54 protein-coding genes are annotated in these 55,575 nt (G+C 69.4%); 37 read left to right on the top strand and 17 right to left on the bottom strand.

What is annotated here, in order from left to right:
- Window positions 1–7: 7 nt before the first annotated feature.
- The 13 genes from L632_RS0119135 to L632_RS0119070 all read left to right on the top strand — a co-directional run bounded on the left by L632_RS0119135 (window position 8) and on the right by L632_RS0119070 (window position 12,037).
- Window positions 8–727, top strand: coding sequence for a CoA transferase subunit A (locus tag L632_RS0119135; RefSeq protein WP_028717360.1), 720 nt, complete (start codon window positions 8–10; stop codon window positions 725–727).
- Window positions 727–1,371 carry a 3-oxoacid CoA-transferase subunit B gene (locus L632_RS0119130; protein ID WP_028716246.1) on the top strand — a complete coding sequence of 215 codons (645 nt, stop codon included), beginning with the start codon at window positions 727–729 and terminating at the stop codon, window positions 1,369–1,371. Before L632_RS0119135 ends, L632_RS0119130 begins: the two co-directional genes overlap by 1 nt.
- A gap of 88 nt (window positions 1,372–1,459) precedes the next feature.
- Window positions 1,460–2,035, top strand: a complete 576-nt coding sequence (locus L632_RS0119125; protein ID WP_028714119.1) for a hypothetical protein — start codon at window positions 1,460–1,462, stop codon at window positions 2,033–2,035.
- 96 nt (window positions 2,036–2,131) lie between these two features.
- The gene (gene ybgC, locus L632_RS0119120; RefSeq protein ID WP_028714118.1) at window positions 2,132–2,536 is read left to right on the top strand and encodes a tol-pal system-associated acyl-CoA thioesterase; all 405 of its coding nucleotides are present in this window, start codon (window positions 2,132–2,134) and stop codon (window positions 2,534–2,536) included.
- Window positions 2,537–2,649: 113 nt separating this feature from the next.
- Window positions 2,650–3,345 carry a protein TolQ gene (gene tolQ / locus L632_RS0119115; protein WP_028714117.1) on the top strand — a complete coding sequence of 232 codons (696 nt, stop codon included), beginning with the start codon at window positions 2,650–2,652 and terminating at the stop codon, window positions 3,343–3,345.
- Window position 3,346: 1 nt separating this feature from the next.
- On the top strand, window positions 3,347–3,811 hold the full coding sequence (locus L632_RS0119110) for an ExbD/TolR family protein (RefSeq protein ID WP_028714116.1): 465 nt from the start codon (window positions 3,347–3,349) through the stop codon (window positions 3,809–3,811).
- 4 nt (window positions 3,812–3,815) lie between these two features.
- Entirely contained in the window at window positions 3,816–5,375 is a 1,560-nt protein-coding gene (tolA, locus tag L632_RS0119105; protein ID WP_028717378.1) for a cell envelope integrity protein TolA, read from the top strand.
- A gap of 76 nt (window positions 5,376–5,451) precedes the next feature.
- Window positions 5,452–6,762: a Tol-Pal system beta propeller repeat protein TolB gene (gene tolB / locus L632_RS0119100; RefSeq protein WP_028714114.1), complete on the top strand. Its 1,311-nt coding sequence runs from the start codon at window positions 5,452–5,454 to the stop codon at window positions 6,760–6,762.
- Between the two features lie 22 nt (window positions 6,763–6,784).
- Entirely contained in the window at window positions 6,785–7,297 is a 513-nt protein-coding gene (gene pal / locus L632_RS0119095; RefSeq protein WP_028714113.1) for a peptidoglycan-associated lipoprotein Pal, read from the top strand.
- Window positions 7,297–8,202, top strand: a complete 906-nt coding sequence (locus L632_RS0119090) for a tetratricopeptide repeat protein (RefSeq protein ID WP_028717377.1) — start codon at window positions 7,297–7,299, stop codon at window positions 8,200–8,202. Before pal ends, L632_RS0119090 begins: the two co-directional genes overlap by 1 nt.
- Window positions 8,192–9,421, top strand: a complete 1,230-nt coding sequence (gene tilS, locus L632_RS0119085) for a tRNA lysidine(34) synthetase TilS (protein WP_028717376.1) — start codon at window positions 8,192–8,194, stop codon at window positions 9,419–9,421. Before L632_RS0119090 ends, tilS begins: the two co-directional genes overlap by 11 nt.
- 60 nt (window positions 9,422–9,481) lie before the next feature.
- Window positions 9,482–11,380 carry an ATP-dependent zinc metalloprotease FtsH gene (gene ftsH / locus L632_RS0119080; protein ID WP_028714110.1) on the top strand — a complete coding sequence of 633 codons (1,899 nt, stop codon included), beginning with the start codon at window positions 9,482–9,484 and terminating at the stop codon, window positions 11,378–11,380.
- A 339-nt stretch (window positions 11,381–11,719) separates the two neighbouring features.
- Window positions 11,720–12,037, top strand: a complete 318-nt coding sequence (locus L632_RS0119070) for a chorismate mutase (protein ID WP_036698898.1) — start codon at window positions 11,720–11,722, stop codon at window positions 12,035–12,037.
- Between the two features lie 174 nt (window positions 12,038–12,211).
- Here L632_RS0119070 and L632_RS0119065 read toward each other — a convergent pair whose 3' ends face one another.
- Genes L632_RS0119065 through ruvC form a run of 5 tightly spaced genes read right to left on the bottom strand, consistent with a single transcriptional unit; the run spans window position 12,212 to window position 15,694 of the window.
- The gene (locus L632_RS0119065) at window positions 12,212–12,622 is read right to left on the bottom strand and encodes a PaaI family thioesterase (protein WP_028714108.1); all 411 of its coding nucleotides are present in this window, start codon (window positions 12,620–12,622) and stop codon (window positions 12,212–12,214) included.
- On the bottom strand, window positions 12,615–13,640 hold the full coding sequence (ruvB, locus tag L632_RS0119060; RefSeq protein ID WP_028714107.1) for a Holliday junction branch migration DNA helicase RuvB: 1,026 nt from the start codon (window positions 13,638–13,640) through the stop codon (window positions 12,615–12,617). Before ruvB ends, L632_RS0119065 begins: the two co-directional genes overlap by 8 nt.
- Window positions 13,637–14,512, bottom strand: a complete 876-nt coding sequence (htpX, locus tag L632_RS0119055) for a zinc metalloprotease HtpX (protein WP_028717375.1) — start codon at window positions 14,510–14,512, stop codon at window positions 13,637–13,639. Before htpX ends, ruvB begins: the two co-directional genes overlap by 4 nt.
- A gap of 5 nt (window positions 14,513–14,517) precedes the next feature.
- Entirely contained in the window at window positions 14,518–15,189 is a 672-nt protein-coding gene (gene ruvA, locus L632_RS0119050) for a Holliday junction branch migration protein RuvA (protein ID WP_028717374.1), read from the bottom strand.
- 10 nt (window positions 15,190–15,199) lie between these two features.
- Window positions 15,200–15,694 (bottom strand): crossover junction endodeoxyribonuclease RuvC, encoded by a 495-nt coding sequence (gene ruvC, locus L632_RS0119045; RefSeq protein WP_028717373.1) that lies wholly within the window; start codon window positions 15,692–15,694, stop codon window positions 15,200–15,202.
- A gap of 121 nt (window positions 15,695–15,815) precedes the next feature.
- On the opposite strand from ruvC, the gene L632_RS0119040 reads away from it, so the two are divergent.
- The 6 genes from L632_RS0119040 to L632_RS0119015 are packed head-to-tail and all read left to right on the top strand — an operon-like array spanning window position 15,816 to window position 21,742.
- Window positions 15,816–18,656 carry a monovalent cation/H+ antiporter subunit A gene (locus L632_RS0119040; RefSeq protein WP_028717372.1) on the top strand — a complete coding sequence of 947 codons (2,841 nt, stop codon included), beginning with the start codon at window positions 15,816–15,818 and terminating at the stop codon, window positions 18,654–18,656.
- The gene (locus L632_RS0119035) at window positions 18,656–19,024 is read left to right on the top strand and encodes a Na+/H+ antiporter subunit C (RefSeq protein WP_028714102.1); all 369 of its coding nucleotides are present in this window, start codon (window positions 18,656–18,658) and stop codon (window positions 19,022–19,024) included. Before L632_RS0119040 ends, L632_RS0119035 begins: the two co-directional genes overlap by 1 nt.
- Window positions 19,021–20,595, top strand: a complete 1,575-nt coding sequence (locus L632_RS0119030; RefSeq protein WP_028714101.1) for a monovalent cation/H+ antiporter subunit D — start codon at window positions 19,021–19,023, stop codon at window positions 20,593–20,595. Before L632_RS0119035 ends, L632_RS0119030 begins: the two co-directional genes overlap by 4 nt.
- On the top strand, window positions 20,592–21,083 hold the full coding sequence (locus L632_RS0119025; RefSeq protein ID WP_028717371.1) for a Na+/H+ antiporter subunit E: 492 nt from the start codon (window positions 20,592–20,594) through the stop codon (window positions 21,081–21,083). The genes L632_RS0119030 and L632_RS0119025 overlap by 4 nt, the downstream gene beginning before the upstream one ends.
- A complete protein-coding gene (locus tag L632_RS0119020; RefSeq protein ID WP_024846086.1) occupies window positions 21,080–21,349 on the top strand; it encodes a K+/H+ antiporter subunit F in 270 nt (89 codons plus the stop codon). The genes L632_RS0119025 and L632_RS0119020 overlap by 4 nt, the downstream gene beginning before the upstream one ends.
- 9 nt (window positions 21,350–21,358) lie before the next feature.
- Entirely contained in the window at window positions 21,359–21,742 is a 384-nt protein-coding gene (locus tag L632_RS0119015) for a Na+/H+ antiporter subunit G (RefSeq protein WP_024846085.1), read from the top strand.
- Window positions 21,743–21,970: 228 nt separating this feature from the next.
- On the opposite strand, the gene dapA is transcribed toward L632_RS0119015, so the two are convergent.
- Complete coding sequence (dapA, locus tag L632_RS0119010) at window positions 21,971–22,846, bottom strand: 4-hydroxy-tetrahydrodipicolinate synthase (RefSeq protein ID WP_028714099.1); 876 nt, start codon at window positions 22,844–22,846, stop codon at window positions 21,971–21,973.
- Window positions 22,847–22,952: 106 nt separating this feature from the next.
- Here dapA and L632_RS0119005 point away from each other — a divergent pair, with 106 nt between their 5' ends.
- Window positions 22,953–25,103 carry a transglycosylase SLT domain-containing protein gene (locus L632_RS0119005; protein WP_036698895.1) on the top strand — a complete coding sequence of 717 codons (2,151 nt, stop codon included), beginning with the start codon at window positions 22,953–22,955 and terminating at the stop codon, window positions 25,101–25,103.
- Here L632_RS0119005 and L632_RS0119000 read toward each other — a convergent pair.
- The 4 genes from L632_RS0119000 to L632_RS0118985 form a co-directional block, all read right to left on the bottom strand.
- Complete coding sequence (locus tag L632_RS0119000) at window positions 25,057–26,016, bottom strand: DMT family transporter (protein ID WP_028717370.1); 960 nt, start codon at window positions 26,014–26,016, stop codon at window positions 25,057–25,059. The genes L632_RS0119005 and L632_RS0119000 overlap by 47 nt on opposite strands.
- Window positions 26,017–26,078: 62 nt before the next feature.
- Window positions 26,079–26,867 (bottom strand): inositol monophosphatase family protein, encoded by a 789-nt coding sequence (locus tag L632_RS0118995; RefSeq protein WP_028717369.1) that lies wholly within the window; start codon window positions 26,865–26,867, stop codon window positions 26,079–26,081.
- A gap of 68 nt (window positions 26,868–26,935) precedes the next feature.
- Complete coding sequence (locus L632_RS0118990; protein WP_028714095.1) at window positions 26,936–27,643, bottom strand: GntR family transcriptional regulator; 708 nt, start codon at window positions 27,641–27,643, stop codon at window positions 26,936–26,938.
- Complete coding sequence (locus L632_RS0118985) at window positions 27,640–29,001, bottom strand: formimidoylglutamate deiminase (protein ID WP_028717368.1); 1,362 nt, start codon at window positions 28,999–29,001, stop codon at window positions 27,640–27,642. Before L632_RS0118985 ends, L632_RS0118990 begins: the two co-directional genes overlap by 4 nt.
- 96 nt (window positions 29,002–29,097) lie before the next feature.
- Here L632_RS0118985 and hutI point away from each other — a divergent pair, with 96 nt between their 5' ends.
- The 11 genes from hutI (at window position 29,098) to L632_RS0118930 (ending at window position 40,873) form a co-directional block, all read left to right on the top strand.
- The gene (gene hutI / locus L632_RS0118980) at window positions 29,098–30,300 is read left to right on the top strand and encodes an imidazolonepropionase (RefSeq protein WP_028717367.1); all 1,203 of its coding nucleotides are present in this window, start codon (window positions 29,098–29,100) and stop codon (window positions 30,298–30,300) included.
- Window positions 30,293–31,834: a histidine ammonia-lyase gene (gene hutH / locus L632_RS0118975; RefSeq protein ID WP_028714092.1), complete on the top strand. Its 1,542-nt coding sequence runs from the start codon at window positions 30,293–30,295 to the stop codon at window positions 31,832–31,834. Before hutI ends, hutH begins: the two co-directional genes overlap by 8 nt.
- On the top strand, window positions 31,831–32,622 hold the full coding sequence (hutG, locus tag L632_RS0118970) for an N-formylglutamate deformylase (RefSeq protein WP_028714091.1): 792 nt from the start codon (window positions 31,831–31,833) through the stop codon (window positions 32,620–32,622). The genes hutH and hutG overlap by 4 nt, the downstream gene beginning before the upstream one ends.
- Entirely contained in the window at window positions 32,619–33,767 is a 1,149-nt protein-coding gene (locus tag L632_RS0118965; protein WP_028714090.1) for a CaiB/BaiF CoA-transferase family protein, read from the top strand. Before hutG ends, L632_RS0118965 begins: the two co-directional genes overlap by 4 nt.
- Complete coding sequence (locus L632_RS0118960; RefSeq protein WP_028717366.1) at window positions 33,764–34,918, top strand: acyl-CoA dehydrogenase family protein; 1,155 nt, start codon at window positions 33,764–33,766, stop codon at window positions 34,916–34,918. The genes L632_RS0118965 and L632_RS0118960 overlap by 4 nt, the downstream gene beginning before the upstream one ends.
- Before the next feature lie 12 nt (window positions 34,919–34,930).
- Window positions 34,931–36,607 (top strand): urocanate hydratase, encoded by a 1,677-nt coding sequence (hutU, locus tag L632_RS0118955; RefSeq protein WP_028714088.1) that lies wholly within the window; start codon window positions 34,931–34,933, stop codon window positions 36,605–36,607.
- A 64-nt stretch (window positions 36,608–36,671) separates the two neighbouring features.
- Window positions 36,672–37,490: a transporter substrate-binding domain-containing protein gene (locus L632_RS0118950; RefSeq protein ID WP_028714087.1), complete on the top strand. Its 819-nt coding sequence runs from the start codon at window positions 36,672–36,674 to the stop codon at window positions 37,488–37,490.
- Between the two features lie 57 nt (window positions 37,491–37,547).
- A complete protein-coding gene (locus L632_RS0118945) occupies window positions 37,548–38,195 on the top strand; it encodes an amino acid ABC transporter permease (RefSeq protein WP_028714086.1) in 648 nt (215 codons plus the stop codon).
- The gene (locus tag L632_RS0118940; RefSeq protein WP_028714085.1) at window positions 38,195–38,857 is read left to right on the top strand and encodes an amino acid ABC transporter permease; all 663 of its coding nucleotides are present in this window, start codon (window positions 38,195–38,197) and stop codon (window positions 38,855–38,857) included. Before L632_RS0118945 ends, L632_RS0118940 begins: the two co-directional genes overlap by 1 nt.
- A 4-nt stretch (window positions 38,858–38,861) precedes the next feature.
- Window positions 38,862–39,632, top strand: a complete 771-nt coding sequence (locus L632_RS0118935) for an amino acid ABC transporter ATP-binding protein (protein ID WP_028714084.1) — start codon at window positions 38,862–38,864, stop codon at window positions 39,630–39,632.
- Window positions 39,633–39,769: 137 nt separating this feature from the next.
- A complete protein-coding gene (locus tag L632_RS0118930) occupies window positions 39,770–40,873 on the top strand; it encodes an NADH:flavin oxidoreductase/NADH oxidase (protein WP_028717365.1) in 1,104 nt (367 codons plus the stop codon).
- 43 nt (window positions 40,874–40,916) lie between these two features.
- Here L632_RS0118930 and L632_RS0118925 read toward each other — a convergent pair whose 3' ends face one another.
- Window positions 40,917–42,068, bottom strand: coding sequence for a patatin-like phospholipase family protein (locus tag L632_RS0118925; RefSeq protein WP_028714082.1), 1,152 nt, complete (start codon window positions 42,066–42,068; stop codon window positions 40,917–40,919).
- A 304-nt stretch (window positions 42,069–42,372) separates the two neighbouring features.
- On the opposite strand from L632_RS0118925, the gene L632_RS0118920 reads away from it, so the two are divergent.
- Both L632_RS0118920 and L632_RS23165 read left to right on the top strand, forming a co-directional pair.
- Entirely contained in the window at window positions 42,373–43,650 is a 1,278-nt protein-coding gene (locus tag L632_RS0118920; protein WP_028717364.1) for a hemolysin family protein, read from the top strand.
- 106 nt (window positions 43,651–43,756) lie between these two features.
- Window positions 43,757–44,692: a hydrogen peroxide-inducible genes activator gene (locus tag L632_RS23165; protein ID WP_036698892.1), complete on the top strand. Its 936-nt coding sequence runs from the start codon at window positions 43,757–43,759 to the stop codon at window positions 44,690–44,692.
- Window positions 44,693–44,707: 15 nt separating this feature from the next.
- Here the strand turns inward: L632_RS23165 and L632_RS0118910 are convergent, their stop codons facing one another.
- The 5 genes from L632_RS0118910 to L632_RS0118890 all read right to left on the bottom strand — a co-directional run bounded on the left by L632_RS0118910 (window position 44,708) and on the right by L632_RS0118890 (window position 49,654).
- The gene (locus L632_RS0118910) at window positions 44,708–45,532 is read right to left on the bottom strand and encodes an energy transducer TonB (protein WP_028717363.1); all 825 of its coding nucleotides are present in this window, start codon (window positions 45,530–45,532) and stop codon (window positions 44,708–44,710) included.
- Window positions 45,529–46,032 carry a TonB system transport protein ExbD gene (exbD, locus tag L632_RS0118905; RefSeq protein WP_028714079.1) on the bottom strand — a complete coding sequence of 168 codons (504 nt, stop codon included), beginning with the start codon at window positions 46,030–46,032 and terminating at the stop codon, window positions 45,529–45,531. Before exbD ends, L632_RS0118910 begins: the two co-directional genes overlap by 4 nt.
- 3 nt (window positions 46,033–46,035) lie before the next feature.
- A complete protein-coding gene (exbB, locus tag L632_RS0118900) occupies window positions 46,036–47,226 on the bottom strand; it encodes a tonB-system energizer ExbB (protein WP_036698890.1) in 1,191 nt (396 codons plus the stop codon).
- A 126-nt stretch (window positions 47,227–47,352) separates the two neighbouring features.
- Entirely contained in the window at window positions 47,353–48,420 is a 1,068-nt protein-coding gene (locus tag L632_RS0118895) for a siderophore-interacting protein (RefSeq protein WP_028714077.1), read from the bottom strand.
- A 61-nt stretch (window positions 48,421–48,481) separates the two neighbouring features.
- Window positions 48,482–49,654: an alanine--glyoxylate aminotransferase family protein gene (locus L632_RS0118890; protein WP_028717362.1), complete on the bottom strand. Its 1,173-nt coding sequence runs from the start codon at window positions 49,652–49,654 to the stop codon at window positions 48,482–48,484.
- Window positions 49,655–49,937: 283 nt separating this feature from the next.
- Here L632_RS0118890 and L632_RS0118885 point away from each other — a divergent pair, with 283 nt between their 5' ends.
- From L632_RS0118885 to dinB, 3 genes are read left to right on the top strand one after another with little or no spacing between them, the layout of a single operon-like run.
- On the top strand, window positions 49,938–51,677 hold the full coding sequence (locus L632_RS0118885) for an ABC transporter ATP-binding protein (protein ID WP_028714075.1): 1,740 nt from the start codon (window positions 49,938–49,940) through the stop codon (window positions 51,675–51,677).
- On the top strand, window positions 51,677–52,408 hold the full coding sequence (locus L632_RS0118880; protein WP_028714074.1) for a folate-binding protein YgfZ: 732 nt from the start codon (window positions 51,677–51,679) through the stop codon (window positions 52,406–52,408). Before L632_RS0118885 ends, L632_RS0118880 begins: the two co-directional genes overlap by 1 nt.
- Window positions 52,405–53,499, top strand: coding sequence for a DNA polymerase IV (dinB, locus tag L632_RS0118875; RefSeq protein WP_028714073.1), 1,095 nt, complete (start codon window positions 52,405–52,407; stop codon window positions 53,497–53,499). Before L632_RS0118880 ends, dinB begins: the two co-directional genes overlap by 4 nt.
- On the opposite strand, the gene L632_RS0118870 is transcribed toward dinB, so the two are convergent.
- The gene (locus tag L632_RS0118870; RefSeq protein ID WP_028714072.1) at window positions 53,490–54,410 is read right to left on the bottom strand and encodes a DUF533 domain-containing protein; all 921 of its coding nucleotides are present in this window, start codon (window positions 54,408–54,410) and stop codon (window positions 53,490–53,492) included. The genes dinB and L632_RS0118870 overlap by 10 nt on opposite strands.
- Window positions 54,411–54,619: 209 nt before the next feature.
- On the opposite strand from L632_RS0118870, the gene tuf reads away from it, so the two are divergent.
- Window positions 54,620–55,575: elongation factor Tu (gene tuf / locus L632_RS0118865; RefSeq protein WP_028717361.1), on the top strand; the 956-nt coding region annotated here is incomplete at its 3' end.

Raw genomic sequence — 55,575 nt, 5'->3', positions numbered from 1 at the left:
GAACAAGATCTATCCCAGCGCGGATTTGGCGCTTGGGGGTTTGCTTCGTGACGGGATGGTGATTGCGGCGGGGGGCTTCGGGCTTTGCGGCATCCCGGAGCTTTTGATCGAGGCGATCCTGCGCGCCGGGACCAGGGAGCTGACCATCGCCTCCAACAATTGCGGCGTGGACGGGTTCGGGCTGGGCAAGCTCTTGGACTCGCGGCAGATCCGCAAGATGATCTCCTCCTATGTCGGCGAGAATGCCGAGTTCATGCGCCAGTATCTCTCGGGCGAGCTGGAGCTGGAGTTCAACCCGCAGGGCACGCTGGCCGAGCGCATGCGGGCGGGCGGCGCCGGCATCCCGGGCTTTTATACGAAAACCGGCGTCGGCACGGTGATCGCCGAGGGCAAGGAGCATCACGATTTCGACGGCGAGACCTATATCCTGGAACGCGGCATCGTCGCCGACCTGGCCATCGTCAAGGGCTGGAAGGCGGACGAGTCGGGCAACGTGGTGTTCCGCAAGACCGCGCGCAACTTCAACGTGCCGGCGGCGAAATGCGGCCGCATCTGCGTCTGCGAGGTCGAGGAGATCGTGCCGACGGGCAGCCTCGATCCCGACGCCATCCACCTGCCGGGGATCTATGTCCATCGGCTGATCCAGGGCCAGCACGAGAAGCGCATCGAGCAGCGCACGACACGTTCGCGCGTCTCCGACACGACCGGCAAGAAGGAGACCGTCTGATGGCCGCCGAAATCAAGGGCTGGGACCGCAACCGGATGGCGGCGCGGGCCGCGCAGGAACTGCAGGACGGCTGGTATGTGAACCTCGGGATCGGCATCCCGACGCTGGTGGCGAACTACATCCCCGAGGGGGTGCATGTGACGCTGCAATCGGAAAACGGCATGCTGGGCATCGGGCCGTTTCCTTACGAGGGCGAGGAGGACCCGGACCTGATCAATGCCGGCAAGCAGACGGTGACCGAGCTGCCGCAGACCGCCTATTTCGACAGCGCCGAGAGCTTCGCGATGATCCGCGGCGGCAAGATCGCCATGGCGATCCTGGGGGCGATGGAGGTGGCCGAGAACGGCGACCTGGCGAACTGGATGATCCCCGGCAAGCTGGTCAAGGGCATGGGCGGGGCGATGGACCTGGTGGCGGGCGTGGGCCGGGTGGTGGTGGTGATGGACCACACCAACAAGGCGGGCGAGTCGAAGGTGCTGAAATCCTGCACCCTGCCCTTGACGGGCCAGGGCGTGGTGAACCGGATCATCACCAATCTGGGGGTGCTGGACGTGGTTCCGGGCGGGCTGAAGATCGTCGAGCTGGCCGATGGCGTCAGCGAGGACGCGCTGCGCGCCGCGACCGAGGCGGCGATCGTCGGGTGAGCTGACAGGGGGAGGGGGCTTCCGCCCCCTCTTGCGGCTGAAGCCGCAATTCACCCCCGAGGATATTTGGACAAGAAAGAAGGATCCGATGGCGTTCGATCGGGCGAAAATCGAGGCGCTGTTCACCCGTGACGGCCGCTATCTTTGCGCGCGCTGGGGACGGCCGGTGGCGCCGGTCATCTTCGGTCTGGCCGAGGAGAGCCTGCCGATCTTTCGCGAAGCCATGCGGGCGGTGCTTGCCCATGCCGGCCAGCCCATGGCCGAGACCGATCCCGAGATGGGGGCGAACATGATGATCTTCTTCGTCCGGGATTGGGACGAGCTGCGCGGCTTGCCCGACCTCGACCGGCTGACCGGCCTGCCGGGATTGCCCGGGCGGCTGAAGGCGGAGGCGGCGGATCAATACCGGCTGTTCCGCTTTGACGCCGGGGGCGCGATCCGGGCCTGCCTGACCTTCGTCAACATGGGCGGGCCGTTGGCGGATGCCCACCCGGGCCAACTGGCCGAGACGCTGGCCGTGCGCGGGATGCTGACATTCGCGCGCGACGTGGCGCCCTCTCCCGCGCTGGCCCGGCTGATCCGCGCCGCCTATGATCCGGTCATGCCCGCGGTCGCCACGGATGGCTCGCATGCGCTTCGTCTGGCGGCAAGGCTGTCGTCTTGATTCTTCCGGCTTCTTTCTTGCCTAAATATCCTCGGGGGAGTCGCCGTCAGGCGACGGGGGCGGAAAGCCCCGACCACCGGTAACGCCAGGACCGCCATGCACAAGTTTCCGATCCGCATCTATTACGAAGACACCGATCTGGCGGGGATCGTCTATTACGCCAATTATCTGAAATTCATCGAACGCGCCCGTTCGGAATGGCTGCGCGAGCTGGGCGTGGACCAGGGCGGCCTGCAGCGCCGGGGGCTGGTCTTTGCCGTGCGCCGGGTCGAGGCGGACTATCTCTCGCCGGCGCGGTTCGAGGACCTGCTGGCCGTCGAATCGCGGCTCGAGGCGCTGAGCCCGGCGCGGATCGTGCTGGACCAGGCCGTGACGCGCGACGGGCGATTGCTGTTCCGGGCCCGCGTCACCCTGGCCTGCCTGGCCGATTCCGGCAGGCCGGCACGCATCCCCGCAGCAGTGGCGGAACGCCTGCGGGCGGCCGATCTCGCGGGCAATTGACGCAGAATTGACGGAGAAAGCGGTGCGAGCGGGCTTGTCCCGCTGCCCGGTTCTGCTAACTGGCCTGTTAGCAGAAGCCGCATCCCAGCGGCCCAAAGGACAGGCCGAATTCCATGGAACAACTCGCCGGAGCCGGGCAGCCGGTCGATTTCTCGCTGATCGCGCTGTTCGCGCGCGCCTCGCTGACCGTCCAGATCGTCATGGTGATCCTGATCCTGGCCTCGTTCTGGGCCTGGGCGATCATCATCCAGAAGTTCATCACCTTCAACGCCGCCCGGCGCGAGGCGGACCGATTCGACCGCGCCTTCTGGTCGGGCCAGCCGCTGGACGATCTCTACGATCGCATCGGAGAGGCGCCCTCGGGCCCGGCCGAACGGGTCTTTTCCTCGGGCATGGCCGAATGGCGGCGCAGCCATCGCGACGACGGCAACCTGATCGCCGGCGTGACCGCGCGCATCGACCGGGCCATGAACGTCGCCATCAACCGCGAGAACGACCGCCTGACCCGCGGCCTGCCCTTCCTGGCCACGGTAGGCTCGACCGCGCCCTTCATCGGCCTGTTCGGCACCGTCTGGGGCATCAAGACCGCCTTCGAGGAGATCGCGATCTCGCAGAACACCTCGCTGGCCGTGGTGGCGCCGGGCATCGCCGAGGCGCTGGTGGCGACCGCGCTTGGCCTTCTGGCGGCGATTCCGGCGGTGATCTTCTACAACAAGCTCAGCGCCGATGCCGACCGCATCACCGGGGGATACGAGAGCTTCGCCGACGAGTTCTCGACGATCCTGTCGCGCCAGCTGGACGACGAATAAGATGGGGGCCGGGGTCGTCAAACGCGGTCGCAACGGCAAGGGCCGCACGCGCAGCCAGCCGATGGCCGAGATCAACGTCACGCCCTTCGTGGACGTGATGCTGGTGCTGCTGATCATCTTCATGGTGGCGGCGCCGCTTCTCACTGTGGGCGTGCCGCTGGAACTGCCCAAGACCGCCGCCCAGGCCGTCCCGGCCGAGCCCGAGGAGCCGCTGAGCGTCTCGGTCACGCCCGAGGGGCCGATCCTGGTCATGACCACCGAGGTTCCCGAGGAGGAGCTTATCACCCGGCTGCGCGCCGTCTCGGCCGAGCGGCAGAGCGACAAGATCTATCTGCGCGCCGACGGTTCGATTCCCTATGCCCGGATCATGCAGGTCATGGGGGCGCTGAACGCGGCCGGTTTCAACAACATCGTCCTGGTGACCGAGGCCGGCGGGCCGCGGATGGACGCGGGCGCGGATGGCTGAAGCCATGGACCCAGCGGAACGCATCGGCTTCTGGATCTCGGGCGTCGCCCATGCCGGGCTGCTGGGCGCGGCGCTGGTCGGCGGCGCGCTGTTCCGGCCGCAGCCGCTGGAAGCCGTGCGCATGGCCGAGGTCGCGACCATGTCCGAGGCCGAGTTCCAGTCGCTGGCCGCCGCTGCCGCCGGGCGCGGCCCGGTCTCGGATTCCGCCGCGACCACCCCTGCGCAACCGCGCCCGCCTGCCGATGAAAACCGGCCGGGCGAGGTCGAGGCGGTCAGTCCGCCCGCCCCCGATGCACAGGCGGCAGAGCTGTCCGCGCCCTCGGATCGGCCCGAGGCGCGGCCCGACCTGTCGGACTTCCAGACCCCCAACCGGCCGGTGGCCGTGGTGACCGATGCGCCGCGCCCCGCCGAGCCCGAGGACTCCGTCGAACTGGCGGCGCTGCCGCGGACCAGCGACCGGCCCGATCCGGCGCGCAATCCGGCGCAGCCGCAATCGCCGGCGCCCATCCCGCAGCGTTCGGCGCTGGCGCCGGTCGAATCGGCGCGGCCCCGTGGTCGCCCCGAAGGGCTGGCCGAGGCCGTGCAGGCCCGCCGCGCCGCCGCCGAGGCGGCGCGCCAGCGCGAGCAGTTGCTGGCCCGTCAGCAGGCCGAGGCCGCTGCCGAGCAGGCCGCCGCCGCCAAGGCCGCCGAGGCCGCCGCCCGCCGCGCCGCCGAGGAGCGCGCGCAGGAAGAACGCCGCGAGGCCGAGCGCCGCAGCGCCGACGCGGAAGCGGCCCGCAAGGCCGAGGAGGCCGAGGCGCGCGCCCGCCGTCTTGCCGCGGCCGAAGCGGCTGAAAAGGCCGCTGCGGAACAGGCTGCCGCCGAGAAGCGTGCCGCCGAGCGCAAGGCCGAGGCCGAACGCCGCGCCGCTGCCGAGAAAGCGGCTGCCGAAAAGGCCGCCGCTGAGAAGGCCGCCGCTGAGAAGGCTGCTGCCGAAAAGGCGGCCGCCGAGAAGGCCGAAGCCGAACGGAAGGCCGCCGAGGCCAAGGCCCGCAAGGAAGCCGAGGAAAAGGCGGCCGCCGAACGCGCCGCGGCCGAGAAGAAGGCTGCCGAAAAGGCTGCCGCCGAAGCCAAGGCCCGCGAACAGGCCGAGGCCGAGCGCAAGGCCGCCGAAGCGGCCAAGCAGGCCGCCCTGAAAGAGGCGATGCAGGATCAGGGCTCGGCCGGTTCGGGCGGCGGCGGGGCGGCGGCCAGCGGGCCTCCGCTGAGCCAGGGCGAGAAGGACGGCTTCCGCGTCGCCGTCGAGCAATGCTGGAACCGCGGCTCGCTCTCGACCGAGGCCAGCCGGACCACGGTTTCGGTGCAGTTCTCGATGGCCCCGGATGGCACGGTGGAAAAGGGCTCGCTGCGCATGATCGGCCATGACGGCGCCTCGGACGCGGCGGCGAAACAGGCCTATGAGGCGGCGCGCCGGGCGATCCTGATGTGCGAGCGCGGCGGCTACAAGCTGCCGCCGGAGAAATACAACCGCTGGAAGGATGTCATCATCGACTTCAACGCCAGCGGCAGCGCGCGGGTCCAGTGACATGGCATCCCGGCGCGCGACACTCTATCCTGCAACCAAGACCTTACGAGGGCGATTCATGTTGCGACATTTCCTGATGACTTCCGTGATGGCCCTTGCGGGTCTGGGGCTGGCCGCGCCGGTCCTGGCGCAGGACGGGCCGCTGCGGATCGAGATCACCGACGGGGTGATCGAGCCGATGCCCTTCGCCATCGCCCGCTTCCACGACGAGGGCGGCGCCGGCGAATACCTGGCGCAGGTGCAGAACCTGATCGCCGCCGACCTGACCGGCACCGGCCTGTTCCGCGAGATCCCGGCCAGCGCCCATATCGCACGGCCGGAAAGCTTCGAGGCGCCTGTCAGCTACGAGGACTGGAAGGCGGTCAATGCCCAGGCGCTGATCACCGGCGCGGTCAAGGTCGAGGGCGGCAAGGTCGTCGTCAAGTTCCGGCTGTTCGACGTCTTCGCCGGCCAGCCGCTGGGCGACGGCATGCAGTTCGACGCCGCGACCGGCAACTGGCGCCGGGCCGCCCACAAGGCGGCCGACCAGGTCTATTCGCGGCTGACCGGCGAGGGCCCCTATTTCGACAGCCGCGTCGCCTTCGTGCAGGAAACCGGGCCCAAGGACGCGCGCCGCAAGCGCATCGGCATCATGGATTACGACGGCGCCAACGTGAAATGGCTGACCGACGATGCGACGCTGGTGCTGAAGCCGCGCTTCTCGCCCGACGGCTCGCGGCTGCTTTACACCAGCTATGCCACCGGTTTCCCGCAGGCGATGATGATGGATGTCAATTCGCTCGGCGTGCGTCAGCTGGGCGCGGGCCAGCAGGGCACGATGAGCTTCTCGCCCCGCTTCTCGCCCGACGGGCGCTGGATCGTCTATTCGCTGGAAAAGAACGGCAATACCGACATCTACCAGATGGATGCCGCCACCGGCGCGCAGCGGGCGCTGACCAACGCCCCCTCGATCGAGACCTCGCCCAGCTACAGCCCGGACGGCAAGCAGATCGTGTTCGAGAGCGACCGCTCGGGCACGCCGCAGCTCTACATCATGGGGGCGAACGGCGGCGAGCCGAAGCGGATCAGCTTCGGCGAGGGGCGCTATGGCACCCCGGTCTGGTCGCCGCGCGGCGACATGATCGCCTTTACCCGGCAGGTCGGCGGGAAATTCCATATCGGCGTCATGCGCACCGATGGTTCGGAAGAGAAAATGCTGACGGAATCGTTCCTTGACGAGGGCCCGACTTGGGCCCCCAATGGGCGCGTCGTGATGTTCACGCGGGTGACGCCGGGCGGCGACGGCGAGCCGCGCCTGCATTCGGTGGATATCACGGGGCGCAACATGCGCCCGGTCAAGATCAATGGCGCGGCCTCGGATCCCGACTGGGGCCCCTTGCTGCCCTGAAGCGCGTGAGATGGACAGGATTATGAAAACTTTCATGAAAATTGCCGCGGTCGGCGCCATTCTCGCGCTGGCGGCCTGCGCCCGGCCGGCGCAGGACATGCAGGTCCAGGACCCCTATGCCGGGGCCGGCGGCGGCCTTGGCGGGGTCGGGGCCACTGCTCTGCCGGGCACTGCCGAATATTTCAAGACCGCCGTCGGCGATACGGTGCTGTTCGCCGTGGACCAGTCCACCCTGTCGCCCGAGGCGCGGGTGATCCTGGCCAATCAGGCCGGCTGGCTGAACCAGAACCAGGGCTTCTCGGCGGTGATCGAGGGCCATGCCGATGAGCAGGGCACCCGCGAATACAACCTGGCGCTGGGTGCGCGCCGGGCGAACTCGGTGCAGGAATACCTGGTCTCGCAAGGCGTGGCGCCGGGCCGGCTGCGCACCGTCAGCTATGGCAAGGAGCGGCCGCTGGCGATCTGCTCGACCGAGGAATGCTATTCCAAGAACCGCCGGGCCGTGACGGCGGTCAGCCCAGGGGCGGGGATGTGATGCGACGGTTTCTGCTGGCGGCCGGATTCGCGCTGGCCGCGTGGCCGGTGGCGGCGCAGGATGCGCAGACCCTGGCCGACATCCGGGCCGAGCTGAACCAGCTTTCGGCCGATCTGCAATCGCTGCGGGCGCAGCTGGTCGCCTCGGGTCCGGCGGGCTTCGCGGCGGCGGGCGGCGACAGCGCCATCGACCGCATGAACGCGATGGAGGCGCGGCTGGCGCAGCTGACCGGCCAGACCGAGCAGCTGCAGAACCGCATTGACCGCATCGTCCGGGACGGCACCACCCGCATCGGCGATATCGAGTTCCGCCTCTGCGAGATGGAGGAGGGCTGCGATCTGGGCAGCCTGACCACGCCGCCCCTGGGCGAACAGGGCGGCAGCAGCCCGCTGCCCCCCTCGGACCAGCAGGGCGCGCTGACGCAATCCAGGACCCCCTCGGCCGGGGCCGCCGCGACCGCGGCGGAAAAGGCCGATTTCGACCGGGCCCGGGAGGTGCTCGGTCAAGGTGACTTTCGTCGTGCTGCCGAGCTCTTCGCGGCCATTGCCGAAACCCATGCTGGCGGTCCGCTGACCGCCGAGGCGCTGTTCCTGCGCGGGGCGGCGCTGGATTCCGCCGGCGATCTCGACGGCGCGGGCCTGGCCTGGCTGGAAAGCTTCGCGGCCAATCCGAACGGCCCGCAGGCAGCGGATGCGCTGCTGGGCCTGTCGCGCGCCATGTCCGCCAAGGGCGGCCCGCAAGAGGGCTGCTATTATCTTCAGGAAATCCTGGCTCGTTTCCCCGGCGCGCCGCAGGCCGCCGAGGCCGAGCGGCGGCTGCAGGGCCTGGGCTGCGATACGCTGGACGAGAGCTCGGCCGAGGATCTGGACCCCGAGGCCGCGGCGGATCTGGCGGATGAGGGCTGACCCGGTCGAGGCGCGGGTGCATGCCGCGCTGGACCGTCTGGCCGGCGACCGGCCCGCACTTGGCATCGCCCTCTCGGGGGGCGGCGATTCCACCGCCCTGATGCATCTGGCCCATCGCTGGGGCCGTGTCCGGTTGCTGGCGGCGACGGTCGATCACGGGCTGCGCCCCGGCTCGGAGGCCGAGGCGCAGGCGGCCGGCCTTGCGGCCTCCGCCCTGGACATTCCGCACGAGATCTTGCGCTGGACGCGGCAGGGCGGCGGCAACCTGATGGCCGCCGCGCGCGAGGCGCGCCTGCGCCTGCTGGCCGATTGGGCCGTCCGGCATGGGCTTGCCGCCGTTCTGCTGGGCCATACGCTGGACGATCAGGCCGAGACGCTGCTGATGCGCCTGAACCGCGGCGCCGGCGTGGACGGGCTTTCGGCCATGGCCGAATCGCGCGAGGCGCTGGGGATCGCCTGGCTGCGCCCCCTGCTGGCGGTCGGCCGTGCCGAGTTGCGGCATTGGCTGGCGGCGCGGGGGCTGGGCTGGGTCGAGGACCCCTCGAACGAGAACGAGGATTTCGAGCGGGTGCGGGTGCGCAAGGCCATCGCGGCGCTGGACCTGCCGCTGCGGCAGCTGGCGCAATCGGCTGAGAATCTGGCCATGGCGCGGGATGCGCTGTGCGATTTCGCCGCACGGGTGGCCGAGGGTGCGCAAAGCCGCGCCGGATCGCTGGCGCTGCCGCTGGACGCCTTTCGCGCCGCGCCGCCCGAGATCCGCCGGCGGCTTCTTGTCGCAGGGCTGCGCTTCGTCGGCGGCGGCGACTATCCGCCCCGGCGCGAGCCGGTGCTGCATGCCCTTGCCGGGCTGGAAACCGGCGCCAGGCTGACGCTGGAGGGGGTGATCGCCGCGCCGCGCGACGGTTTCCTGTGGCTGATCCGCGAACCCGCCGCCGCGGCGCGCGCCCCCGCGGCCGAGGGCGCTGCAGCCATCTGGGACCGGCGCTGGCGGGTCGAGGGCCTGCAGCCCGGCCAGCAGGTGCGCGCGCTCGGTCACGGGGTGCTGCCGGGGCTCGACTGGCGCGGCGCGGGGCTGATGCGGGACGAGGCCGCGGCCAGCCCCGGGATCTGGCAGGGCAGCCGCCTGATCGCCGCGCCGCTGCTGCGGCCGGCCCCGTCCCATGCCGTCCGGCCGCTGGGCGGCCTGCCTGAATTCCGCGCATTGCTCTATACGCATTGAACCTGACGGCGGAATCCCTATTTTCAGGCGAAAGCCTGTTTACCCGCGGAGGACGTGCCTTTGGGCAATGCGCGCAATATCGCTTTCTGGGTAGTGCTGTTCCTGATGATCCTGGCGCTGTTCAACCTGTTCAGCGACGGATCGACCCAGATGAACAGCCGCCAGATCAGCTATTCCGATTTCATCCAGCGGGTGGAAAAGGATGAGATCACCGCCGTCACCATCGACGGCGAGAATGTCGGCATCACCGACAAGGACGGCAAGCAGTTCGCCACCGTCCGGCCGCAGGGCGAAGAGATCGCCGACCGGCTGATCGACAGGGGCGTCGAGGTCAAGGTCGAGCGTCAGCAGCAATCGGGCTTCATGTCGCTTCTGGGCGTCTGGCTGCCCTTCATCCTGCTGATCGGCGTGTGGATCTTCTTCATGAATCGGATGCAGGGCGGCGGCAAGGGCGGAGCCATGGGCTTCGGCAAGTCGCGCGCCAAGCTCTTGACCGAAAAGCATGGCCGGGTGACTTTCGACGACGTGGCCGGCATCGACGAGGCCAAGGAAGAGCTGGAAGAGATCGTCGAATTCCTGCGCAACCCGCAGAAATTCAGTCGCCTGGGCGGCAAGATCCCCAAGGGCGCGTTGCTGGTCGGCCCGCCCGGCACCGGCAAGACGCTGCTCGCCCGCGCCATCGCCGGCGAGGCGGGGGTGCCGTTCTTCACCATTTCCGGCTCGGATTTCGTCGAGATGTTCGTCGGCGTCGGCGCCAGCCGCGTCCGCGACATGTTCGAGCAGGCGAAGAAATCCGCCCCCTGCATCGTCTTCATCGACGAGATCGACGCGGTCGGCCGCGCCCGCGGCGTCGGCATCGGCGGCGGCAATGACGAGCGCGAGCAGACCCTGAACCAGCTGCTGGTCGAGATGGACGGCTTCGACGCCAACGAAGGCGTCATCATCATCGCCGCCACCAACCGCAAGGACGTGCTGGACCCGGCCTTGCTGCGCCCCGGCCGTTTCGACCGCCAGATCTATGTCCCGAATCCCGACATCAAGGGCCGCGAGAAGATCCTGGCCGTGCATTCGCGCAAGGTGCCGGTGGGTCCCGACGTGGACCTGCGCATCATCGCCCGCGGCACGCCGGGCTTCTCCGGCGCCGATCTGATGAACCTGGTGAACGAGGCCGCGCTGATGGCCGCGCGCATTGGCCGCCGCTTCGTCACCATGGAGGATTTCGAGAACGCCAAGGACAAGGTGATGCTGGGGGTCGAGCGCCGCAGCATGGTCCTGACCCCCGAGCAGAAGGAAAAGACCGCCTATCACGAAGCCGGCCACGCCATCGTCGGCCTGTCGTTGCCGAAATGCGATCCGGTCTACAAGGCGACGATCATCCCGCGCGGCGGCGCGCTCGGCATGGTGGTCAGCCTGCCGGAAATGGACCGCCTGAACTATCACAAGGACGAGGCCAAGCAGAAGCTCGCCATGACCATGGCCGGCAAGGCAGCCGAGATCATCAAATACGGCGAGGAAGGGGTATCGAACGGCCCGGCCGGCGACATCCAGCAGGCCAGCCAGTTGGCGCGCGCCATGGTGATGCGCTGGGGCATGTCGGACAAGGTCGGCAATATCGACTATGCCGAGGCGCATGAAGGCTATTCAGGCAATACCGGCGGTTTCTCGGTCTCGGCCGCCACCAAGGAGCTGATCGAGAAGGAGGTCCACGACCTCATCGAGGAAGGCTATCGCGAAGCCCACCGCATCCTGACCGAAAAGCAGGAGGAGTTCGAGCGGCTGGCCAAGGGGCTTCTGGAATACGAGACCCTGACCGGCGAGGATATCGGCCGGGTGATCCGGGGCGAGCCGCTGGGCGGCGACGAGGATGCGCCCGGCTCGACCATCCCCTCGGTCAGCGCGATTCCGCGGGCCGGCGCCGCCAAGCCGGCGCCGGATGCGGCGCCGCAACCGCAGGGCTGAGCTTCGGTCCGCGACAGGAAAACCCCCGGGGCAGACCCGGGGGTTTGTCATTGGCACAAAGGTTTCTGAGCTGAACGGATTTCGGCAGGTCAGAGCAGCAGAAGCGCCACGGCACCCAGCGCCAATCCCAGGCCGAAACCCACATTGATCACGAAGCTGGCAGCCTTCATCTGGTGACCTTTCCAGAATGCGGGGGACGATCCCCCGGTTCGCAGTTGAACGGAAAACGTCGATTCTCGCCATTGGGTTCCATCTTCGGCAAGAATCCGCCGATTGGCTGCGGCAATTCGGCCACAGCGGGGACTTGCGTCCAGGGGCCGGGCAGGGCATGGGACAGGCATGAGCCGATCCGAACCCGAACTGCCGCCGAATTCCGCCATGCCTGAATTGCGTGCGCGCATCGACGCGCTGGATGCGCGGCTGGTGGCGCTTCTGGCGGAGCGCTCGGCGCTGATCGACGAGGCGGCACGGATCAAGGCGCGCGAGAGCCTGCCCGCCCGGATCGACAGCCGCGTCGAAGAGGTCGCTGCCAATGCCCGCCGCCTCGCTGCCACCCAAGGGCTGGATCCTGATCTGGCCGAGCGGCTCTGGCGAGTGATGATGGAGCATTTCATCGCGCAGGAGGACCGGGTCCTTTCCTCGCCGAGAAGGGGCTAGCGGCACGCATGCAGGGGGCTTCGCCCCCGCGCGTTCCGCGCTCCCCCAGGATATTTATCCAAGAAAGAAAGCGGCGGCGGCCCTTCTCTTCTTTCTTGGATAAATATCCTGCGGGGGTCTGGGGGCGCAAAGCCCCCAGCGGCGGCGACGGTCATGGCGCTGCAGGCAGCCTGGTCAGACCGGGATCATCGTGCCTTGAAGCATGGCGACATGCTTGCGCGAGCCGGCGCTTTCCGCCCAGACATCGGCGGCGACCACCATGATGCGGCGGCCGGGGCGGATCACCCGGCCCTCGGCCAAAAGCTGGTCGCCGGTGGCAGGCGACATCAGGTTGATCTTCATCTCGACCGTCATCACCTCGGCGTCTTCAGGCATCAAGGTCAGCGCAGCATAGCCCGCGGCTGAATCGCCGATGCTGAAGGCCAGCCCGGCATGGCCGGCGCCATGCTGCTGCAGCGATGTCGGCAGAATCGGCGCGGTGATGGCGATGCGTCCGGGTTCGATCAGGGCAAGCCGGGCGCCCAGGGTAAGCATCATGCTCTGCCGGTCGAAGCTGGTGCGGATGCGACTTTCCAGGTCATTCATCGAACAGGCTCTCCTGCGTGCGGGGGGCGTCTAGGCCCAGATGCCGCCAGCCCAGCCGGGCCAGCATGCGGCCGCGCGGCGTGCGGCTGACCAGGCCCTGCTGCATCAGATAGGGCTCGATCACCTCCTCGATCGAATCGCGGCTTTCCGACAGCGCGGCCGAAAGGGTTTCCACCCCGACCGGGCCGCCGCCGTAATGCTCGGCCATCAGCGTCAGGTAGCGGCGGTCGGCGCTGTCGAGCCCAAGGTGATCGACGCCGAGCCGGGTCAACGCCGAATCGGCGATCTTGCGGGTCAGCCGGCCGTCGCCCTCGACCAGCGCGAAGTCGATCACCCGGCGCAGCAGGCGGCCGGCGATGCGCGGCGTGCCGCGGGCGCGGCGGGCGATCTCGCGCGTGCCCTCGGGTTCCGAGGGGATGCCCATCAGCCGGGCGCCGCGGGTCACGATCAGATCGAGCTCCTCGACGGTGTAGAATTGCAGCCGGGTCGGAATGCCGAAACGGTCGCGCAGGGGCGTGGTCAGCAGGCCGAGCCGGGTGGTGGCGCCGACCAGGGTAAAGGGTTGCAGCTCGATCCGCACCGTGCGCGCCGCCGGACCTTCGCCGATCACCAGGTCCAGCTCGAAATCCTCCATCGCCGGGTAGAGTATCTCCTCGACCGCCGGATTCATGCGGTGGATCTCGTCGATGAAGAGCACGTCGCGCGCTTCCAGATTGGTCAGGATCGCGGCAAGGTCGCCCGCCCGCGCCAGCACCGGGCCCGAGGTCATCTTGAAGTTCACCCCCAGCTCGCGCGCCATGATCTGCGCCAGCGTGGTCTTGCCGAGGCCGGGGGGGCCGTGGAACAGCGTGTGATCCATGGCCTTGCCGCGCATCCGCGCGCTTTCGATGAAGACGCGCAGATTCGCCCGCGCCTCGGCCTGGCCGACGAAATCCTCGAGCCGCTGCGGGCGCAGCGCGCGGTCCTCGCCGTCGCTTTCCAGCGGTTCGGGGCGCAGCATGGGGTCGGGCTGGCTCATCGCGCGCCCCAGGGGCCGGCGCCCGTGCCCGAGGCCATGGCCTGCAGCCGGGCGATGCGCTCCTCGGTCGGCGGATGGGTGGCGAAAAGCCGGTCCATGCGCAACGCGTGCAGCGGGTTCACGATGAACAGGTTGGCCGAGGCGGGGTTCCTTTCGGCCGGGATATTCACCACCTGGCCCGCCGCGCGCGAGATCTTGGCCAGCGCGCCTGCCAGCGCCATCGGCCTGCCGCAGATCTCGGCCCCCATCCGGTCGGCCTCATATTCGCGGGTGCGCGAGATCGCCATCTGCACCAGCCCCGCCGCGATCGGCGCAAAGATCATGGCGAGGATCGCCGCCAGCCCGCCGCCGCGATTGCCGTCGCGCCCGCCGAACATGCTGGAAAACATCAGCATGTTGCCCAGCATGGCGATGGCGCCGGCCATGGTCGCGGTGACGGTCATGGTCAGCGTGTCGCGATGCTTGATATGCGCCAGCTCATGCGCGATCACCCCGGCCAGTTCGTCGCGGTTCAGCACCCGCAGGATGCCCTGCGTCACCGCCACGGCGGCGTTTTCCGGGTTGCGGCCGGTGGCGAAGGCGTTGGGCTGTTCGGTTTCCAGGACATAGACCTTGGGCATCGGCAGGTTCGCCCGCTGCGCCAGCGCCGCGACCATGTCGACCAGTTCCGGGGCTTGCTGGCGGGTGACCGGATGCGCGCCCTGCTGGCGCAGCACCATCTTGTCGCTGTTCCACCAGGCGAACAGGTTGCCGGCCCCGGCCAGCACCAGCGCGATCACCGCGCCGCCCTGGCCGCCCAGCAGATAGCCCATGCCCATGACCAGCGCGGTCAGGGCGGCCATCAGGATGAAGGTGCGCAGGTTTCCGGTCATCGTCCTTACTCCTTGGGCGCCAGCAGCCGCAGGGCCGCGCGGATCAACGCGGCAGTCGGCGCGGCGGGTTCCCGGGCCGCGGCCTCGGCCACGGCCGAGGCGGCCTCGGACGGAGCATAACCCAGATTCCCCAAGGCCGAGAGCGCATCCGCCGTCGCCTGGGCCGAGGATGGCGCTGCCGTGGCTGTCCGGGCGACAGGCGCTTCGATCACTTCGGCCGATGGCTCGGGCAGGGGACCGGGATCGACGGTCAGGTTGCCGCCCATTGCCATGACGGCGGGGGCCTTGTCCTTCAGCTCCATCACCACGCGCTGCGCCAGTTTCGGGCCGACGCCCTGGGCCTTGCGCAACGCCGACCAGTCGCCAAGCGCCAGCGCGCGCGACAGCCCGTCCGGTCCCAGCGTGCCCAGGATCGCCAGCGCCACCTTGGCCCCCACCCCCTGCACCGAGGTCAGCAGCCGGTGCCATTCCTTTTCCAGCAGCGTGGGGAAGCCGAACAGCTGCAGCAGGTCCTCGCGCACCAGTAATTCGGTATAAAGCGCCACTGCCTGCCCGGCGGGGGGCAGGTTCGCGGCGGTGCGTTCGCTGACATGGACGATATAGCCCACGCCGCGCACGTCGATCAGCACATGGTCCTGCGCCCGATGCAGGATCACCCCGGCGATGCGTCCGATCATGGCCCGTCCCTCACGCGCTTGCCTTGATGCGCAGGGCGCGGCCCTGCAGGTGATGGGCGTGACAAATTGCCACGGCCAGCGCGTCCGCCGCGTCCGGTCCGGCGAACTTGACGCCGGGCAGCATGAAGCGGACCATGTGCTGGATCTGCTCCTTGGCGGCATGGCCGACGCCGACCACGGTCTTCTTGACCGCGTTCGGGGCGTATTCGCCGATCTCCAGCCCCGCCTCGGCCGGGGCCAGCAGGGCGATGCCGCGCGCCTGACCCAGCTTCAGCGTGCCGAGCGCGTCCTTGTTCACGAAGGTCTGCTCGACCGCGGCCGCATCCGGGGCATGCCGGACGATCACCGCGCAAAGCCCGCGATAGAGCGCGGCGAGGCGCGGACCCAGCTCGCCCGCCTCGGAATGGACGATGCCGTTGCCCAGATGCCGCAGGCGCGGCCCCTCGACCGCGATCACGCCCCAGCCCATGTTCCGCAGGCCGGGGTCTATGCCGATGATCTTCATGCCTGTTCCCTTTTTGCCAAGCGTTAGCACGAAAGGCGAACATCGCCTAGTTGCTTTGTCATCCGCTTGACATCGCAGGTCCCCATCGGGGACAGAGGGGCACGAAAAGGGACGAGGGACAATGTCGCCAGCACTGATCGCCGTGCTTCCGTTCATCGGGGCGCTGCTGCCCGGATTGCTGATCCGCTCGGGGCGGGATGTCGCTGCGGTCTCTTGCGCGACGGCGACCTTCATCGCGCTGCTGGGACTTTGCCTGCATATCCCGGCGATCATGGCGGGCGAGGTGATCACGGCGCGTTTCGCTTGGCTGCCCTCGCTGGGGCTGAACGCGCATTTCCGCATCGACGGGCTGGGCCTGCTTTTCGGCATCCTGATCCTGGGCATCGGCCTGCTGATCATCGCCTATGCCCGCTATTACCTGTCGCGCAAGGATCCGGCGGGGGTGTTCTACACCTATCTGATGCTGTTCCAGGGCGCGATGCTGGGCATCGTGCTGTCCGACAACATCCTGCTGCTGCTGGTGTTCTGGGAGCTGACCTCGCTGTCCTCCTTCCTGCTGATCGGCTATTGGAAGCACCTGCCCGAGGGGCGGCAGGGCGCGCGCATGGCGCTGACCGTGACCGGCATGGGCGGGCTTGCGATGATCGCGGGCATGCTGATCTTGGGCAATATCGCCGGCAGCTTCGACATTTCGGATATCCTGCAGGCGCGCGAGGCGATCCAGGCCAGCCCCTATTACCTGCCGGCGCTGCTGCTGATCCTGCTGGGCGCCTTCACCAAATCGGCGCAGTTCCCGTTCCATTTCTGGCTGCCGCATGCGATGGCGGCGCCGACGCCGGTTTCGGCCTATCTGCATTCGGCGACCATGGTGAAGGCCGGGCTGTTCCTGATGGCGCGGCTGTGGCCGGTGCTGTCGGGCACGCCGGAATGGTTCTATATCGTCGCCACCACCGGGCTTGTGACCATGGTGCTGGCGGCCTGGATCGCCATCTTCCGCGACGACCTGAAATCGCTCTTGGCCTTTTCCACCGTCTCGCATCTGGGCCTCATCACCATGCTTCTGGGCTTCGGCACCGAGGCGGCGGCGGGGGCGGCGGTATTCCACATCATCAACCACGCCACCTTCAAGGCGGCGCTGTTCATGACCGCCGGCATCATCGACCACGAGGCCGGCACGCGTTCCATCACCCGTCTGGGCGGGTTGCGGCGGCTGATGCCGGTGACCTTCGTCATCGGCACCGTGGCGGCGCTGTCCATGGCCGGCATCCCGCCGCTGAACGGCTTCCTGTCGAAAGAGCTGATGCTGGAAGAGGCGACCCATGCCGCCTGGCAGGGCAATCCCTGGCTGATCGCGGCGATGGCGACGCTAGGGGCGCTGTTCTCGGTCTGCTATTCGCTGCGCTTCGTCTGGCAGGTGTTCTTCGGCCCCGAGCGTCAGGATTACCCGCGCAGGCCGCATGATCCGGGCTTCGGCCTGTGGTCCGCCCCGGCGCTGCTGGTGGTGCTGGTGGTGCTGATCGGGTTGTTCCCCGCCGGCATGGCCGGCTGGCTGGTCGAGGCCTCGGCCAGCGCCGTCACCGGCACCGCCCAGCATCCGCATCTGGCGCTGTGGCATGGCGTGACCCCGGCGCTGATGCTGTCGATCACCGCGCTGATCGGCGGGGCGCTGCTGCTGGCGCTGAACCGCCACCTGCTGGCCATGCGGGCGGCGATGGCCTGGCCGGACGCCAAGGCGATCTTCGACGCCATTACCCGCTGGACGACCGGCGCGGCGGGCGCCTTCACCGACCGGCTGACCAACGGCTCGATGTCGCGCGCCCTTGCCGCCTTTTCGCTGACCGTGGTGCTTTGCGGCTTCTGGGCCTTCTCGACCGGCGGCTGGCAGGGCGCGACCCGGCCGATGCTGCCGGTCCAGCCGGTGCCGCTGGTCGGCTGGGCGGCGCTGATGGTGGCGATCTGCTGCATGGTGGCCTTTCACCGCCAGCGCATCCTGGCGCTGGTGCTGGTCGGCATCATCGGGCTGATGGTCTCGGTCAGCTTCATCTATTTTTCGGCCCCCGACCTGGCGCTGACGCAGATCTCGGTCGAGGTGGTCACGGTCGTCCTGCTGCTGCTGGCGCTGAACTTCCTGCCCAAGTTCACCGTGATCGACAGCCGCGATCGCAAGCGCGGCATCGACGCCTTCATCGCCACGCTGACCGGGCTGGGCTTCGGCGCGCTGGCCTATGTGATCATGCGCAGCGATTTCGCCTTTTCCCCGATCTCGGAATACATGCTGGCCAACAGCTACAGGCTGGGCGGCGGCGACAACGTGGTCAACGTGATCCTGGTGGACTTCCGCGGCTACGATACCTTCGGCGAGATCACGGTGCTGGGCATTGCCGCGCTGACCATCTTCGCCCTGACCGAGACGCTGCTGGCCGGCGCCAGCGGCCGGCGGCTGCGCAACTGGGTCCATGACAGCCGCCGGGCCGGCGACCGGCATCCGCTGACGCTGGTGGTGGTGACGCGGCTGATCCTGCCGGTTTCGCTGGTGGTCGGGCTGTACATCTTCCTGCGCGGCCACAACATGCCGGGCGGCGGCTTCATCGCCGGGCTGGTGGTCGCGGTGGCGCTGGTGTCGCAATACATGGCCTCGGGCTTTGCCTGGGCGCAGGAGCGGCAAAAGATCAACTATCACGCGCTGATCGGCGCCGGCGTCATCGCCGCCGGGCTGACCGGGATCGGCGCCTGGTTCGCGGGCCTGCCCTTCCTGACCTCGGCCTATGGCTATGTGAAGCTGCCGGGGCTCGAAGAATTCGAGCTGGCCTCGGCCATGGGCTTCGATCTGGGCGTGTTCCTGTGCGTGGTCGGGGCGGTGATGCTGGCCCTGAACTCGCTGTCGCGGATCGCGCGGCAGGCGGGCGAGACGGTGAACCTGGACCCGATGGACATCGACCCCAGCAGGGAGGCGCGGCGCTGATGGAACTTCTGCTGTCGAGCGCGATCGGGATGCTGACCGCCGCCGGGGTCTATCTGATCCTGCGGCTGCGGACATTCGCCGTGGTGCTGGGCATGACCATGCTCAGCTATGCCATCAACCTGTTCCTGTTCTCGACCGGGCGGCTGGTGGTGAACGCGCCGCCGATCCTGCAAAAGGGGGTGGAGGTCTATACCGACCCGCTGCCGCAGGCGCTGGTGCTGACCGCCATCGTCATCAGCTTCGGCATGACCGCGGTGGTGGTGATGATGGCGCTGGGGGCCTTCCTGGAAGGCGGCGACGACCGGGTGGACATGCCGCGCGCCGACCGCATGCCCGCAGATGCCAATTCGGGGGACGGCGACGCATGAGCCACCTGATCATCGCCCCCGTCGTCCTGCCCGCCGTCATCGGGCCGCTCATCATCCTGTGGATGCGCAACGACCTGCTGTTGCAGCGGGTGTTCTCGGTCGCCGGGACCGCGCTTCTGGCCGCGGTGGCGCTTTACCTGAACCTGCTCGCCGCGGGCGGAGAGGTGCAGGTCTATCGCCTCGGCAACTGGGCCGCGCCCTTCGGCATCGTGCTGATGCTGGACCGGCTGGCGGCGCTGATGCTGCTTCTGACCGCGATGCTGGCGCTGGCGGTGCAGCTTTACGCCATGGGCTCGGGCTGGGACCGCAAGGGCCGGCATTTCCATGCGCTCTGGCAGTTCCAGCTGATGGGCGTCTGCGGCGCCTTCCTGACCGGCGACGCCTTCAACCTGTTCGTCTTCTTCGAGATCCTGCTGATCGCCAGCTACGGCCTGATGATCCACGGCGGGGGCGAGATGCGGCTGCGCGCCGGGGTGCAGTATATCGCCTACAACCTGGCCGGCTCGACCCTGTTCCTGGCGGCGCTGGGGGTGCTCTATTCCGTCACCGGCACGCTGAACATGGCCGACATGGCCCTGCGCGTGGCGGCGATGCCGGCCGAGGATACGGCGCTGCTGCGCGCCGGCGCGGTGCTCTTGATGCTGGTCTTTGCCGTCAAGGCGGCGCTGGTGCCGCTGCATTTCTGGCTGCCCTCGACCTATGCCAATGCGCCGGGGCCGGTGGCGGCGCTGTTCGCGATCATGACCAAGGTCGGGGTCTATGGCATCATCCGCTTCTTCACCCTGGTCTTTCCGCAGGACGCCGTGACCCAAAGCGTGGTGGCCGACCTGCTGCTGCCGGCGGCGCTGTTCACGCTGGCCATCGGCCAGATCGGCATCCTGGGCACCCGCCATCTGGGCCGGCTGGCCGCTTTCGCCGCCATCGGCTCGATCGGGACGCTGATGATCGCGGTGGCGCAGTTCACCCCGCAGGGCACCGCGGCGGCGGTCTATTACCTGATCCACTCGACGCTGGCGGCGGGGGCGCTGTTCCTGATCGTGGACATGATCGGCGCGCGCCGGGGCGATCTGTGGCTGCGGCTGGACCGGGTGATGCCGGGCAACGGGCTGGTCGCGGCGCTGTATTTCACCGCGGCCATCGCCGTGGTCGGCATGCCGCCGTTTTCCGGCTTCATCGGCAAGCTCTTGGTGATGCAGGCCACCGGCGCGGCCCCGGCGATGGTCTGGATCTGGGCGACGATCCTGATCACCTCGCTGATCGCGATCTATGCCATGTCGCGCGCCGGCTCGATCGTCTTCTGGAAGAGCTTCGAGCTCGGCCCGGCCCCGGTGCCGGCGCCGACGGTCGCGGCCGGCCCCAAGCTGGAGCCGGACGAGCCGGTCCAGGACCTCGGCGATGCGCCGGCGAACTGGCTGGCGGTGGCCTCGGTGGCGCTGCTTCTGTCAGGCATCGTGGCCCTGACCGCCTTTGCCGGCCCGGCCATGCGCTTTGCCGAGGCAACCGCCGCGCAGCTGCATGATCCCGACGCCTATGTCTCGGCGGTGCTGGAAGGGCAGGAGGGCACGAAATGATCCGCCGCCTGTTCCCGCATCCCTGGCTGTCGGTCACGCTGGTCCTGGTCTGGATGGCCCTGGTCAACCGCTGGGCGGTCGGCTCGCTGGTCTTTGCCGCGATGATCGGCGTGGTGGTGCCGCTGATCACCGCGCCCTATTGGCCGGGCGCCAACGGCTACAGCAAGCCGCAGCGCATCCCGGCCTATCTGGCCATGGTGATCTGGGACATCGCCAAGGCGAATTTCACCGTGGCGCGCATCGTGCTGTTCATGCCGCGCCGGGCGCTTCAGCCCGCCTGGATCGCGGTGCCGCTGGACCTGCGCCGCCCCGAGGCGATCACCGCCCTGGCCGCGACCATCACCCTGACCCCCGGCACCGTCAGCTGCGACCTGTCCGAGGACGGGCGCGCCCTGCTGGTCCACGCCATGCACGCCCCCGACCCCGAGGCGGTGCTGGACGAGATCAAGACCCGCTACGAGGCCCGGCTGAAGGAGATTTTCGAATGATCGCTTACGCGCTTCTCTTCGCCTATGGCTGCTTCGGGCTGGCGCTCTTGTTCTGCCTTTATCGCGTGGTCTTCGCACCGGGCCTGTCGGACCGGGTGCTGGCGCTGGACACCATGGCGATCAACATGATCGCGCTTCTGACGCTGTTCGGCATCGACAAGGGCACGGGGATGTATTTCGAGGCCTCGCTGCTTTTCGCCATGGTCGGCTTCATCTCGACCGTGGCCTATGCGAAATTCGTCCTGCGCGGCGACATCATCGAATAGGGGGCGGGCATGATCGCGGAAATCGTCGTCTCGGTTCTGCTGGTGGTGGGCGGGTTCTTCGGGCTCGTCGGCTCCTACGGGCTGGTCAAGCTGCCAGACCCGATGACGCGCCTGCACGCGCCGACGAAATCGGCGACGCTGGGGGTGGGGGCGGTGCTGATCGCCTCGCTGATCTGGTTCCCGGCACGGCACGGGGCGCTGACCTGGCACGAGCTGCTGATCACGCTGTTCCTGTTCCTGACCGCCCCGGTCACCGGCTATTTCATCGCCAAGGCCCATATGCATCTGGGCTGGAGCCGCGACGAATTGCCCCGTCCGGCGCCCGGCAAGGACTGGGCCACCTTCGCCGATCCGGACAAGGCCAGCCTTGTCGATCGCCGTCCCGGGGATTAGCAAGGCGACAAGCCCGTTTGGGGGCTTCGCCCCCGCGCGTTCCGCGCTCCCCCAGGATATTTGGACAAGAAAGAACCAGGCAGAGAGGTGGCTGGCCAGCCGCTTCTTTCTTGTCCAAATATCCTGCGGGGGTCCGGGGGCGCAAAGCCCCCGGCCGCGGCGGTCCGGCCAGGCCAGGGCAGGAAAAAGGGGACGGAAACCGCCCCCTTGTCCGTCCTGATGCGCCGCTCAGATCAGCCCGGCATGGGCCAAGGCCGCGTCGATCCGCGCCTTGGTGGCCTCGGTCAGCCCGACCAGTGGCAGGCGCACGGCGTCGCTGCAAAGACCCAGCCGCGACATGGCATATTTCGCCCCGGCGACGCCCGGTTCAAGGAAGATCGCCTCGTGCAGCGGCATCAGCCTGTCCTGGTAGTCCAGCGCCTTGGCGTAGTCGCCGGCCAGCGTCGCCTCCTGGAACTGGGCGCAGAGCTTCGGCGCCACATTCGCCGTGACCGAGATGCAGCCCACCCCGCCATGGGCGTTGAAGCCGAGCGCGGTGGCGTCCTCGCCCGAAAGCTGCACGAAATCCTTGCCGCAGGCGGCGCGCTGCTGGCTGACCCGCTCAAGCTTGCCGGTGGCGTCCTTGACGCCGATGATGCGCGGCAGCTTCGCCAGCTCGCCCATGGTCTCGGGCAGCATGTCGATGACCGAGCGGCCGGGGATGTTGTAGATGATGATCGGCAGGTCGCTGGCGTCGTGCAGCGCGGTGTAATGCGCGATCAGCCCGGCCTGGGTCGGCTTGTTGTAATAGGGCGTCACCACCAGCGCCGCATCGGCGCCGGCGGCCTGCGCGTGCTGCACCAGCCCGATCCCCTCGCGCGTCGAGTTCGAGCCGGCGCCGGCGACGACCGGGATGCGGCCGGCGGCCATGCGCACCACCTCTTCGATGACCTTGCGGTGTTCCTCATGGCTCAGCGTCGGGCTTTCGCCGGTGGTGCCGACGGGCACCAGCCCGTGGCTGCCCTGTGCGACATGCCAGTCGACGAGCTTTTCCAGCGCGGGGAGATCCAGCTCCCCGTCCGGGGTGAAGGGCGTGACCAGCGCGGGCAGCGAGCCTTTGAACATGTGGGTATCCTGAATTTGCCTCTGCTGGCGGCTTACATCCGGGCGCGCGGATTGCCAAGGATGTGAGTTGCGCCGCCCGGCGGAACCTCGCAGAAAGGGGGGCATGATGTATCCTTTCCGTGACAGGCTCCTGGCGCCGGTGCTGGCCCTTGCCGTAAGCCTTGCCCAGCCGGCCGGGGCCGAGGATGCCGGGCACCTGTCGCGCGCGCTTGCGGCGGCGGCGATGCGCGACTGGGCGACCGCCACGGCCGAGGCCGATGCCTCGGGCCCCATCGCCCGCGACCTGATCCAGTGGCAGCGGCTGCGGGCCGGGCAGGGCAGCTGGCCGGAATATCGCGATTTCGCCGCCCGCAACCGCGACTGGCCCGGCATGGCGCTGTTCTGGAAGCGCGGCGATGCGGTGCTGCGCCCGGACCTGCCGCCGGCCGAGGTGATCGCGTGGTTCGGCACCCGCCGCCCGGACACGCTGAACGGCGCGATGGCGCTGATCGCCGCCCTGCAGGCCACCGACCCGCCGGCCGCCAAGGCCGAGATCGCCCGCTTCTGGTCCGAGCAGGCGCTGACCAAGCCCGAGGCCGACGCCTTCCTGGCCGCGCATGGCGCCGAGGTTGCCGGCCTGCACGATGCGCGGCTGATGCGGCTTCTGGATCTGGGCGAATGGCAGGCGGCGCAGGTGGTGCTGCCCCTGGCCTCGGATCCCGCTGAGGCCCTGGGCCGCGCGCGGCTGGCGCTGCAATCGGGGCAGGCGGGGGTGGATGCGCTGATCCTGGCCCTGCCGGATGCGCAGCGGGGCGATGCGGGGCTGGCGCTGGACCGCTTCCGCTGGCGGGTCTGGGCCAAGATGCCGGACCTGGCGCGCGCGCTGATGCTGGAACGCTCGACCAGCGCCGAGGCGCTGCGCGATCCCGCCGCCTGGGCCGGCAAGCGCGCCGATTACGCCCGGCTGGCATTGCGGCAGGGCGACTGGGCACTGGCCGAGAGATTGGCGGCCGGGCATTTCCTGCCGCCGGGAAGCGATGCCTATTCGGACCTGGAATGGCTTGCCGGCTACGCCGCGCTGCGCGGCGGCGCGGCGGACCGGGCGCTTCGGCATTTCCGCACGCTGGAGCAGGCGGTGGCCAGCCCGATCTCGCTGTCCCGCGCGCATTACTGGCAGGGCCGGGCGCTGGAGGCCGGGGGCGACGAGGCCGGCGCCGATGCGGCCTATGCCCGCGCCGCCGGCTATCAGTCGGCCTGGTACGGGCAGCTGGCCGCGGAACGGCTGGGCCTGCCGATGCTGCCCGATCTGGCCCTTGCCGGGCGCAGCGAGGCCAGCCTGCCCGACTGGCGCGGCAGCCGCCTGCGCGAGAACCCGGTCTGGCAGGCCGGCACCTGGCTGGTCGCGGCGGGCGAGGCCGATCAGGGCGCGCGCTTCTTCCTGCACCTGGCCGAGACTGCCGCGCCCGAGGATATCGGCCGCATGGCGCGGATGATGCTGGAGATGCGGCTGCCCTGGCACGCGCTGCGGCTGGCCAAGGCCGCCGCCGCCAAGGGCGCCGTCTATCCGGCCGCCTATTTCCCGCTGACCGGGCTTGAGCAGGCCGAACTGGGCCTGCCGCCCGAGCTGGTCATGGCCATCGCCCGGCGGGAAAGCGAGTTCAACCATACCGTTTCCTCGCATGCCGGGGCACTGGGGCTGATGCAGGTCATGCCCGACACCGCGCGCTCGATGGCGCGCAGGATCGGCGAGCCCTTCGACCAGGCCCGGCTGACCCGCGACGCCGCCTATAACGCCCGGCTGGGCGCGGCCTATCTGGCGGGGCTGCGCGAACGCTTCGGCCCCTCGATCGCGCTGGTCGCGGCGGGCTACAATGCCGGGCCGGGCCGCTCGGCCCGCTGGCTGGGCGAGTTCGGCGACCTGCGCGGCGAGGTCGATCCGGTCGATTGGGTCGAGATGATCCCCTTCGACGAGACGCGCAACTACGTCATGCGCGTGGCCGAGGCGCTGCCCGTCTATCGCGCCCGTATCAAGGGCGCGCCGGTGCCGCTGGTGCCGAGCTGGGACCTGACCGGGGGCGGCATGAAGCCCGCGCCTGCGCCGCCGCCCATCCGGCTGACGGTCTCTGCCCGCCCGGTGATGCCGGCGCGCACGCTGGCCGGCTATGCCTCGGGCGGGGCGCTGGCCGAGGTGCTGGGTCCGGCGCCGGTCGAGGCGGCCAGCGCCGGCGCCGTCACGTCAGCCCGGCCCGCTCGCGCTGGCGCGAGCGCCACCAGGTGAAGAGCCCCGCGCCGACCACGATGAGCCCGCCGAGCGCGACGTTCGGCGCCAGCGTCTCGCCGAAGATCACCACGCCGAAGATGCTGACCCAGACCAGCTGGGTGTAGGAAAACGGCTGCAGGGCCGAGGCCTCGGCCAGCTCATAGGCCTTGATCAGCATGAAATGCGCCACCACCGCCGTCAGGCACAGCAGCAAAAGCCAGGGGATGTCGCGCCCGGCGATCGGTTCCCAATGCCAGATGCCGACCAGGGTGATGGCGACCGCCCCGGCGATGCCGGTCCAGAAAAAGCTGACCATGGCCGGGTCGTCGCGCCCGACCATCCGGGTCAGCAGCCCATAGACCGCGAACATGGCCGCGCCGACGAAGGGCAGCACCGCATCGGCGCTGAAGACGCCGCTGCCCGGCTTGAGCACGATGAGGATGCCCGCGAAGCCCACGGCGACCGCCGCCCAGCGGCGCCAGCCGACCTTTTCGCCCAGGATCGGGCCGGACAGCGCCGAGATCAGCAGCGGATAGCAGGCAAAGATCGCGTGGGTGTTGATCAGGCCCAGCCGCACGAAGGCCTCGACCGTGACCACCACCTCGGCCACCAGCAGCACGCCGCGGAAGATCTGCGTCCAGGGCCGTTTCGAGTGCAGGGCGCGTGACAGCCCGCCCGGTGCGCGGGCGCAAAGCAGGATCACGAAGGCCGCGAAGAACCAGTAGCGCAGCATGATCACGAAGATCGGCGAATAGGCTGCGCCCAGATGGCGCGAGATGCCGTCCTGCGCCGCGAAGATCAGTGCCGAGCCGCAGATCAGCAGGATCGCCGTGCCCTGCCGTTCGGCGCGGGGCGCGGCAAACGGCGGGGGAACGGCAGGCGGACGGGCTGCCGGGGCCATCAGCGGCCCCGTCTGGCGGTTATTTGGCATGGCGGGAATCCCGGGCTTGAGACTCGCCCATGCCTTCGCGCGCCGGAAAGGTCAAGCCGGGCTCAGTCGCGTTGACGCACTATTCCTGCGAACTCGTCGAAAAGCTGCGGGTTGGCGGCGACGATCGAGCCCGATTCGACCGGGCTTTCCTCGGAACGGATCGATTCCACGAAACCGCCGGCCTCTTTCACCAGCAGGATGCCGGCGGCCACGTCCCAGGACTTGATGCCGCGTTCCCAATAGCCCTCGTAGCGGCCGGCCGCCACATAGGCCAGATCCAGCGAGGCCGCGCCCCAGCGCCGCACGCCGGCGGTCAGCGGCATCAGCCGCGACAGGTCGCGCAGCGTGGCGGGCAGGGTGCCGCGCCCGGCGAAGGGCACGCCGGTGGCGAAGATCGATTCGATCATCCGGCGGCGGCCCGAGACGCGGATGCGGCGGTCGTTCAGGAAGGCGCCGTCGCCCTTTTCGGCGGTGAACAGCTCGTCCTTGGCGGCGTCGAAGACCACGGCGGCGACGATCTCGCCCTTGTGCTCCAGCGCGATGCTGATCGCCCAATGCGGCAACCCGTGCAGGAAATTGGTGGTGCCGTCCAGCGGATCGACGATCCAGCGCCGGGTCGGGTCCTCGCCGGCCTCTTCGCCGGTTTCCTCGCCGATCCAGCCATAGTTCGGGCGGGCGGTGCGCAGTTCTTCCTTGATGATGCGCTCGGCCTCGTGGTCGGCGCGGCTGACGAAATCGCCGGCGCCCTTGACCGAGACCTGCAGGTTCTCGACCTCGCGGAAGTCCTTGACGAGGCTGCGGCCCGCCTTGCGCGCGGCCTTGATCATGATGTTGAGATTGGCGCTGGCCATGGCTTTTCCTTTTTGGGATTGCCAGCCTCTTAGGCGAAGGGCCGCGCAAAGTGAAGCCGGCGCGGCGTCTAGTGCGTTGCGATCATGGCATAGCCGGGATGAAAGGCCACCCGGACGGTGGTGATCGCGCCCAGATCGTTGAAGGTGGTGCGCTGCAGGATCAGCAGCGCGCTGCCCTGCCGGGTCTCCAGCAGCCGGGCGTCGCGGGCATTGGCGTTCTCGGCCGAAAAGGCCATGTCGGCGCGCAGCCAAGGCGCGTTGCGCACCAGCCATTCATTGGCGTTGACGCGGTGGAAGTCGATGCCGGCGACGCCGGGCGCGGCGCCGGGATTGATCCAGCGGTCCTCGACCTGGAAGGGCTTGCCGTCGCCGTAATGCACGGTGCGCAGATGGATCAGCATCCGCCCCTCGGGCAGTTCCATGCGCTGCGCGATCTCGGCCGGGATCGGGCTTTCCTTCTGCGCGATGACCCGGTGGCTGTATTCCATCCCCGCCTGCTCGATCTGCTCGCGCACGATGGGGATGGTCAGCGTGGCCTTGCGCGCCGGGTTCACCGTCACATGGGTGCCGGCCCGGCGCTTGCGGTCCAGCAGCCCCTCCTCGGCCAGCATTTGCAGGGCCTTGTTCACCGTGGCGCGGGCGACGCCGAACTCGACGGCCAGCTCGGCCTCGTCCGGGATGCGGTCGCCCTGCCGCCATTCGCGGTCCACGATGCGGCGGCGCACCTCGCTGACGATGGCTTGCGCCTTGGAGATCTGGGCGGTTTTCTCGGTCACATGCGATCCTGAACGCGGGCGATGGTCGCCAGATATTCCGACATGATGCGGTCGCGGTCCATATGCCGGCCGTCCCGCATGACATGGCGGCCCGCCGACCAGACGTCGCGGACCAGCCCGTCATGGCCGGCGAAGACCAGGCTGTCGATGAGCTGGTCGCCCTTGCGGCCGAACATCACCGGATTGTCCAGCCCGACCGCGACCAGATCGGCCCAGAGCCCCGGCCGGATCGCCCCCGTCTCGCGCCCCGCCGCCGTGGCGCCGCCGTCGAGCCCGGCTTCGTAGATCACCCGGCCGGTCGAGCGCCCCGGCTTGGCCAGGATCGCCCGGCCGCGGTCGCGCAGGCGCTGGCTGTATTCCAGCGTCCGCAGCTCCTCGACCAGCGAGATGCGGATGTTGCTGTCCGAGCCGAAGCCGTAGCGCCCGCCGGCCTCGGCCCAGATGGTGCCGTTGAAGATGCCGTCGCCCAGCGACGATTCGGTGATCGGGCACAGGCCCGCCACGGCGCCGGTGGCGGCCAGGCGGCGGGTCTCGTCCTCGGTCATATGGGTCAGGTGGATCAGGGTCCAGCGCCGGTCGGGGCTGTGGTTCTCCAGCAGCCATTCGACCGGGCGGCGGCCATAGGCGGCGCTGATCTCCTCGATCTCGGGCACCTGCTCGGCCAGGTGCATGTGCAGCGGGCGGCCGGGGCGCAGCGCGACGCAGGCCGCCAGCCCCTCGGGCGAGACGGCGCGCAGCGAATGCGGGGCGACGCCGATGCCGGAATCGGCGGGCAGGGCGCGCAGCGCCGCCTCGCAGCCTTCCAGCAGGCGCTGGAATTCCTCGGGCGTGGTGCCGAAGCGGTTCTGGCCGGGGGCGAGCGGCCGACGGTCCACGCCGCCGAACTGGTAATGCACGGGCAGCAGGGTCAGGCCGATGCCGGTGCGGCCGGCCGCGGCGGCGATGCGTTCGCCCATCTCGGCGATATTGTCGTAATGCCCAGCCCCGGGACGGTGGTGCAGATAGTGGAACTCGACATTGGTGGCATAGCCGGCCTCCAGCATCTCCATCTGCACCAGCGCGGCGATGGCTTCGACATCCTCGGGCGTCAGGTGGTCGAGGAAGCGATACATGATCTGCCGCCAGGTCCAGAAGGTGTCGCGCGGCTCGGGGCCCTTCGCCTCGGAAAGCCCGGCCATGGCGCGCTGGAAGGCGTGGCTGTGCAGGTTCGCGAGCGCCGGCAGCAGCAGGCCGGCGCGATGGCCCTGCGGCGCCGCATCCTTTTCCACGGCGGCGATTCGGCCTTGCTCGACCGTCACCCGGACATTTTCTGCCCATCCATCGGGCAACAAGGCCCGTTCCGCCCAGATAACCGTCATCCCGTCGCCCTTCTTTGCGCCAAAATAAGTTTAGACATAGAGATTAATTAAGTTTAGACATAGAACAACCGAGAAATCAATCCGGGATGCGATCCGATGCAGCTTCTCCACAACGCCCAGCTTGTTACGATGGACGAAGAATCAGGTGGTTACGGCCTGATCGAGCAGGGGGTGCTGGTGATCGAGGCCGGGCGAATCGCTTGGGTCGGCGCCGAATCGGACCTGCCTGCGCGCTATGGCGATGCGACGCGCCGCGACATGGGCGGCCGGCTGGTGACGCCGGGGCTGATCGACTGCCACACCCATATCGTCTTCGGCGGCGACCGCGCGCGCGAGTTCGAGATGCGGCTGGAAGGCGCCTCCTACGAGGAGATCGCGCGGGCCGGCGGCGGCATCCTGTCCAGCGTCCGCGCCACGCGCGAGGCGGATGAGGATGCGCTGCTGGCCGCCGCTCTGCCGCGTGTCGATACGCTGCTGGCCGAGGGCGTGACGACGCTGGAGATCAAGTCGGGCTACGGGCTGGACATCGACAGCGAGCTGAAGATGCTGCGCGTCGCCCGCCGCATCGGGCAGGTCCGCAAGGTGACGGTGCGCACCACCTGGCTGGCCGCCCATGCCCTGCCGCCGGAATACAGGGACGACCGCGAGGGATATATCCGCGAGGTGGTGGTCGCCGGCATGCAGCGCGGCCTTGCCGAGGGGCTGATCGACGCGGTGGACGGGTTCTGCGAGGGCATCGCCTTCACGCGCGAGGAAATGGCCGGCATCTTCGACCATGCGGCAAGGCTGGGCCTGCCGGTCAAGCTGCATGCCGAGCAGCTTTCCGACCTGGGCGGCGCGGCCATGGCGGCGCAGCACGGCGCGCTGTCGGCGGATCATCTGGAATATCTGGGACCGGACGGTATCGAGGCCATGGCGGCCCATGGCACCGTGGCGGTGCTGCTGCCCGGCGCCTTCTATACCCTGCGCGAGACGCAATACCCGCCGATGGGCGGCTTGCGCGATGCCGGCGTGCCGATCGCGCTGGCCACCGATTGCAATCCCGGCACCTCGCCGCTGACCTCGCTGCTGCTGACCATGAACATGGGCGCGACGCTGTTCCGCATGACGCCCTCGGAATGCCTGGCGGGTGTCACGCGCCACGCCGCCCGGGCGCTGGGCCTTGCGGATCGCGGCCGGCTGGCGCCCGGCATGCGCGCCGACCTGGCGGTCTGGGACATCCGGCACCCGGCCGAACTGACCTATCGCATCGGCTTCAACCCCCTTCATGCCCGCATTGTCGGAGGCGAACTTGTCTGAACTGATCCTTATCCCCGGTGAAACCACGCTCGCGCAGCTTGAACAGGTCTGGCGTCAGGGCCTAGCCGTGCGGCTGGCCGACTCGGCTCGTCCCGGCATCGCCGAATCCGCCGCGCGCATCGCCGCCGCCGCCAATGGTGACGCGCCGGTCTATGGCGTGAATACCGGCTTCGGCAAGCTCGCCTCGATCAAGATCAGGGCCGAGGACACCGCCACCCTGCAACGCAACCTGATCCTGTCGCATTGCTGCGGCGTGGGCGAGCCGGTCGAGCCGGAAACCGTGCGCCTGATCATGGTGCTGAAACTCTTGTCGCTGGGCCGCGGCGCCTCGGGCGTGCGCCCCGAGGTGATCCAGCTGATCGAGGACATGCTGGCGCGCGGCGTGCTGCCGGTGATCCCGTCGCAGGGTTCGGTCGGTGCCTCGGGCGATCTGGCGCCGCTGGCGCATATGGCCGCCGCCATGCTGGGCGAGGGCCGCGCAACCTATGACGGCCGCGAGATGCCCGCCGCCGAGGCGCTGGCCGCCGCCGGCCTCGCGCCCGTGGTGCTGGCCGCGAAAGAGGGGCTGGCGCTGATCAACGGCACCCAGGTCTCGACCGCCTTCGCGCTGGCGGGGCTGTTCGAGGCTTTCGCCTCGGCCCGCGCGGCGCTGGTCACCTCGTCGCTGTCGACCGATGCGATCATGGGCTCGACCGCGCCCTTCCTGGACGAGATCCACACGCTGCGCGGCCATCGCGGCCAGATCGTCGCGGCGCGGACGATCCGCGCACTGATGGATGGGTCCGAGATCCGCGAGAGCCACCGCGAGGGCGATACCCGCGTCCAGGATCCCTATTGCATCCGCTGCCAGCCGCAGGTGACGGGCGCCTGCATCGACCTGCTCTGGCAGGCCGCCCGCACGCTGGAGATCGAATCGAACGCCGCCACCGACAACCCGCTGGTGCTGGTCGGGGCCGACCGCATCGTCTCGGGCGGCAACTTCCATGCCGAGCCGGTGGCCTTCGCCGCCGACCAGATCGCGCTGGCCATTGCCGAGATCGGCGCCATTTCCCAGCGCCGCATTGCGCTGATGGTCGATCCGGCGCTGAGCCACGACCTGCCGCCCTTCCTGACCCCCGATCCGGGGCTGAACTCGGGCCTGATGATCGCGGAAGTGACCTCGGCGGCGCTGATGAGCGAGAACAAGCACCTGGCGACGCCGTGCAGCACCGACTCGACGCCGACCTCGGCGAATCAGGAGGATCACGTCAGCATGGCCGCGCATGGCGCCCGGCGGCTGAAGCGCATGAATGCGAACCTCGCGCAGATCCTGGGCATCGAGGCGCTTTGCGCCAGCGCCGGCGTCGAGTTCCGCGCGCCGCTGGCGACCTCGGCGCCCTTGCAGGCGGTGATCGCCGCGCTGCGCCAGACGGTGCCGGCGCTGGAGCAGGACCGCTATCTTGCCCCCGACCTGGCCGAATCCGCCCGGCTGGTGCGCGAGGGCGTGCTGGTCGGCGCCGTTCCCGGCCACCTGCTGGACGAGGTGCGGCCGTGACCCCCGTCGAAGTCACGCAGGGCGACAGCCCGGTCATCCTCGGCCTGCCGCATACCGGGACCTGGCTGCCCGATGGGATGCGCGCCCGGCTGAACCCGCGCGGGCAGGTGCTGGCCGATACCGACTGGCATATCCATCGGCTCTATGACGGGCTTCTGCCCGGCGCGACAACGGTGCGGGCGACCTTTCACCGCTATGTCATCGACGCCAATCGCGGGCCGGACGATGCGAGCCTCTATCCCGGGCAGAACACCACCGGCCTTGTGCCGCTGACCGATTTCGACGGCGAACCGATCTGGGAGGTGGAGCCGACCGCCGAGGAGATCGCCACCCGCAAAGCGCAGTTCCACGCCCCCTATCACGCGGCGCTGGCCGCCGAGATCGAGCGGGTGCGGGCGCGTCACGGCGTGGCGATCCTTTATGACTGCCACTCGATCCGCTCGGTGATCCCCTTCCTGTTTCAGGGCGTGCTGCCGGATTTCAACATCGGCACCAACAGCGGCGCCGCTTGCGACAAGCGCATCGAGGCCGCGACGTTCGAGCTTTGCGCCGCAAGCGGCCGCAGCCATGTGCTGAACGGCCGCTTCAAGGGCGGCTGGACGACGCGGCATTACGGCCAGCCGGGGCAGGGTGTGCATGCCATCCAGATGGAACTGGCGCAGGCGACGCATCTGGCGACCGAGGCCCCGCCCTTCGCCTATGACGAGCAGAAGGCCGAGGCGCTGCGGGTGACGCTGAAGGCGATCCTTGAACGCCTCGCCGCGCTGGCGCCGGAGTTGCGCGCATGAAGCCGCTGCAAGGCATCAAGGTGCTGGACCTGTCCCGCGTGCTGGCGGGGCCCTATTGCACCGCGCTTCTGGCCGATCTGGGTGCCGAAATCATCAAGCTGGAGCCTCCCGCCGGCGACGACTATCGCCATATCGGCCCGTTCAAGGACGGCGAAAGCGCGCTCTTCACGCTGAACAACCGCGGCAAGCAGAGCCTTGTCCTAGACCTGAAGGACCCCGCCGACCTGGCGCTGGCGCGCGAAATCGCGGCGCAGGTCGACGTGGTGGTGGAGAACTTCCGCCCCGGCGTCGCGGCCCGGCTGGGCCTTGGGGCCGAGGCGCTGCGGGCGGCGAATCCGCGGCTGGTCTATTGCTCGATCTCGGGCTTCGGCCAGGACGGGCCGTTCCGCGACCTGCCGGCCTATGACCTGGTGGTGCAGGCCATGTCCGGGCTGATGGCCGGCACCGGCGAGGAAGGCGGCGCGCCGCTGAAGACCGGCGAAAGCGTCGCCGACCTGATCGCCGGCCTGTTCGGAAGCTGGGCGATCATGGCGGCGCTGGTCAATCGCAACGCCACGGGGCAGGGCGCCACGCTGGATGTCGCCATGTATGACGCGCTGTTTTCGATGCTGACCACCAGCCACGCGCTGCATTTCTATGCCGGGGCGCTGCCGCAGCGGGTGGGCAACCGCCATCCCCTGTCCACCCCCTTCGGCTGTTTTGCGACGCAAGACGGGCAGGTGGTGATCGCGGTGCTGAACGGCAAGCAATTCGCCGCGCTGGCCGCGCTGATCGGCGCGCCGGATGCCGCGGACGATCCGCGCTTTGCCAGCGACGAAAGCCGCACCGCGCATGAGCCCGAGCTCAAGCGCCTGATCGAAAGCTGGTCGCGCGAGCGCACGACCGAGGAAGCCGTCGCGGCTCTGGCCGGCGTCGGCCTGCCCGCCGCGCCGATCTGGGACATCGCCCAGGCTGCGGGCAACGAGCATGCGCAGACGCGCGGGCTGGTCAGCCGCCTGCCGCATCCGGTGCTGGGACTGGCGCCGACCGTCGGCCAGCCGGTGCGCTTCGATGCAGAGAAACCCGTGGCCGAGACCTCGGCCCCGCGCCTTGGCGGCGACCGCGCCGCCATCCTGCGCACATTCGGATTGGAGGAGACCGCATGAGCGACGACTGGCCCATGCTGGCCGAGGAGGAGCGGCTGTTCTGCGACGTGCTGGAGCGCATCTGCGCCGAGCGGATCGCGCCGAAAGCCGCCGAGACCGACGAGACCTCGGCCTTTGTCCACGAGCAACTTGCCGTTCTGGGCGAGGCCGGGATGATGGGCGCGAACCTGCCCGAGGAATATGGCGGCAGCGGCATCTCGGCCCCGGCGCTGCTGCGCGCCGTCGCCATCGTGGCGGGGGCCTGCGGGTCCACGGCCTCGGCGCTGACGGCGCATTACCTGGCGACCGACTCGATCCTGATCGGCGGAACCGAGGCGCAAAAGCAGGAATGGCTGCCGAAAGCCGCCGCCGGCGAGGCGTTGGGGGCATTCGCCCTGACCGAGCCGACCGCCGGCTCGGACCCCGCCGACATGAAGACCCGCGCCCGCCGCACGGAAACCGGCTGGCACCTGAAGGGCACGAAATGCTTCATCTCGAACGGCGGCGTGGCGGATTTCATCGTCGTCTATGCGGTGACCGATCCCGAGAAGGGCCATCGCGGCATCTCGGCCTTCATCCTGCCGAAAGGCACGCCGGGGCTGGATCCGGGCGCACCGGAAAAGACCATGGGGCTGAAGGGCGGGCATGTGTTCACCCTGAACCTCGACTGCCAGCTGCCCGAGGATGCCCTGCTGGGCGAAGAGGGTAGGGGCTTTCGCACCGCCATGCAGGTGCTGGACAACGGCCGCATCGAGGTCGCGGCGCAATGCCTGGGGCTGGCGAAAGCGGCGATGGACGCCGCCATCGCCTATGCCAAGGACCGCGTCATCGGCGGCGAGCGGCTGACCGACCGGCAGGGCATCCGCTGGATGATCGCCGACATGGGCGTCGCTTTTCGTCAGGCGCTGCTCTTGTCGCAGGATGCCGCGCGCCAGCGCCAGCAGGCCCATGACCACGGCGGGCGCTTCTCGCTGGCGTCGAGCATGGCGAAACTGGCCGCCAGCGAGGCGGCGGGCAAGATCGCCGACACCGCGCTGCAATTGCATGGCGGCTATGGCTATACCCGCGACTTTCCCATCGAGAGGATCAACCGCGATCTGCGCATCATGCGGATCTATGAAGGTTCGTCCGAAATCCAACGCATCATCATTTCCGGCAACATGCTGGCCTGAACGGAGACCGAGATGGACAACCCCCAGACCAATCCGCGTCACAATACCCGCGACATCTTCCCGCCCACCGGCACCGAGATCACCGCAAAAAGCTGGCTGACCGAGGCGCCGATGCGGATGCTGATGAACAACCTGCATCCCGACGTGGCCGAGAACCCGCATGAGCTGGTGGTCTATGGCGGCATCGGCCGCGCCGCCCGCACCTGGAAGGATTTCGACCTGATCGTCGACAGCCTCAAGAAGCTGGAGACCGACGAGACCCTGCTGGTGCAATCCGGCAAGCCGGTCGGCGTGTTCAAGACCCACAAGGACGCGCCGCGGGTGCTGATCGCCAACTCGAACCTGGTGCCGCATTGGGCGAACTGGGACCATTTCAACGAGCTGGATAAGAAGGGCCTGGCGATGTACGGCCAGATGACCGCCGGCTCGTGGATCTATATCGGCAGCCAGGGCATCGTGCAGGGCACCTACGAGACCTTCGTCGAGGCCGGGCGCCAGCATTACGGCGGCAACCTGAAGGGCAAGTGGATCCTGACCGCCGGGCTTGGCGGCATGGGCGGCGCCCAGCCTCTGGCCGCGGTCATGGCCGGCGCCTGCTGTCTGGCGGTGGAATGCGACGAGACCCGCGCCGATTTCCGCCTGCGCACCCGCTATGTCGACGAAAAGACCCACAGCCTCGACGAGGCGCTGGAGATGATCGACCGCTGGACCAAGGCCGGCGAGGCGAAATCCGTGGCGCTGATCGGCAATGCCGCCGAGGTGTTCCCGGAACTGGTCAGGCGTGGCGTGCGTCCCGACATCGTGACCGACCAGACCTCGGCCCACGACCCGGTGCATGGCTATCTGCCGCAGGGCTGGACCGTCGCCGAATGGCGCGTCCGGCAGGAGACCGATCCCAAGGCGGTGGCCGCCGCCGCCCGCAAGTCGATGCGCAAGCAGGTCGAGGCCATGGTGGCCTTCCATGATGCAGGCATCCCGACCGTCGACTACGGCAACAACATCCGCCAGATGGCGCTGGAAGAGGGCTTCGAGCGCGCCTTCGCCTTCCCCGGTTTCGTGCCGGCCTATATCCGGCCGCTGTTCTGCAAGGGCATCGGTCCGTTCCGCTGGGCGGCGCTGTCGGGCGATCCCGAGGACATCTACAAGACCGACCAAAAGGTCAAGGAACTGGTGGACGATCCGCATCTGCACAACTGGCTGGACATGGCGCGCGAGCGCATCAGCTTTCAGGGCCTGCCGGCGCGGATCTGCTGGGTCGGCCTTGGCATCCGCCACAAGCTGGGCCTCGCCTTCAACGAGATGGTGCGCAACGGCGAGCTGAAGGCGCCCATCGTCATCGGCCGCGACCATCTCGACTCGGGCTCGGTCGCCTCGCCCAACCGCGAGACCGAGGCGATGCAGGACGGCTCGGACGCGGTGTCCGACTGGCCGCTGCTGAACGCGCTGCTGAATACCGCCTCGGGCGCGACCTGGGTGTCGCTGCACCATGGCGGCGGCGTCGGCATGGGCTTTTCGCAGCATTCCGGCATGGTGATCTGCTGCGACGGCAGCGAGGATGCCGATGCGCGGCTGGCGCGCGTGCTGTGGAACGACCCGGCCACCGGCGTCATGCGGCACGCGGACGCGGGCTATCAGATCGCGCTGGACTGCGCGCGGGAGCACGGGTTGAATCTGCCCGCCATTCTCTGATCCATAGGCGCGGCGTCGCAACGCACCGGGGCCGCGCCCCTCACCGTCCAACTAGGAGACAGACATGACCTTCCACACCAGCATCAAGGCTGCCCTGTTCGGCCTGACCGCGCTTGCGCTCGGCACTGCCGCGCAGGCCGACCAGCTTGCCGACATCAAGGCCGCCGGCAAGATCGTCACCGCCACCGACATGCACTATGCCCCCTTCGACATGCTGAACAACGGCACCTATGAGGGCATGACCAAGGACCTGTTCGACGAGGTTTCCAAGGAAATCGGCGTCGAGCCGGTCTATCAGGACATCCCCTGGACCGCCGAGCTGCCGGGCCTCGAAGTCAAGAAATTCGACATCGTCATCGCGCCCGTCACCATCACGCCCGAGCGGCTGGAGCGTTACACCTTCACCCTGCCGATCGCCGATGCCACCGTCTCGCTGGTCAAGGCCGCCTCGAACACCGAGCTGACCAAGCCCGAGGACATCAAGGGCAAGACCGTCGGCGTCCAGCAGGGCACCGCGCAGTTCCGCCAGCTGCAAGCCTATGGCGAAAGCCTGGGCGGCGTGAACGTCAAGGAATACGGCACCACGGACGAAGCCTATGCCGACCTGGCCGCCGGCCGTCTGGACGCGGTGGCGGGCTCGCTGCCGAACCTGACCTATCTGGTGAAGAACCGCCCCGAGACCTTCGCGCTGTTCGAGCCGGCACAGTTCGGCCAGCCGACCTATTTCGCCTGGGTGCTGCGCAAGGAGGAAGCCAGCGAAAGCTTTGCCCAGGCCATCAACGATGCGCTGCTGAAGATGACCGATGACGGCCGGGTCAAGGCGATCCAGGAGAAATGGCTGGGCAGCTATACCGAACTGCCCCGCGAAGTCCCGACCAACTAAGCCGCTGGCGGGCGGGGGATGCCCCGCCCGTTCCCCAAGGGCCAAGGCGAGGCGCGCATGTTCTCCATCCCGGTCTTTCTTCAAAGTTTCGAACCGCTGTTCTGGGCGGCGCGCTATACGCTGCTGATCTCGGGCCTTGGCATCGCGCTGGGGCTGGTGATCGGCACGCTGATCTGTGCGGCGCGGCTGTCGCCCTATGCGGCCCTGCGCAACTTCGCCGCCATCTGGGTCAGCTTCCTGCGCGGCGTGCCGCTGCTGGTCCAGCTGCTGGTGTTCTACTACACGCTGCCGGTGATCGGCATCGACGTGCCCGCCATCTTCGCGGCGGTCGTCACCGTCGGCATCTGCGCCAGCGCCTATATCTCGGAGATCTGGCGCGGCGCCATCGCGGCGCTGCCCAGGGGCCAGACCGAGGCCGCCGTCGCCATCGGCATGACCCCGCGCGATGTCTGGACCCGGGTGATCCTGCCCCAGGCCTTCACCATGTCGCTGCCGGCGCTGGTCAACGAGCTGATCCTGCTGGTCAAGGCCAGCTCGCTGGTCTCGGTCGTCGGCATCCTGGAACTGACCCGCGCCAGCCAGGCCCAGGCCGCGACCACCTTCCGCCCGCTCGAGGTCTATATCGCCGCCGCCTGCATCTATCTGGCGATCAACCTCTGCCTTGCGGCGCTGGGACGTTACCTTGAACACAGGACGGCCGTCTGATGGAATGGAGCATCCTTGAACAATACGGTCCCGCCCTGCTGAGGGGCTTTGGCGTCACCGTGCTGTGCTGGGTCCTCGGCACCATCTTCGGCATGGCGCTGGGGCTGGTGATCGCGCTCATGCAACGCTACGGGCCGCGCTGGCTGGGCTGGATCATCCAGGCCTATATCGAGGTGATCCGCGGCACGCCCTTCCTGGTGCAGCTTTTCGTGCTGTATTACGGCGGCCCGCTGATCGGGCTGCGGCTGGACGCGCTGCCGGCGGGCCTGCTGGGCCTGACCCTCTATGGCAGCCCCTATTTCGCCGAGATCTTCCGCTCGGGCTTCCGCGCCGTGCCGCATGGCCAGATCGAGGCCGCCCGCGCCATCGGCATGGCCGAGCCGGCCATCGTGCGCCGCATCCTGCTGCCGCTGGGCCTGGTCTCGTCGCTGCCGGCGCTGGTCAATTTCTCGATCATCCTGACCAAGGAGACGGTGATCCTGTCGATCATCACCGTGCCCGAGCTGATGTATCAGGTCAGCCGCATGTCCACCGAGACCTTCCGCTATCTGGAGGCGAACCTGGTGCTGGCGCTGTTCTTCTGGGCGCTGGTCGAGACCATCTCGCGCATCGGCCGCCGGCTTGAGACGCGCATCACCAAACACCTGATCGAAAGGACCTGAGCCGATGCAGGCATCCGCCGTCGAGATCCGCAAGGTCAACAAGTATTACGGTCCCTTCCACGCGCTGAAGGACGTGGACCTGTCCATCCCGCCGGGCAAGGTGACCTGCCTGATCGGGCCCTCGGGCTCGGGCAAGTCCACGCTGCTGCGCTGCATCAACTTCCTCGAGGAATACGACTCGGGCGAGATCCGCATCGACGGCCAGCTGATCGGCTACGAGGCGCCGGGCCGCAAGATGGCGGGGCGCAAGCTGCGCGAGATGCGCCGCGCCATCGGCATGGTGTTCCAGCAGTTCAACCTGTGGCCGCACATGACCGCCAAGGAGAACGTGGCCGAGGGGCTGGTCCGGGTGCGCGGCCTGCCGAAAGCCGAGGCGGAAAAGCGCGCCGCCGAGGCGCTGGCCAAGGTCGGGCTGGCCGACAAGATGGGCAACCACCCCTCGCGTCTGTCGGGCGGCCAGCAGCAGCGCGTCGCCATCGCCCGCGCCATCGCCATGGAGCCGCGGCTGATGCTGTTCGACGAGCCGACCTCGGCGCTCGATCCCGAGCTGGTGGGCGAGGTGCTGAACGTGATGAAGGCGCTGGCGAATGAGGGGATGACCATGGTGGTGGTCACGCATGAGATGGGCTTCGCCGCCCATGTCGCCGACCAGGTCGGCTTCATGGAAAAGGGCGAGCTGGTGGCGGTGGACAGTCCGCAGGCCATCTTCCACGCGCCGAAGGACCAGCGCATCCAGAATTTCCTGCGCACCTATCACGAGCGCAACAGCTTCTGATGGCGGGCGGGGGCTCTGCCCCCGTCGCGTTCCGCGACTCCCCCGGGATATTTGGGCAAGAAAGAAGCGCGCCGGCGGGGGGTTGCGGCGGGGCGGCCGAGGCTTATCTGGAACGGGCAACAGCAAGGACCGCATTCATGCCCAAACCGAAGCTTTTCGAGCCGATCGCCATTGCCGGCCAGACCCTTGCGAACCGGATCGTCATCGCGCCGATGTGCATGTATTCGGCCGAGGACGGGCGGATGACCGACTGGCACCTGATCCATCTGGGCGCGCTGTCGCATTCCGGCGCGGCGATCCTGACCATCGAGGCCACCGCCGTCCTGCCCGAGGGCCGCATCTCCTATGCCGATGTCGGGCTGTGGGACGATGCGACCGAGGCGGCCATGGACCGGGTGCTGAAGGGCGTGCGGGCCTGGTCGGACATGCCGATCGCCATCCAGCTGGCCCATGCCGGGCGCAAGGCCTCGACCGTGAAGCCTTGGGAGGGCGAGGCGCAGATCGCCCCGGATGCGGCGCATGGCTGGCAGACCGTTTCGGCCTCGGCCCTGCCCTTTGCCGAGGGCGAGAACCCGCCCCTGGCGCTGGACCGCGCCGGGCTGGCGCGGGTGCGCGACGCCTTTGCCGAGGCGGCGCGCCGCTCGGTGCGGCTGGGGATCGACGCGATCCAGATCCATGCCGCGCATGGCTATCTGCTGCACCAGTTCCTGTCGCCGCTGTCCAACCGGCGCGAGGACGACTATGGCGGCAGCCCGGAAAACCGCATGCGCTTTCCGCTGGAGGTTTTCGAGGCGGTGCGGGACGCGGTGCCGGCGGGCTATCCGGTCACCGTGCGCATCTCGGGCACGGACTGGGTCGAGGGCGGCTGGGACATTGCCGGCAGCATCGCCTTTTCGCAGGCGCTGGAGGCGCGGGGCTGCGCCGCCATCCATGTCAGCAGCGGCGGGCTGGATCCGCGCCAGCAGATCCCGGTCGGTCCCGGCTATCAGGTGCCGCTGGCCCGGGCGGTCAGGCAGGCGGTCGGGATTCCGGTCATCGCCGTGGGGCTGATCACCGAGCCCGAGCAGGCCGAGGCCATCGTCGCCACCGGCGATGCCGACATGATCGCGCTGGCCCGGACGGTGCTTTACGATCCGCGCTGGCCCTGGCACGCGGCGGCGAAGCTGGGTGCCAGCGTCACGGCGCCGCCGCAGTTCTGGCGCAGCCAGCCCTCGGGGCTGCGGGACCTGTTCCGCAAGTGACCGCGGCGCGGGCGCCGGCTTTCCCGCCGGTGCCGCCCCGGGTTCAGACCGCGGTGTCCTGCCGGTGCGGGTCGTTGCGGTCGAAGACCATCAGCCCGTCCTCGGGCACCTGCCGCTCGGTCCAGCGGGGGTCGCGCAGCGACTGTTCCGCGTCGCGCAGCCCGTCGCGCCAATGGTCCAGCATCGACAGGCGCGAGAATTCGTAATCCTTGGACGCGCTTTCGTAATCGGCATGGCGATAGATCAGGTGCATCAGGCTGACCGGATGGGCGGGGCCGGCCTCGATCAGCATGGCGAGGTCCGGGTCGTCGCGCAGCTCGACCGGCAGGCGGCCGTGCAGCCGGCGCGCGGCGCTGGCCAGCGCATGGCGGATGCGGAAATCGTCGGTGTTCAGCCGGGTGCGGCTGGAAAAGCGGATCTCGCGCTCGCGCTGCTCGACCTGGGCCATGTTGCGCGGCAGGATGTCGCGCGAGGGGTAGAGGTCCACCTGATAGATGCAGAGCGGCCGGTTGCTGGGCGTTGCCAGCACGAATTGCAGCGGCGAGTTCGACACCAGCCCGCCGTCCCAATATTGCCGGCCGTCGATCTCGACCGCGGGAAAGCCCGGCGGCAGCGCGCCCGAGGCCATGATGTGATCGACGGAGATGCGCGTCTCGCGGCTGTCGAAACAGGTGAAGTTGCCGGTCTCGACATCCACCGCGCCGACGGACAGGCGCGGGCCCTCGCCATTGAGATAGTCGAAATCGATCAGGTGCAGCAGCGTGTCCCGCAGCGGCGTGGTGTCATACCAGCTGGTCTGCCGCATCAGCCCGGGCAGGAACGAGAACATGTCCGGCATGCGCGGGCGGAAGAAGCCCGGCGCGCCCAGCATCGTGGTCAGAGCGGCGCGGCTTTCGTTGCAGAAGGCGCGCATCGGGTCGTGCAGCGGCCCGCCCTCGAAACAGGCGCCGAGCAGCCAGGGCGCGCCCGTCACCCCTTCCCAGAACTGGCGCAGCGCCGCGAGCCGCTGGCCGGGCCGGTTGCCGGCGATCAGCGCGGCGTTGATCGAGCCGATCGAGATGCCGGCCAGCCATTCCGGTTCCTGCCCCGCGCGGCAGAGCGCCTCGTAGGCGCCGGCCTGAAACGCCCCCAGGGCCCCGCCGCCCTGAAGGACCAGCACAATTTTTTCCGGCGTTTCCTCGGATCTGTCCTTCATTTGCCCCTCGTTACGCATACAGTGATTCTTGTCACGCTATGCCCCGGGAATGAAAATTTCCATAACGGCCAATAAGACGAAAGAAAAAATCTCTCGAATTCGGGATTGGCGCGGGGGGTGACGTTGCGTCCGGCGCGGTGGCGGCTTCGGCGATTGCCACGGCGGCGGCAGCCGATATAGTGGGGCATGACACAGCCGGAGCCAGATGCCGACACGCGCATGACCGATGCCCCTTCCGACCGGCGCAGCCCGCTGCGCCCGCGCCACCTTCCGGCATTGCCCTGACCCGAGCGAGCTCCCTTCGATGTGGATCGAAATCCTTGTTGTTTTTGTCCTGACCCTGCTGAACGGGCTTCTGGCCATGTCCGAGCTGGCCATCGTCTCGGCCCGCCCGGCGCGGCTGAAGGTGCTGGCCGAGCGCGGCGACCGGGGTGCCGCCACCGCCTTGCAGCTGGGCGAGGATCCGGGGCGCTTCCTGTCCTCGGTCCAGATCGGCATCACGCTGGTCGGCGTGCTGTCCGGGGCCTTTTCCGGTGCGACGCTGGGCGCGCGTCTGGCGGCGGCGCTGCCGGGCTGGGGCGTGCCGGCCTCGCTGGCGCAGCCGCTCGGCATGGGCGGCGTGGTGGTGGCGATCACCTATCTGTCGCTGATCGTGGGCGAACTGGTGCCCAAGCAGCTGGCGCTGAAGGCGCCCGAGCGGGTCGCTGCCCGGGTCGCGCCGCTGATGCGCGCCATCTCGCGCGGGGCGGCGCCGCTGGTCTGGCTGCTCGACCGGTCCGGCAAGCTGGTGCTGGCGGCGCTGGGGCAATCGGGCCAGGACCGCCAGACCATCAGCGACGAGGAGATCAAGCTGGTCATCTCGGAGGCCGAGACGGCCGGTGTCATGCACCGCGCCGAGACCGAGATGATCGCCGGCGTCATGCGCATCGCCGACCGCAGCGCGCGCGGGCTGATGACGCCCCGGCGCGACATCGAGGCGATCGATGTCGGCGACAGCTGGGAGGAGATGGCGCGCAAGTTCCGCGACAGCCGCCGCACCCGCCTGCCGGTCAGCGACGGCGATCCGAACAACCTGATCGGGGTGATCGCCAGCGTGGACCTGATGTCGCAGAGCCGGGCCGAGGCGGTGGACCTGCGCGAGGTCATGCAGCCCGCCCCGATCATCCCCGAGACCATGGACGCGCCCGAGGTCATCAGCCGGCTGCGCGCCGCGCCCGGGCAGATGCTGCTGGTCTATGACGAATACGGCCATTTCGAGGGCGTGGTGACGCCGATGGACGTGCTGGAGGCGATCACCGGCGAATTCGCCGGCTTTTCCGACGACGAGCCGAAGCTGGTCGAGCGCGAGGACGGCAGTCTGCTGGTCGCCGGCTGGATGCCGGTCGACGAATTCGCCGACCGCCTTTCGCTGCCGCTGGACGAGGATCACGACTTCTCCACCGTGGCCGGGCTGGTGCTGGACCTGGCCGGGCGGCTGCCGCAGGCCGGCGACCGCGTGGACTGGCAGGGCTGGCGCATCGAGGTGGTGGACATGGACGGCCGCCGCATCGACAAGCTGCTGGTGCAGCGCCAGCCGGGCTGATCTCGCCCCACCGGTCCGCCCCGGTCCGCGGCTCCGGCTTTCCCGGCCCGGGCGCCGGTTTAGAATCGGTGCTTGTGATTGCCCTACACGGTGATAATCAGGAATTATGAACTTCACCCTGCGCCAGATCACCTATTTTCTTGCCGTCGCGCGGCTGGGCAATTTCGGCCGCGCCGCCGAGACGGTGCATGTCTCGCAGCCGGGCCTGTCGAGCCAGATCGCCCAGCTCGAGGCCCGGCTGGGCGGGGCGCTGTTCGAGCGCGGGGCCGGGGCAGGGCCGGTGCGGCTGACCGCGCTGGGAGAGCGGCTCTTGCCGGTGGCGCAAGAGTTGATCGACACCGCCAAGCGGCTGGACGCGCTGGCGCGGGCCGGCCGCTCGGCGCTGTCGGGGCGGCTGCGGCTGGCGATCATCCCGACGGTCGCGCCCTATCTGATCCCGCATCTGGTGCCGGCGTTGCGCGACCGCCATCCCGCGCTGGACCTGGAACTGCACGAGGTGGTGACCGACGATCTGGTCGCGGGCGTGCTGAGCCACCGTTTCGATGCGGGGATCATGGCCCTGCCCGCGGGCGAGGCCGGGATCGAGGCCGAGCCGGTGCTGCGCGACGCCTTTCTGATCGCGCTGTCCGAGGATGATACCACCTTCCTGTCCGGTCCCGCCCGCCCGGAAAGCATCGAGGCCGAGCGGCTGCTGCTGCTGGCCGACGGCCATTGTCTGCGCGATCAGGCGCTGGAGGTCTGCGGCATGCGCAGCCCGCGCCGCAAGCTGAACCTCGAAGCGGCCTCGATGGCGACGCTGATGCGGATGGTGGCCAGCGGCATGGGCATGACGCTGATCCCGCGGCTGGCGCTGGCGGACGAGAACCGCGATGGGCGGCTGCGCATCGTGCCCTTTGCCGAGCCCGCGCCCTCGCGCGATCTGGCGGTGGTCTGGCGGCGCAATGCCGAGGCGGGAACGGATGCCAGGGCGCTGGCCGCGGTGGTGCGCGGCCTCGCGCCGGTGCTGGGGGTCGAGCCGATCGCCTTGCCCGGCCCGGAATGAGCCGGCATCGGCGGGTCAGCGCAACACGATCTTGACCGGCAGCACCAGCGCGGTGGTCTTGCCCGAGGGCGGGGCCGGCATGCGCGGCATGCTCGATGCCTGCCGGCTCAGTGCCGCGTCGATCCTGGCGTCGCCGGTCGAGTTGGCCAGCTGCGCCCCGGCCACGCGGCCGCTGGGATCGACGCTGAAACGCACCGTGACGGTCACCGAGGCGCCGCGGCCGGTGAAGCGGGTGCGCTGCATGTGCCGCGCCACGGCGGCCTGCACCTTGGACTGCCAGTTGGCCACCTGCCGCGGGCTGGGCGTGCCCGCCTGGATCTGCGGTGCGGCGGTGCGTTCGGATTGCGGTGCCCGGACCTGGGTCGCGGCCTGGCGGGAGGGCTGCTGCTCGGGGGCCTTTTCCTTCTTCTCGCGCTTTTTCGGTTCGGGCTGCTTTTCCACCACCTTCGGCTCGGGCTCCGGCTCGCGCTCGGGGCGTTCCGGCGGGCGCTCGGATTTCTGCAGCACCACCGCGTCGGGCGGCGGCGGGAACAGCGAATTCATGTCCGCGAGCGGCTCGAGCTCCTGCAGCGGCGGCATGGCGAGCTCGGGCTCCGGCTCTGGTTCGGGCTCCGGCTCGGCTTCGGCCATCTCGGGCATCTCGAACTCGTCCTCGGGCGCGGCGGCCTCGGGCATCGGTGCCAGATCGACGAAGACCGGGTCGGGCAGGCCCGGCGGCGCTGCGGCCTCGGCGCGCTGCATGATCCACAGCCCGCCGCCCAGATGCGCGGCCAGCACCACCACCGCGGCGGTGCCCCAGAGCGCGCCTTCGCGCAGGGCGGGAGAGGGGGTCCAGCTCATGGCGTCGCGGCTCCTCCGCTTGCCGGGGTGGAGGCGGTCTGCGTCGGCGCCCCGGCGCCGGCCGCGGCTGACTCGGCGGGCGGCGCGGCCTCCAGCCCGACCAGCGCGATCTTCAGATAGCCGGTCTCGCGCAGGGTGTTCATCACCCCCATCAGGTCGCCATAGGACACGTCGCGGTCCGCACGCAGGAAGATGCGCTCCTCGCGGTTGTTCTCGGTGGCGGCGGCCAGCGCCGCGCCCAGCCCGCCGGCGGGGACGTCCTCATTGCCGATGGCCAGCGTCAGGTCGGGCTTGACCGTGACATAGACCGGCTGGTCGGGCCGTTTGGCGGGGGTCGCGTTCGATACGGGCAGGTCCACGTTCACATCCACCGTGGCCAGCGGCGCCGCCACCATGAAGATGATCAGCAGCACCAGCATCACGTCGATGAAGGGGGTGACGTTGATCTCGTGGTTCTCGACCAGATCGTCGCCTTGGGTCTCGCGGATGCCGCCGGCCATGGTTCAGACCTCCGCGCGCCGGGGGCCGCGGAAATCGAGGTCGCGGCTGACAAGGCGTTTGACCCCGGCGGCGGCATTGGCCAGCCGCAGCCGGTAGCCGGTGATGGCGCGGGCGAAGACGTTGTAGATCACCACGGCCGGGATGGCGGCGACCAGGCCGAGGGCGGTGGCCAGCAGCGCCTCGGCGATGCCCGGCGCCACGACGGCCAGGTTGGTGGTCTGCGCCTGCGAGATGCCGATGAAGCTGTTCATGATGCCCCAGACGGTGCCGAACAGGCCGACGAAGGGCGCGGTCGAGCCGATGGTGGCCAGCACGCCGGTGCCCCGGCTCATGCGGCGGCCGGCGATGGCCTCGATGCGGTCGAGATGCGAATCGACGCGTTCCTTGACGCCGGCGTCGCCGGCCTGCTCCAGGGCCGGGACCGAGCGGTCGTATTCGGCGGCGGCGGCGCGGATCATGCGCGAGACCGGGTCGCGGCGGTTGCCGGCCGAGGCCAGCGCGGCGGGCAGGCTGGCCGCGTCCTCGATGCGGCGGATGCCGGATTGCGCGCGGTTCGTGGCGCCCATCAGTTCCAGCATCTTGGCGATCAGAACGGTCCAGGTCACGACCGAGGCGAAGGCCAGCCCGATCATCACCGCCTTCACCACCCAGTCGGCGGCCAGGAACATGCCCATCGGCGACAGGTCATGCGGCAGGTTCGGATCGCGCTCGGCCGGGGTCAGCATGTCCTGCACCGATTGCGGCAGCAGGCCCGAGCCGATGGGCTGGGCCTCGCTCGCCGCGGGGGTCTGGGCTTCGGTCGCTGCCGCCGGAGCGGTCGCAGGCGCCGCCGGGACGAGATCAGCGGCGGGAGCGGTCTGGCCGCCGGCGGCTTCCGGCGTGGTCGCGGCCGGTGCGGGCGCCTCTGCGGCGGGGGTCGAGGCCGCCGGCGCTGCGGTTTCCGGCGCTGCGGGTTCAGGCGCGGCGGGGCTGCCCGGACCGGGGGAGTCCGGCGCCGCCGTCTGGGGCGCGGCCGCTTCGGGCGCAGCGGTTTCCGGCGCGGCGGGGCTGGCCGGCTGGGTCTGGACCTGCGGTGCCGGGCCGGGCTGGCTGTCGGGGGCGCTTTCCTGCGCCGAGAGCGGCGTGCCGAGCAGCAGGCAGGTCAATGCGACGGCGGTCCCCGCGCGGTGGCGCGGCAGCGACAGGTGAGTCATGGCGATCCTTGTAGTTCCGGCATTCGGTCCGTCCGCATCTTGCTGGGGCGCGGCACATGCCAAAGGGCGTGCCGCCGACCCTTTGGCCGCGGTTCGAGGTTCGTATCGATCACCAAGGTAAAATTGTCAACTATTCCTCGGGCGGTCCGCCGGGCTTTCTGCCGACCAGTAGGCCGCCAGATGGCTGCGGGCCTTGTCGTGGCCCAGTTCCTGCAACAGCAGGGCGCGCAGGACGGCGATGCCGGATTTTTCTGCCGCCATCCACAGATAGCCGTGGCGGGGCGGCGGTTCGGCCCGCAGCAGCGCGCCGAGGGCCGCGGTTCCGCCCGGCAGGTGGCGCAGGCGGAAGCCCTTTGGCCGGGGCAGGGGGTAGTCGGCGCGGGCGCCGAGCAGGAACACCTCGCCGCCCGCCTTGCCTGCCTGCGATTCGAGGATGCGGGCAAGGGCGGGATAGGCGGTCTCGTCCCCGGCCAGGACCAGCCGCCCGGCCTGCGGGATGCCGCCGCCGCTGGGACCGGCGAGGCCGAGGTGCTGGCCGGGCCGGGCGCGGCGCGCCCAGGCCGCCGCCCGGCCGCCGGCATGGTCGAAGATGTCCAGGTCGAGCCAGCCGGCATCGGCATCGATGCGGCGCACGGTATAGACCGGCCGGTGCAGCGCCTTGTCGCCCCTGGGCCAGACGATCTGGCCGCTGGCGCCGATATGCGGCCATTCCGGCGCCGCGTCTTCGGGCCGGGGCAGCACCAGCCGGAAATGCATCGAATCCGCGCCGGCGAGCCGGTGCAGGTCGGGCGCGGCCAGTCGCAGGCGCAGGAAATCGGGGCAGAGCGGTTCGGCGCCCACGACGCGGGCCAGGCTGAAATTGTCGGGCAGCCGGCCCGCATCCCCGGCCGAGGGCCAGCGCAACGCCGCCGCCGCGGCCGGCAGGTGCTGCGCCAGATGGTCCGAGATCGCCTGCTGCATCGCGCCCAGCCATTCGGCGCGATGCGCCCGGGCAAAGACCAGCACGCCGTCGCCGCGCTTGCGGGCGCCGAACTCGCCCATCCCGACCTCGCACCAGATCGAGCGGCCGTGACCGATATGCAGGTCCAGCCCCTGTTCCCGGGCCTTGTCTCGGATCAGCCGCTCGATGGGCGCGAAGTCCTGGCCGGGCAGCAGGGATTCGGACTGGAACTCGGGCAGGGGGGTGATGCGCATCGGTCGCCTTTCGTGCCGTCGGGGCAAAGGTCGGGCATCCGGCCCGGCGCTTCAAGGCGGTTCAGGCCAGCCGGGCGATTTCGGCCGCCGCCGCCTCCAGCGCGCCCGGGCCGTGCGGAATGGCCAGCGCGGTCATCCCGGCCTCGATCGCCGCCAGCACGCCCAGCAGCTGATGGGCATTGGCATGGCCCATATGGGCGATGCGCAGCGCGTTGCCGGGATCGGGCGCGCCAAGGCCTATGCCCAGCGTTACCCCCGTCCTGGCCGCGGTCCATTTGCGCAGGGCGCTGGCATTCGTCAGGCGGGCCGCGGTGACCGAGCGGGCGCGGCCGGCGGGATCGCCGATCAGCGGGCCGATGCCGGCATGGCCGGCGCCCCAGCGGTCCAGCGCCGCCCAGGTGGCCCGCGCCAGTCCGTCGTGCCGGGCCCAGGCGGCAGGTAGGGTCTCCTCGTCCAGCAGCATGCGCAGCGCCTCGTTCAGACCGAAGATGTGCTGGACCGGCGGCGTGCCGCCCCAGAACTGCCACAGCTCCTGCGCCTCGGCGCGCGGGGTCCAGTCCCAATAGGGCGTGGCAAGGCCGCTGCGTCCCCGCGCCTTGACCCGGTCCGAGAACCAGACGAAGGCCAGCCCCGGCGGCACCATCAGCCCCTTCTGGCTGGCCGCGACCAGCAGGTCGACGCCCCATTCGTCCATCCGCATCGGCTCGCAGCCCAGCGAGGCGATGGCATCGACGGCCAGGAAGGCCGGATGGCCGCCCATGGCCGCGCGCAGGGCGGGAATGTCGGCGCGGGCCGAGCTTGCGGTATCAACCTGGCAGACCAGCACCGCGCGGATCCGCCCTTCGCGGTCCTGCGCCAGCCGGTCGGCCAGCCGCTGCGGGTCGGGGGGCGCGAGGCCGAAATCCAGCTCCTCGACCTCGATCCCCAGCGCCCGGGCCGAGGCGGCCCAGCTGCGGCCGAAATGGCCCGAGACCAGCGCCAGGGCCCGTTCGCCCCGGTCGAGCAGGTTGACATTCGCCGCCTCCCAGCCGGCATGGCCGTTGCCGATATAGGGCGCGACATGGCCCGCGGCGCCGGCCAGCCGTTTCAGTCCGGCGATCATGGCCTGATTCTCGGCCGCCAGATCCGGGCCGTAGATGTCGGGCGAGGGGCGGTGCATGGCGCGCAGCACGCGGTCGGGGACGGGCGAGGGGCCGGGAATGGCAAGGACGGCGGCGCCTTGGGCAAAGCTCATGGAGGATGCCTTTCTGATGACCCGCCATCGGTAGGACGGCCCCTGCGCGAGGTCAACGGGGCGCGCGCGGGCCGGGAGAGGCGGCGGTGCCGGGGCCGGCCCGCACGGTCGCAGGAGTATTTGGGAAACGGTGAAGCGCAAGGGCAGGGGCAGGCGGCCGAGGCATCGATGGCGGCGAAGGCGGCGAGGACGGCGGCGGGGGTGGCGGGCAGGGGAGGGCGGCGGGTTGCCCCCGCGCGGCTTGCGGCTTATCCCTTGGCCGGACCGAATTCCCGGGGGCGCGATGGCGGACAGGATTCACAGGACGGCCAATCTGTTCGCCCGCATGTGGCGCGACTATCTGCATCCCTATTCCGGGCGCATCCTGCTGGCGCTGCTGTTCCTGATCGTCGAGGGCTCGACCCTGGGCCTGCTCAGCTGGATGCTGAAGCCGCTGTTCGACCGGGTCTTCGTCGGCGGCGACACCGATGCGATCTGGTGGGTGGGCGGCGCGATCTTCGCGCTGTTCCTGATCCGCGCCGCGACCTTCGTCATCAACCGCAGCCTGATGACCTCGGTCTCGCTGGCGGTCTCGACCACGATGCAGAGCGACATGCTGCGCCATATCATGGTGCTGGACAGCGGCTTCTTCCAGCAGAACCCGCCCGGCGCGCTGATCGAGCGGGTGCAGGGCGATTCCATCGCCGTGCAGGGGGTGTGGTCCACCTTCATCTCGGGCGCGGGGCGGGACATGGTGTCGCTGGTGTCGCTGTTCGCGGTGGCGCTGGCCGTGGACCCGTGGTGGACCATGGCGGCGCTGGTCGGCGCGCCGCTGCTGATCCTGCCCACCGTGCTGGTGCAGCGCTACATCCGGCGCAAGATGCGGCAGAACCGCGTTAATGCCAGCCAGCGCGCCACCCGGCTGGACGAGGTGCTGCACGGCATCAACGCCGTCAAGCTGAACCGCATGGAGGATTACCAGGCCAGCCGCTTTTCCCAGATCGTCGCCCGCATCCGCCAGGCCGAGGTCAAGATGTCCGGCATCGGCGCCACCGTGCCGGCGCTGGTCGATGTGGTGACCGGGCTGGGCTTCGTCGGCGTGCTGGCGCTTGGCGGGGCGGAGGTGACGCGGGGCGAGCGCACGGTCGGCGATTTCATGTCCTTCTTCACCGCCATGGCGCTGGCCTTCCAGCCGCTGCGCCGGCTGGGGGCCTTGACCGGCACCTGGCAGATCGCGGCGGCGAGCCTGGAGCGCATCTACTCGGTGCTGGACATGCGGCCGGCGATCACCTCGGGCCCGCGGCGCGAGCCGCCGCCCGACACCACGATCCGCTTTGACGACGTGCGGCTGGCCTATGACGACCATCCGGTGCTGAACGGCCTGAGCTTTACCGCCGAGGCGGGCCAGACCACGGCGCTGGTCGGGCCGTCGGGGGCGGGGAAATCCACGGTCTTCAACCTGCTGACCCGGCTGATCGATCCCGAATCGGGGCAGATCACCCTGGGCGGCGTGGCCTTGCGGGATTATGACCTGGGGGTGCTGCGCGATCAGTTCTCGACCGTCAGCCAGGATGCGGCGCTGTTCGACGAGACGCTGCGCGAGAACATCCTGCTGGGCCGCGAGCAGGACGACGAGGCGCTGCGCCGCGCCATCGTCGCCGCCCATGTCGCGGATTTCACCGATGCGCTGCCCCTGGGGCTGGACACGCCGGCCGGGCCGCGCGGCTCGGCCCTGTCGGGCGGGCAGCGCCAGCGCGTGGCCATCGCCCGCGCCGTGCTGCGCAACGCGCCGATCCTGCTTCTGGACGAGGCGACCAGCGCGCTGGACGCGCAAAGCGAACGGCTGGTGCAGCAGGCGCTGGACGAGCTTTCCGCGGGGCGCACCACGCTGGTCATCGCGCACAGGCTTTCGACCGTGCGGCAGGCGGACAAGATCGTGGTGATGGATCAGGGCAGGGTTGTCGAGGAGGGCGATCACGACCAGCTTATGGCCCGGGGCGGCGCCTATGCGGCCTTGGTCAAACTGCAATTCGGAGAGACGTGATGCGGCGCATTCTGGCGGTCTCGGGCGAGGATCGGGTCGAGTTCCTGCAGGGGCTGGTGACGAACAAGGTGGGCGAGGTGCCGGCCTGGGCGGCGCTCTTGACGCCGCAGGGCAAGTATCTGGCCGATTTCCTGGTGGTGCCGGACGGCGGGCGGCTGCTGGTCGACGTCGATGCGCGGCTGTCGGACGACCTGCTCCGGCGGCTGTCGATGTACAAGCTGCGCTCGAAGGTCGCGCTGGAGCCGACCGACCTGACCGTCGCCCGCGGCATCGGCGAGATGCCCGATGCCGCCATCGCCGACCCCCGGCATCCGGCGCTTGGCTGGCGGCTTTATGGCGGGCAGGGCGACGACGGCACCGACTGGGATGCCATCCGGGTCGCGCATTGCATCCCCGAAACCCTGATCGAGCTGATCCCGAACGAGACCTTCATTCTGGAAGCCGGCTTCGAACGCCTGCATGGCGTCGATTTCCGCAAGGGCTGCTATGTCGGGCAGGAGGTCACGGCGCGGATGAAGCACAAGACCGAACTGCGCAAGGGGCTGGTGACAGTCGGGATCGAGGGCGCCGCGCCCGTCGGCACGCCGATCCTGATGGCGGACGGGCGCGAGGCAGGCACGCTCTTCACCCAGTCCGGCGGGCGCGCCATCGCCCATATGCGCTTCGACCGCATGGGCCCCTTTTCTGACGGGGGTGGGCTGACGGCGGGGGACGCCCGCATCATCCCATGACGACCGGGCCGGCCGGGGAGCGCGTCCGCCGCATCGTGCATGTGGACATGGACGCCTTCTATGCCTCGGTCGAGCAGCGCGACAATCCCGAGCTGCGCGGGCGTCCGGTCGCGGTGGGGGGCATCCAGCGCGGCGTGGTGGCGGCGGCCAGCTACGAGGCGCGCCGCTTCGGCGTGCGCTCGGCCATGCCCTCGATGCGGGCGATGCGGCTTTGCCCGGCCCTGATCTTCGTGAAGCCGCGCTTCGACGTCTATCGCGCCGTCAGCCAGCAGGTGCGGGCGATCTTTGCCGAATACACCCCGCTGGTCGAGCCGCTGTCGCTGGACGAGGCCTATCTGGACCTGACCGATCACCTCGACGGCCGCACCGCCACCCGCATCGCGCAAGAGATCCGGGCGCGCATCCGGCAGGCGACCGGGCTGACCGCCTCGGCCGGGGTCAGCTACAACAAGTTCCTGGCCAAGCTGGCCTCGGACCAGCGCAAGCCGGACGGGCTGTTCGTGATCCCGCCCGAGGCCGGGGCGGAATTCGTGCAAAGCCTGCCCATCGGCCGCTTTCACGGCATCGGCCCGGCCACGGCGGCGCGGATGGAGGCGCATGGCATCCTGACCGGCGCCGACCTGGCCCGGCAGAGCCTGGAATTCCTGTCCGCGCGCTTCGGCAAGTCGGGCAGCTATTACTGGAACATCGCCCGCGGCATCGACCATCGCGAGGTCAAGCCGAACCGCATCCGCAAGAGCATCGGCGCCGAGAACACCTATTTCGAGGACCTGCGCGACCTGGCCCCCGCGCATGAGGCGCTGGCCGAGCTGGCCGAGAAGGTCTGGCGCCATGCCGCGAATGCGGGCCGCGCCGGGCGGACGGTGACGCTGAAGGTGAAATACGGCGATTTCCGCCAGATCACCCGCGCCCGCTCCCTGCCGCGCCCGCTCGAAAGCCGCGACGAGATGCTGGAGATGGCCTGCGAATTGCTGGCCCCGGTCTTTTCCGATCCGCATGGCGTGCGGCTCTTGGGCATCACCCTGTCGGGGCTGGAGGAGGCGCGGCAGGACGAGCCGCCGCGCCAGCTGGGCCTGTTCGATCAGGCGTAAAGGTTGATGACGCCGACCTTCTGGTGGATGCCGTTCACCGTCTCCTTGTCGAGGCCGAGGCCCTGCGCCAGCGTGTGCAGGTATTCGGCCTCCTTGCGGTTGTCGAGCTCGATGGCCATCAGCGACATCAGATAGACCTGCGGCCCGAAGCCCTCCGGCACTTCGCGGGCCAGGGCCGCGGCATCGACCGGCGCGGCCATCTGCTCGCGGATGAAGGCGCGCTCCTCGTCGTCCAGCTCGCCGAACTGGTCCATCAGCTTGGCCTTTTCATTCTCGTCGATCTCGCCGTCGGATTTCGCGGCCTGGATCATCGCCTTCAGCATCAGCCCGGCCAGCGCGTTCTGTTCCGGCGTGGGCGCGGTCGAGGGCTCGTCGCCGCTGGCCAGCGCCTCGTTGAAAAGTTCGCCGAAGCTGGCGTCGTTCTGCGGCTGGGCATCCTTCTGCGCCAGGCCGCCGGCGCCTGGCTGGGGCTGCCCGGGGGCCTGCTGCGCCTGCGCGCCGCGTCCGCCCAGCAGATCGCCCAGCATCCCGCCAAAGCCCCCGGCGGCCGCGCCGCCCAGGACACCGCCCGAGCCGGAACCGCCGCGCGAGCCCGTCAGCTGGTCGAGCAATCCGCCCAGCCCGCCTTGCGCCGCGCCGGTATGGCGGGGCGAGTTCGGCCCGCCATAGGCGGTGCCCCCGCCCGAGCGGCCGCCCAGCACCTGGCCGAGCATGTCGCCCAGCCCGCCCGAGCCGGTCGAGCGATTGCCGGCCCCGCCGGTATTGTTGCCGAACAGCTCGTCGAGCAGCCCGCCAGACCCCCGTCCCCCGGCGGATTGCGGCCGGTTCTGGGCGTTCTTCATCATGGTTCCGATCCCCTTGGCCAGCATCACGCCGGCCGCGACGCGGGCGAGGGATTTCATCAGGCTCATCTCGTTCCTCCGAAAGCGTTGCGGGGCCGCCGGGCCGGGCAGCCTTCTTTGCGCAATTCCAACGTATTCGTCCGGTTCCGGTTCCATCGCCACAGCGCCGCGGCAAAGGCCCGGGCGCCCTTGATTTTTCCCCGGCACGATTATAAGTCGCGGCGGATGTTTCACGACGGGGGCTGTCGCGCGGGTGGCCCCCCCGATAGGAGGCCATGATGGCAAAGGCAAAGTTTGAACGGACGAAACCGCACGTCAACATCGGGACGATCGGTCACGTTGACCACGGCAAGACGACGCTGACGGCTGCGATCACCAAGTATTTTGGTGAATTCAAGGCCTATGACCAGATCGACGGCGCCCCCGAGGAGCGTGCGCGTGGCATCACGATCTCGACCGCGCATGTGGAATACGAATCGGAGAACCGGCACTATGCCCATGTGGACTGCCCCGGCCACGCGGACTACGTGAAGAACATGATCACGGGCGCGGCGCAGATGGACGGCGCGATCCTGGTGGTGAACGCGGCCGACGGCCCGATGCCGCAGACGCGCGAGCACATCCTGCTGGGCCGCCAGGTCGGCATCCCCTACATGGTCGTCTACCTGAACAAGGTCGACCAGGTGGACGATCCGGAGCTGCTGGAACTGGTCGAGATGGAAGTGCGCGAGCTGCTGTCGTCCTACGACTATCCCGGCGACGACATCCCGATCATCAAGGGCTCGGCGCTGGCGGCGCTGGAAGGCCGCGACAAGGAGATCGGCGAGGATTCGATCCGGGCGCTGATCGCCGCCGTGGACGAATACATCCCGACGCCCGAGCGCGCGGTTGACCAGCCGTTCCTGATGCCGATCGAGGACGTGTTCTCGATCTCGGGCCGGGGCACGGTGGTGACCGGCCGCGTCGAGCGCGGCGCGGTGAACGTGGGCGACGAGCTNGAGATCGTCGGCATCCGCCCGACGAAGAAGACCACCTGCACCGGGGTGGAGATGTTCCGCAAGCTCCTGGACCGCGGCGAGGCCGGCGACAACATCGGCGCGCTGCTGCGCGGCGTGGAGCGCGACGGGGTGGAGCGCGGCCAGGTGCTGGCGAAGCCCGGCTCGGTGACGCCGCATACCGAGTTCGAGGCCGAGGCCTATATCCTGACCAAGGAAGAGGGCGGCCGGCACACGCC

The sequence above is a fragment of the Paracoccus sp. J39 genome (assembly GCF_000518925.1).
Lineage (GTDB): Bacteria > Pseudomonadota > Alphaproteobacteria > Rhodobacterales > Rhodobacteraceae > Paracoccus.
Note: the sequence above shows the minus strand (reverse complement) of the source record. Positions and strands in the feature narration are given on the sequence as shown.

Coding starts and splice junctions, on each gene's coding strand:
- exbD (WP_028714079.1), bottom strand. CDS start 46,032: ATGGCCGGCGGCATCCGCGAGACCCAAGGCGACGATCTGGTCGAGAAC.
- L632_RS0119040 (WP_028717372.1), top strand. CDS start 15,816: ATGTCGCCAGCACTGATCGCCGTGCTTCCGTTCATCGGGGCGCTGCTG.
- L632_RS0118985 (WP_028717368.1), bottom strand. CDS start 29,001: ATGACGGTTATCTGGGCGGAACGGGCCTTGTTGCCCGATGGATGGGCA.
- ruvB (WP_028714107.1), bottom strand. CDS start 13,640: ATGAGCCAGCCCGACCCCATGCTGCGCCCCGAACCGCTGGAAAGCGAC.
- dapA (WP_028714099.1), bottom strand. CDS start 22,846: ATGTTCAAAGGCTCGCTGCCCGCGCTGGTCACGCCCTTCACCCCGGAC.
- L632_RS0119065 (WP_028714108.1), bottom strand. CDS start 12,622: ATGAATGACCTGGAAAGTCGCATCCGCACCAGCTTCGACCGGCAGAGC.
- hutI (WP_028717367.1), top strand. CDS start 29,098: ATGCAGCTTCTCCACAACGCCCAGCTTGTTACGATGGACGAAGAATCA.
- L632_RS0118930 (WP_028717365.1), top strand. CDS start 39,770: ATGCCCAAACCGAAGCTTTTCGAGCCGATCGCCATTGCCGGCCAGACC.
- L632_RS0119070 (WP_036698898.1), top strand. CDS start 11,720: ATGAGCCGATCCGAACCCGAACTGCCGCCGAATTCCGCCATGCCTGAA.
- L632_RS23165 (WP_036698892.1), top strand. CDS start 43,757: ATGAACTTCACCCTGCGCCAGATCACCTATTTTCTTGCCGTCGCGCGG.
- ruvC (WP_028717373.1), bottom strand. CDS start 15,694: ATGAAGATCATCGGCATAGACCCCGGCCTGCGGAACATGGGCTGGGGC.
- pal (WP_028714113.1), top strand. CDS start 6,785: ATGAAAACTTTCATGAAAATTGCCGCGGTCGGCGCCATTCTCGCGCTG.
- L632_RS0118940 (WP_028714085.1), top strand. CDS start 38,195: ATGGAATGGAGCATCCTTGAACAATACGGTCCCGCCCTGCTGAGGGGC.
- L632_RS0119020 (WP_024846086.1), top strand. CDS start 21,080: ATGATCGCTTACGCGCTTCTCTTCGCCTATGGCTGCTTCGGGCTGGCG.
- L632_RS0119090 (WP_028717377.1), top strand. CDS start 7,297: ATGCGACGGTTTCTGCTGGCGGCCGGATTCGCGCTGGCCGCGTGGCCG.
- L632_RS0118925 (WP_028714082.1), bottom strand. CDS start 42,068: ATGAAGGACAGATCCGAGGAAACGCCGGAAAAAATTGTGCTGGTCCTT.
- L632_RS0118870 (WP_028714072.1), bottom strand. CDS start 54,410: ATGAGCCTGATGAAATCCCTCGCCCGCGTCGCGGCCGGCGTGATGCTG.
- L632_RS0118890 (WP_028717362.1), bottom strand. CDS start 49,654: ATGAGCTTTGCCCAAGGCGCCGCCGTCCTTGCCATTCCCGGCCCCTCG.
- exbB (WP_036698890.1), bottom strand. CDS start 47,226: ATGACTCACCTGTCGCTGCCGCGCCACCGCGCGGGGACCGCCGTCGCA.
- L632_RS0118910 (WP_028717363.1), bottom strand. CDS start 45,532: ATGAGCTGGACCCCCTCTCCCGCCCTGCGCGAAGGCGCGCTCTGGGGC.
- tolB (WP_028714114.1), top strand. CDS start 5,452: ATGACTTCCGTGATGGCCCTTGCGGGTCTGGGGCTGGCCGCGCCGGTC.
- tolA (WP_028717378.1), top strand. CDS start 3,816: ATGGACCCAGCGGAACGCATCGGCTTCTGGATCTCGGGCGTCGCCCAT.
- tilS (WP_028717376.1), top strand. CDS start 8,192: ATGAGGGCTGACCCGGTCGAGGCGCGGGTGCATGCCGCGCTGGACCGT.
- L632_RS0119035 (WP_028714102.1), top strand. CDS start 18,656: ATGGAACTTCTGCTGTCGAGCGCGATCGGGATGCTGACCGCCGCCGGG.
- L632_RS0118885 (WP_028714075.1), top strand. CDS start 49,938: ATGGCGGACAGGATTCACAGGACGGCCAATCTGTTCGCCCGCATGTGG.
- L632_RS0119030 (WP_028714101.1), top strand. CDS start 19,021: ATGAGCCACCTGATCATCGCCCCCGTCGTCCTGCCCGCCGTCATCGGG.
- L632_RS0119000 (WP_028717370.1), bottom strand. CDS start 26,016: ATGCCAAATAACCGCCAGACGGGGCCGCTGATGGCCCCGGCAGCCCGT.
- L632_RS0119110 (WP_028714116.1), top strand. CDS start 3,347: ATGGGGGCCGGGGTCGTCAAACGCGGTCGCAACGGCAAGGGCCGCACG.
- L632_RS0119005 (WP_036698895.1), top strand. CDS start 22,953: ATGTATCCTTTCCGTGACAGGCTCCTGGCGCCGGTGCTGGCCCTTGCC.
- L632_RS0119130 (WP_028716246.1), top strand. CDS start 727: ATGGCCGCCGAAATCAAGGGCTGGGACCGCAACCGGATGGCGGCGCGG.
- ruvA (WP_028717374.1), bottom strand. CDS start 15,189: ATGATCGGACGCATCGCCGGGGTGATCCTGCATCGGGCGCAGGACCAT.
- L632_RS0118960 (WP_028717366.1), top strand. CDS start 33,764: ATGAGCGACGACTGGCCCATGCTGGCCGAGGAGGAGCGGCTGTTCTGC.
- L632_RS0118935 (WP_028714084.1), top strand. CDS start 38,862: ATGCAGGCATCCGCCGTCGAGATCCGCAAGGTCAACAAGTATTACGGT.
- ybgC (WP_028714118.1), top strand. CDS start 2,132: ATGCACAAGTTTCCGATCCGCATCTATTACGAAGACACCGATCTGGCG.
- L632_RS0118995 (WP_028717369.1), bottom strand. CDS start 26,867: ATGGCCAGCGCCAATCTCAACATCATGATCAAGGCCGCGCGCAAGGCG.
- L632_RS0119025 (WP_028717371.1), top strand. CDS start 20,592: ATGATCCGCCGCCTGTTCCCGCATCCCTGGCTGTCGGTCACGCTGGTC.
- tolQ (WP_028714117.1), top strand. CDS start 2,650: ATGGAACAACTCGCCGGAGCCGGGCAGCCGGTCGATTTCTCGCTGATC.
- L632_RS0118945 (WP_028714086.1), top strand. CDS start 37,548: ATGTTCTCCATCCCGGTCTTTCTTCAAAGTTTCGAACCGCTGTTCTGG.
- hutU (WP_028714088.1), top strand. CDS start 34,931: ATGGACAACCCCCAGACCAATCCGCGTCACAATACCCGCGACATCTTC.
- htpX (WP_028717375.1), bottom strand. CDS start 14,512: ATGACCGGAAACCTGCGCACCTTCATCCTGATGGCCGCCCTGACCGCG.
- L632_RS0118920 (WP_028717364.1), top strand. CDS start 42,373: ATGTGGATCGAAATCCTTGTTGTTTTTGTCCTGACCCTGCTGAACGGG.
- L632_RS0118880 (WP_028714074.1), top strand. CDS start 51,677: ATGCGGCGCATTCTGGCGGTCTCGGGCGAGGATCGGGTCGAGTTCCTG.
- L632_RS0119015 (WP_024846085.1), top strand. CDS start 21,359: ATGATCGCGGAAATCGTCGTCTCGGTTCTGCTGGTGGTGGGCGGGTTC.
- L632_RS0119125 (WP_028714119.1), top strand. CDS start 1,460: ATGGCGTTCGATCGGGCGAAAATCGAGGCGCTGTTCACCCGTGACGGC.
- L632_RS0118965 (WP_028714090.1), top strand. CDS start 32,619: ATGAAGCCGCTGCAAGGCATCAAGGTGCTGGACCTGTCCCGCGTGCTG.
- L632_RS0118895 (WP_028714077.1), bottom strand. CDS start 48,420: ATGCGCATCACCCCCCTGCCCGAGTTCCAGTCCGAATCCCTGCTGCCC.
- L632_RS0118950 (WP_028714087.1), top strand. CDS start 36,672: ATGACCTTCCACACCAGCATCAAGGCTGCCCTGTTCGGCCTGACCGCG.
- dinB (WP_028714073.1), top strand. CDS start 52,405: ATGACGACCGGGCCGGCCGGGGAGCGCGTCCGCCGCATCGTGCATGTG.